The sequence below is a fragment of the Mesorhizobium sp. M6A.T.Cr.TU.014.01.1.1 genome (assembly GCF_004022765.1).
GTDB classification, from domain to species: Bacteria; Pseudomonadota; Alphaproteobacteria; order Rhizobiales; family Rhizobiaceae; genus Mesorhizobium; species Mesorhizobium mediterraneum.
This window is the reverse complement of record NZ_RZPG01000024.1, coordinates 1-54545: the sequence shown is the minus strand read 5'-3', so window position 1 is coordinate 54545 and position 54545 is coordinate 1. Positions and strand designations below refer to the sequence as shown.

The following is a 54545-nucleotide window of genomic DNA, read 5'->3' as shown; positions in this document are numbered from 1 at the left end:
TCGTCAACAATGCCGGCGTGGTCGACCGGAAGGCGCGTGTCGACGAAATGAGCGGAGCAAGGTTGGAGCGCATGATGCGCATCAACGTCATTGGCTCAATACTGTGTGCCCGCGAAGCGGTGAAGCGTATGTCGACGAGCCATGGCGGCAAGGGCGGCGCTATCGTGAATATCTCCTCGATTGCTGCGAGAATTGGCGGACCGGGCGAATATGTCGACTATGCCGCCTCGAAGGGTGCGATCGATTCTTTCACCATTGGCCTGGCGCGCGAAGTGGCCGGCGAAGGCATTCGCGTCAACGCGGTCAGTCCAGGCATCATCGACACCGAAATTCATGCCTCCGGCGGGCAGCCGGATCGCGTCGAGAGGATGCGTCACCTCGTGCCCATGCAAAGGGCGGGGGCCACCGAAGAGGTCGCCGCGGCAATTCTCTGGCTCCTGTCGGACGGGGCGTCCTATACGACAGGCGCAAATTTGGAAGTGGGCGGCGGCCGCTAATTGCCAGCCAAGGCTGAGTGCCAGACCAGAAGGACAATATCATGGCTTATGACGTCGTTATCATCGGATCGGGACCGGGCGGCTATGTCTGCGCCATCAAGGCGGCACAGCTCGGCCTGAAGACGGCGGTGATCGAGAAGAACCCGACCTTCGGCGGCACCTGCCTCAATATTGGCTGCATCCCGTCCAAGGCGCTGCTGCATGCCTCCGAGATATTCGCCGAGGCCGGCCATTCCTTCGACACGCTGGGCGTCGAAATCGGCGCACCGAAGCTCAATCTCGGGAAGATGATGGCGCACAAGGACGCGACGGTGGCGTCCAACGTCAATGGCGTCGCCTTCCTGTTCAAGAAGAACAAGATCGACTCGTTTCGCGGCACCGGCAAGGTCCTGTCCGCCGGCAAGGTCTCGGTGACCGGCGAGGACGGCAAGGTCGAGGAGATCGAGACCAGGAACATCGTCATCGCCACCGGCTCCGACGTCGCCGGCATTCCGGGCGTCAAGGTCGACATCGACGAGAAGGTAATCATGTCCTCGACCGGCGCGTTGTCGCTGGACAAGGTGCCGGGCCATCTGGTTGTGGTCGGCGGCGGTGTCATCGGGCTGGAGCTTGGCTCGGTATGGGCGCGGCTCGGCGCCAAGGTCACCGTCGTCGAGTTCCTCGACACCATACTGGGCGGCATGGACGGCGAGGTCGCCAAACAGTTCCAGCGCATGCTGTCCAAGCAAGGCATCGAATTCAGGCTCGGCGCCAAGGTGACCGGTGTCGCCAAGGCCAAGAAGGGTGTCACCGTCATCTTCGAGCCGGTCAAGGGGGGTGCTGCCGAGACCATCGAGGCGGATGCGGTGCTGATCGCGACGGGACGTCGGGCCTATTCGGACAGTCTCGGGCTGAAGGAAGCCGGCGTCGATGTCGACGAGCGCGGCCGGGTCAAGACGGACGGCCATCTCAAGACTAATGTGCCGGGCATCTACGCCATCGGCGATGTCATCGCCGGGCCGATGCTTGCCCACAAGGCCGAGGACGAAGGTGTAGCGGTGGCCGAGACCATCGCCGGCCAGGCCGGCCATGTGAACTACGAGGTGATCCCGAACGTCGTCTACACCAGTCCGGAAATCGCCTCGGTCGGCAAGACCGAGGAAGAGCTGAAGGCGGCCGGCATCGATTACAAGGCCGGCAAGTTTCCGTTCAGCGCCAATGGCCGGGCGCGCGCCATGCTGCATACCGACGGCTTCGTGAAGATCCTGGCTGACAAGCAGAGCGACCGGGTGCTCGGCGTCCACATCGTCGGCTTCGGCGCCGGCGAGATGATCCACGAGGCGGCGGTGCTGATGGAGTTCGGCGGTTCGTCGGAAGATCTTGCCCGCACCTGCCACGCCCATCCGACGATGTCGGAAGCGGTGAAGGAAGCGGCACTGGCGACCTTCTTCAAGCCGATCCATATGTAGGCCGTCCTAGAGCGGTTCAGCTTTTGATAGAATCGCCGAACCGCTCTAAGTCTTTGTTTTTACGGAATTCCAGACGGAAAACCGCTGCGCACTTTTCCTGGAATTGCTCTAAGCTACTCCGGCAGCCATCTGATGGCCCAAAGCAAAACGGCCCGCTTCTCAGCGGGCCGTTCGTATTTGAAGTCAGCAGGCGATCACTGCGCCGGGGCTGGTGCGGGCGCCGGAGCAGGCGCTGGTTCTGCAGGCGCCGGAGCAGGTGTAGGCGCCGGAGCAGGCTCTGCGGGTGCCGGGGCTGGCGCAGGCTCTGCCGGGGCCGGGGCTGGCGCAGGCTCTGCCGGGGCCGGGGCAGGTGCCGGTTCTGCGGGCGCCGGCGCTGGGGCTGGCGTGCTGGCGGCCGGCGGCTCAGCAGGCGCGGGCGTTTCACCGCTTCTTCCAAAAATATAGTAAGCGACAATAGCCAGGATAACGACAACCAGGGCAATCAGCCAGCCGCTGCCGCCGCCACCCGACTTGGGAGGGGGGGTCGGAGTGGTGTACGGGTCGTTTGGATTCGCCATAAAAGTGTCCTCCGTGGATGAAAAGTATCAATCAACACAAATCAACGCGCAATCGTTGAACAGGTTTCACGCTAGGTATCGAAAACGCCGAAAACAGGGCAATCTGCGCCTGGAATCGTTTGTCCGCACGCATTTCCCTCGCAAAATTGGCGGAGATCGAGCCAAAACGAGCCTTTTCAGCCATCCTGCACCAAGACCGGACCGCCGCCCTCGCGTCCTGATTCGGGAAGGCATCGATCGGAATCATGTCTTCCTGGTCCGCAACTCAACCGTGCAACTCAGTAAACGACGTCAGGGTTCAGGCGGCCTTGCGGAAATCTTCGACGAGACCTCCCCGTCGGGAGGATGCAGGGCGTCATGAAGGCAGCGAGGGATCGGCCCGGCATGATCGATAACTTGTTGGGGCCGGCGAAAAGTCATTTTCTCGATGCGGCGCAGCCCGCCGGACTCGACGGCATGTCGGCGCCGCCGCAAGCCGGGCTCCCGGCGTGCGCCTTGCCGGCCGCGAGCAACGCGACGACGAAAAAAGAGACAAGAAACAGGGCGTTGAGTACCACAAGCAGCTTCAGCGACACAAAAGCCGCGCGGTCGGTAATGGCGATGACGCGTTTCATGGCTCTTTCTAGGCCTAAAAAAGCGGCGAAACGGTTAACTGGCTTATCCAAATTGTCTTGAACGGGGCTCGTTGCGCGTGCGCTGTCCGGACTTTGCAGGCCTGCACGTCGCTCACGCCCGCGGATGGGCGGCTTCGTAGATTTCGAGCAGCCTGGCGGTGTCGACGCCGGTGTAGATCTGCGTCGTCGACAGGCTGGCATGTCCCAAAAGTTCCTGGATGGTGCGCAGGTCGCCGCCGCGCCCAAGCAGATGCGTGGCGAAGGAATGGCGCAAGGCGTGCGGCGTGGCGGTATCGGGCAGATTGAGCGCCGAGCGCAGCTTCGCCATGTCGCGCTGGACGATGGCCGGGTTGAGCGGACCGCCGCGGGCGCCGCGAAACAGCAGGCCCTTGGGGTCGAGATGCCAGGGGCAGAGCCGGCGGTATTCGGCGATCGCCCTCAGCGCCACCGGCAGCACCGGAACCAGCCGGGTCTTGCCACCCTTGCCGGTGACGCGCAGCACGCTATCGCCAGCCGACGACAGATCGGCGCCCGACAATCCGAGCGCCTCGGAAATGCGCAGGCCCGAGCCGTAGAGCAGCGTCAGCACGGCGGCGTTGCGGGCGGCGATCCACGGCTCCTCCGCCAGCTGGCCTTCCATCGAAACAACGTGTTTGGCATCGCTTGCCGTCAGCGGCTTGGGCAGCGACTTCGGCTGCCGTGGCGCGCGCAGTGCCGCAGCGCCCGCCGCATTGACGAGGCCGCGCCGCTCCAGAAAGCGCAGCAACGAACGGATGCCGGCGAGCCCCCGCCCGAGCGTGCGGGCGCCGGCGCCCCCGGCGCGGCGAGCGGCGAGAAAGCCGCGCAGATCGGCCGGGCGCAGATCGGCGATATCCGAAATGCCGGGCGAGCCGCCGCAATGGCCGGTCAGGAAGTGCAGGAATTGGCGCGTGTCGCGCTCATAGGCTTCCACGGTTTCCGGCGATAGCCGGCGTTCGCGCGCCAGCATCTTCAGCCAGGTTTCGCGGGCCGCCTGAAGGTCTGGTTTGGCTGGAATAAGAAATTCCTGCATTGGCTCTTTCGATATTCCGTTCTTCCAATTCGTTCTTCCAATTCTGGGCCATCTTCCGGCAGCCGGGTTAGGAAGCGGTGAAGAGCCGCGTCATTGAAATGACAAGAGGGTGGAGCTAGAGCAAGGCCAAAGGATTTTTCCGCCGATGACCAAACCGCAAAACCCCGTCCAGATGGCCGTGATCGGCGCCGCCCACGGCATCAAGGGCGAATTGCGCGTGAAAACCTTCACCGGTGACCCGTTGGCGCTGGCCGACTACGGGCCGCTCTATGCCAGGGACGGCCGCGCCTTTCAGATCGTCGACATCAGGCCGGCCAACACGGTCGTCGTGGTGCGCTTCAAGGGCATCAGCGACCGCAACGCTGCCGAGGCGCTTGCCGGCACGGAATTGTTCGTCGACCGCTCGATGCTGCCGGACGATGGCGAAGAGGACGAATTCTATCATGCCGATCTCGTCGGGCTGGCGGTCCGGGACGATACCGGTGCTGACATCGGCAAAGTCGTGGCCGTGCATAATTTCGGTGGCGGCGACATTCTCGATGTGATGCTTGGCGAGCGCAAAGGCGTGCTGATCCCGTTCACGCAGGCCGCCGTGCCTGACGTGTCTATCAAAGAGGGTTTCGTCCGAATCGATCCGGCGGCGGCGGGACTGGTCGAGGACGAAGACGGCGAGCCTCCCGGTGGCGACGGTTTCGACCCGAAGGGCAGGCCGCGCGGGCCGAAGGACGCCGGGGGCAACCGGTGAGCTTTTCCGCCTCGGTGCTGACGCTCTATCCGGAGATGTTTCCCGGCGCGCTCGGCCTGTCGCTGGCCGGCAGAGCGCTGGAGGCTGGCACGTGGGAGCTGGAAGCAATCCAGATCCGCGATTTCGCCAGCGACCGCCACCGCACCGTCGACGACACACCGGCCGGTGGCGGCGCCGGCATGGTGATGCGCGCCGACGTTTTGGCCAAGGCGATCGACCATGCCTCGCCACCGGGTGATCCACGGCCACGGCTGCTGATGAGTCCGCGTGGAAAACCGCTGACGCAGTCCCGCGTGCGCGAACTGGCCGCCGGGCCGGGCGTCGTCATCGTCTGCGGACGCTTCGAAGGCGTCGACCAGCGGGTGATCGACGCGCGTGGGCTCGAGGAGGTCTCGGTCGGCGACTTCATCCTGTCCGGCGGCGAGCCGGCAGCGCTCGTGCTGCTCGACGCCGTGGTGCGGCTGTTGCCCGGCGTGATGGGCAATGCGGTATCAGGCGATGAAGAGAGTTTTGAAAACGGCCTGCTCGAACATCCGCACTACACGCGCCCGCAGGAATTCGAAGGCCGGCAAATCCCCGAGGTTCTCACCTCGGGCAATCACAAGAAGATCGCCGCATGGCGGCGCGCTGAGTCGGAAAAGCTGACCAGGGAAAGGCGGCCTGACCTGTTAGCCGCTCAGCCCTTGGCAAAATAGTAAAAGGCCAGGAACACGCCGATCCCAACCACGAAGCCGCGCACGGCAATTTGCGGCACGCGCTTGGCGATCCAGACGCCGGCATAGCCGCCCAGCGCGCCGCCCGGTATCATGATGATCGCTTGCGGCCAGGCGATCACGCCGCCGGAGACGAAGACCAGGATGGCTATCGCCGCGATGACCACGGCCAGCATGTTCTTCAGCGCGTTCAGGCGGTGATAGTCGCCGGGCTGGGTGAGGCCGAGCGTTGCCAGCATCATGACGCCCATGCCGGCGCCGAAGAAACCGCCATAGACTGCGGTGGCGAATTGCGCCAGGGAGCCGACCAGCGAACCCACCGCGGCCTCATGCCCCGGCTTGGGTGCCGGCTTCAGCCACGGCCCAGCGGCGAATAGCGCAGTCGCCGCCAGCAGCAGCCATGGCACCAGGACGCGGAACGACGGATTGTCGAGCGCCAGAAGGATGAGTGCACCGGCCAGCGCGCCGAAAGCCGATATGAGGCCGAGCAGCAACGCCGTGCGCCAGAAATGCTTGATGTCGGACCAGTAGGCGAGCGTCGAGGTGATGTAGCCGGGAAACTGTGTCACCGACGAGGTCGCGTTGGCGACGATCGGCGGCAAGCCGACCAGCGTCATGGCGCCGAAGGTTACGAACGTCCCGCCGCCCGCTATCGCGTTGACGGCACCTGAGAGAAAGCCCGCGAAAAAGAGCAGGGCCGCATCGAGAACTGGCATGGGGGTATTGCCGCCGGAGGAAAGTCACGTTTTACCCGGCTTAAAAAGCTTGGGCCTTCGACGCAACCCCTGCTGAAAGATTGCATTGTCGGCCAACGACCAAAAAAGAACACGGCAAAGGCGTGACAAAGCGTCGAAATAGCTGTATGTGCCCGCCCGAACCGGAAGAAAAATCTGCCGGACCCGTCAACAATGGCGGTGTAGTCGCCCCTGCCCGATGTTCTCGCGAACGAAGGGCATAGCCGAGCGGTCAATGGAACTGCAAGGCGAGTGTCGGACGCTCTGACTGTCGGAAGAACAAGAAGTGGATTTTTACGATGGACATCCTCCGTCAGCTCGAGGCCGAACAGGCCGCCAAGATCGAAGCCAAGCGCAAGCTTCCCGAATTCCAGCCCGGCGATACCGTGCGCGTCCAGGTCCGCGTGACCGAAGGCACCCGTACCCGTGTCCAGGCCTATGAGGGCGTCGTCATCGCCCGCGCCGGCGCCGGTTTCCAGGAGAGCTTCACCGTTCGCAAGATTTCCTACGGCGAAGGCGTGGAGCGCGTGTTCCCGGTCTATTCGCCGATGGTCGAGGGCGTCGAGATCGTGCGCCGTGGCAAGGTGCGTCGCGCCAAGCTCTACTACTTGCGCGATCGCCGCGGCAAATCGGCCCGTATTTCGGAAAACACCGGCGTGCGCGCCCGCAAGCTGAACGATGAGGAGCGCGATGCGCTGAACGCCGAAAAGGCCCGCATCGAGGCCGAGAAGGTGGCCGCCGCGCAGGCGCTGGCCGCCGAGAAGGCCGCACAGGACGCCGCTGAGAAGAAGGCCGCCGACGAGGCCGCCAAGGCTGCGGAAGCGGCTGTCGCCGAATAAGTTTTTTCAACAACCGTGCTTCGGAAAGGCGGCTTCGGCCGCCTTTTTTGTCCCTGAGGTGACGCGCTGGACGGGGTTTGATCCGCAAGGCACGAATCGTTGCGCAAGCGCTCGGTTGGAAGCATTAGAATCCGTTTTAGCGCAAAGCGGCGCATCGGACCGGCTTGCAAGCCGCTAACGGAAAGCTAAAGTCGGCGCCGGGTTTTCCTGCAAGCCTCGACAATGTCGAGGCTGTTCAAGTTCTTGGGGTGTGTCATGACCAAATCGAAACTGCTGTTGGCCGGCCTGTTGGCTCTGATTCTCGCGCCCGTCGTCGCCCTGGCGCAGGCGCTGCCCGATCTCGGCGGCAAGAAGGTGGTGGTGGTGACGGAGAACGCCTATCCGCCGCTGCAGTTCATCGACGCCAAGACCGGCAAGCAGATCGGCTGGGAATATGACGCCATGAACGAGATCGCCAAGCGGCTGAATTTCCAGGTCGAGTATCAGAACACCTCCTGGGACGCGATGATCCAGGCGGTTTCCGACAACCAGTACAACATCGGCATGACCGGCATCACCATCAAAGATGACCGCAAGCAGAAGGTCGATTTCTCCGACCCTTATATGCGCTCGGAACAGTTCATGCTGGTGCGCGGCGATGAGAAGCGCTTCACCGACGCCAAGACCTTCGGCGCCTTCAAGGATGGGCTGATCGGCGCGCAGGCCGGCACCACGCCCTTCTACACCGCCGTCTACAGCGTGCTCGACGGCAATGAGCAGAACCCGCGCATCAAACTGTTCGAGACGTTCGGCGCGACGGTGCAGGCGCTGAAGACCGGCGACGTCGATGTCGTTTTGACCGACGGCACTGCCGGCAAGGGCTACGTCGAGGCGTCCAATGGCGGGCTGAAGCTGATCGGCGGACCGCTCGGCACCGAGGATTTCGGCTTTATTTTCCCGAAAGGCTCGGATCTGGTGAAGCCGGTCAATGCGGCGATCGCCGCACTGAAGGCCGACGGCACGCTCGACGCGCTCAACAAGAAATGGTTTCTTGATTACAAGATGGGGCAGTAGCTTCCATTGTTGCGCACGTTGGGTGATGCGCAGGAGTTCGCGCTGACTCCGCGCTCGTCCACCCCCCTCTGTCCTGCCGGACATCTCCCCCTCAAGGGGGGAGATTGGCAGCTTCGCTGGCCGCGCTTTTTCTCTAACGTTGGAGATTGGCGAAAGCAGAATGAACAGCCAATCTCCCCCCTTGAGGGGGAGATGTCCGGCAGGACAGAGGGGGGTGCCTTGGCACCATGCCTTCGCGATGTCTGCTTCACCGGCGTCGCCTGATGGCAACGCCCGCATCCTCCCCTTCCAAATCCGACTTTCCCTGGTGGCTTGCCGCGGCGATCGCGCTCGCCGTGGCCGCCGCCATCTTCATCGCCGCAAGCGACCTCTACGCCCAGGTTTTCGCGACCGTCGCCAAGGGCATCGGCATCACCGTCTTCGTCACCGTGGTCGCCTTCGCGCTAGCCTCCGCAATCGGGCTCGGCATTGCGCTGATGGGACTGTCGGGGTCGCGCTGGCTGCGCCAGATCGCTCGTTTCTATGTCGAGATCATCCGCGGCGTGCCGATTCTGGTGCTGTTGTTCTGGATCGCGTTTGCCGGTGCGCCGGCTTTCGTCGCGGCATGGAACGCGCTGACCGCGCCGCTGCAAAGCGCCGGCATCTTCGGCGAGCTGCTGGTGCGCGACGTGTCGCTGCTGTGGCGCGCCATCATGGCGCTGACCATCGGCTACTCGGCCTTCATCTCGGAGGTCTTCCGCGCCGGCATCCAGGCGGTCGAGAAGGGCCAAATCGAGGCGGCGAAGGCGCTGGGGCTGACGCGCACGCAGCGTTTCCGGCTGATCGTCTTTCCGCAGGCGATCCGCACCATCTTGCCGCCGCTCGGCAATGATTTCGTCGCCATGGTCAAGGATTCGTCGCTGGTCTCGGTGCTCGGCGTCGCCGACATCACCCAGATGGGCAAGATCTACGCCGCCGGCTCGTTTCGCTTCTTCGAAACCTATTCGATCGTCGCCTATATCTATCTCATCCTGACGGTTGGCCTGTCGCTGGCCTTGCGGGCGCTGGAGAAGCGGTTGCGCCGCCAGCATGAGGAATAGAAGGCAGGCGAAGACGGCGCTACGATTGACCTGCCCGGTTGCGGAGGAATTGATCCATGAACATCGACAAAGCCAATGCGGCGCTGGAGTCCGTCTATACGGCGGATACACCGGAAGCGCTGGCGCAAGCTTATGCCGCATGGGCTGCGACCTATGACAGCGAAACCGCCTCGCTCGGCTATCTCCTGCCGTTCCTGATCGCCGCCTGGGTGGCGCGCCATGTGCCATCGGGCGAGGGGCCGCTGCTCGACGCCGGCTGCGGCACGGGCCTGTCGGGACCGTCGCTCAAGGCGCTGGGCTATCAGGACATTGCCGGGCTCGACCTGTCGGAGGACATGCTGAAAATCGCCAGCAGCCGGCAGGCCTACAGCGAGTTGAAACAGGCGATGCTCGGCGGTCCGCTGCCTTGGCCCGACGGGTATTTCCGCGCCTTCTTTTCGACCGGCGTGTTCACCCTCAGCCACGCGCCGGCTTCCGGCCTGCATGAACTGGTGCGCATCACCCGCAAGGGCGGCCATGCCATCTTCACCGTTCGCGACCAGGTGTTCGAGAGCGGCGGCTTTCGTGACGTTTTTGCCGAGCTGGAGCAGGCGAAGAAATGGCGGCCGGTCGAAGAAAGCCCATGGTTCCGCTGCTATGCCATCGCCGAGCCCGAGGCGTTGGTGAAGACGTTTGTGTTTGAAGTGCTTTGAGGGGCGGCACTTTCCCTTCTCCCCCTGTGGGAGAAGGTGGCCGAGCGAAGCTCGGTCGGATGAGGGGTGTTCCAGCTTGGCAACGACAGCGATCCGTCCAGCACCCCTCAACCGTCTCGGCGCTGCGCGCCGATCCACCTTCTCCCACAAGGGGAGAAGGGGAAGCCGCGCCACACCCTACCAATTGCCGAAAACCCAAAACATTGATATGAGCCACGCCATGGAACAGCTTTTTGGCGATCCGGCCTACAAGGGCTTCGTGCTGCAGGATAGAAAACGCCTGCCGTCGCGATTCTCCGCGCGCGTTTCCGGCGCTCTGACCAGCCGACTTCGCTAGGCCGTGTTCGCCGGCTAGCCGGCGCTTGTCCTTCCCATTTTCATATCGACGGATTTACGCACATGAGCGCACCGCGCACCCTCTACGACAAGATATTCGACGACCATGTCGTCGACCGCCAGGACGACGGCACCTGCCTGCTCTATATCGACCGCCACCTCGTCCATGAAGTGACCAGCCCGCAAGCCTTCGAAGGCCTGCGCATGACCGGCAGAAAGGTTCGCCATCCTGAAAAGACGCTGGCCGTGGTCGACCACAATGTGTCGACCTCGCCCGAGCGCAAGTTCGGCATCAAGAACGAGGAAAGCCGCATCCAGGTCGAGGCGCTGGCCAAGAATGCCAAGGATTTTGGCGTCGAATATTATTCCGAAAAGGACATCCGCCAGGGCATCGTCCACATCATCGGCCCCGAGCAGGGCTTTACTCTGCCCGGCATGACCATCGTCTGCGGCGACAGCCACACCTCGACGCATGGCGCTTTCGGTGCTTTGGCGCATGGCATCGGCACCTCGGAAGTCGAGCATGTGCTGGCCACGCAGACGCTGATCCAGCGCAAGGCCAAGAACATGCTGGTGCGCGTCGACGGCGTGCTGCCGGAAGGCGTCACCGCCAAGGACATCATTTTGGCGATCATCGGCGAGATCGGCACTGCCGGCGGCACCGGCTATGTCATCGAATATGCCGGCGAGGCGATCCGGGCGCTGTCCATGGAAGGCCGCATGACCATCTGCAACATGTCGATCGAGGGCGGCGCCCGGGCCGGCCTGATCGCGCCCGACGAGACGACCTTCTCCTATGTCAAGGACAAGCCGCGCGCTCCCAAGGGCGAGGCGTGGGAGGCCGCGCTTGCCTACTGGAAGACGCTGCAGTCCGACGAAGGCGCGCATTTCGACAAGGTGGTCGTGCTCGACGCGGCGAAACTGCCGCCTATCGTCTCCTGGGGCTCTTCGCCCGAGGACGTCGTCTCGGTCCAGGGCATCGTGCCGAACCCCGACGATATCGCTGACGAGAACAAGCGCACCTCCAAGCAGCGCGCGCTCGATTATATGGGCCTGAAGCCGGGCACCAAGATCACTGACATTTCGCTCGACCGCGTCTTTATCGGCTCCTGCACCAACGGTCGCATCGAGGATCTGCGCGCCGTCGCCAAGGTGGTCGAGGGCAAAAAAGTCAGCCCGCATGTCGATGCGATGATCGTGCCGGGGTCCGGCCTGGTCAAGGAGCAAGCGGAGGCCGAAGGTCTCGACAAGATCTTTGTCGCCGCCGGCTTCGATTGGCGCGAGCCGGGCTGCTCGATGTGCCTTGCCATGAATGACGACCGCCTCAAGCCGCATGAGCGCTGCGCCTCGACCTCGAACCGCAATTTCGAGGGCCGCCAGGGCTTCAAGGGCCGCACCCATCTGGTGTCGCCGGCGATGGCGGCAGCGGCGGCGATCGCCGGCCATTTCGTCGACATCCGTGAGTGGAAATAGATTTCAGGCGTGAGTGGAAACAACGCAGGGCTGCCACAACCGTATATGAGTGCATGCCCGAACCGCGATGCGGTTCGGGTTTTCTTCACGCCGGGCGCCTTACGAACTCATGGAATTGCTCACGCCGGCCGGGTTGCTCCGCAGCGACTACGAGTGCCAGCTGACGTTCGTCGAAGAGCTTGAACCATTCGTCCCATTCGACCAGCTCGTAGCCGCCCGCATTGACCGGACGTTCGCCCAGATCCTGGTCCTGATAAGCGTGCTGGCCGAAGACCAGCCTCAGCATGGCTTGCGTTCCCGTTTCGGGCGACACGTCGACGATTGCCGGAAATCCGGCGCGCGCCGCGACCCATGAGCGAATTGCCTCGTGATCGGTCAGCATGATCGTATCGGCCATGAAAGCGTCTCCATCGATTGCTGCTGGAAAACGCCGATCGCGGTTTCAAGTTCCGCGCAGTTTCATGGACGACCCCGCGCATATTCGACTGCTTAACCGCTTGTTGGGGCTTCCGCTCTAGGGTCTTCCCTCACGGAAGCGTGGGGGTCACGGTCCTTTGGACACCGGTTTGCTGGTAGCGTTGCTCAATCCGACGATCGCGCTTGCGCTCGGCGCGGTGTTTCTCGTGCTGTGGTTCTACCAGCGCCACCGCCCCTATCTGGCCGTGCTCGCCGCCAGCTACTCGCTCTCGGCGGCCGGGTTCCTGTTGCAGTACTTCACCCTGCCCGTCGGCATGGCGCCGACCAAGCTGCTCTCCAATACATGCTTCACCTTTGCCGCCTGCTGCCTCTGCAGCGCGATCGTGGCGCGCTATGGGCGGCGCGTGCCCTATGTCGGGATCGGCGTTCTGGCGGGCGGCGGCCTGACCGCATTCTGCTGGTTCCTGTTCGTTCAGCCAGACCTCACTTGGCGGATCCTGGCGATGAATTTCGGCTTCGGCGGCCTCAGCCTGCTTGTGGCGGCCGAACTGCGCCCGGTGCGCGGCAGGGGTCCGACCGAAATGATCCTGTTCGTGCTGTCGCTGCTTTCCGGCCTGAATTTCTTCGTGCGGACACTGGCCGTCATCATCGCGCACGGACCCTTCACAAGCTATGACGGCTTTTACGCCTCGTCCTACTGGACGACGGCGTTGCTGTCGCATGCGCTGCTGTCGCTGCTCATCGCGCTTTGCCTGTTCTGCGCGGCGGCGCTCGATGTGATGAAGGCGCTGAAGGCCGAGGCGTATACCGATCCGCTGTCGGGCCTGCTCAACCGCCGCGGCTTCGAGGAGCGCGCCAGGCTTCTCCTGCTTCACTGCGCCACCGCCAAAATGCCGGTCGCGCTGGTGCTCGCCGACCTCGATCATTTCAAGGCGCTCAACGACCTTCACGGGCATGCGGCGGGCGATCGCGTGATCGCCGACTTCGCCGCCAAGCTTCTATCGGCTGCCGGCACGGGCGGCGTCGCCGGCCGTATCGGTGGCGAGGAGTTCGCCGTGCTTTTGCCGCTGAGCGACCTCGGCGCGGCAAGGCTGTTTGCCGAAGCCATTCGCACGCTCTATTCGGCGGGCAGCGTCGACGGGCTTCCGCCCGGCACACGAGTGACCGCGAGCTTCGGTGTGACGGCTCGCACCGGCGACGAAGGACTTGAGCCGCTGATGCGCCGCGCCGACGAGGCGCTCTACAAAGCCAAAAGGAATGGCCGCGACAGCGTGCGGCTATCTTATGAACGGTCGGCCTATGAACAGCCGGAATCGGTATCCGTCGTGGAACCGCTCAAAGCCGGCTGATTATACGCGCTTGGGCTCGCATTAACGTCTTTTTCGCCCGTCCGTGATTTGCTTTCGCAGGGAGTGCGAAAATCACATGGGCGGCGCAGGCTTCATCCTTGCAATCAACCTGTTCGTTGCCGGCCTGCTGGCCGCAGCCTTCATGACGATCGCGTTCTACGATGTAGGGCGTGTGTCGGCACGCTGGCTTGCCCTCGGCTATCTGCTCGGCATGGGCTATTACATCGTCGAATTCAGCATTCCGGTCTTCGACAATGCGCGACCTGCGGTCGTCACGGCTTTCGCCGTTTTCCTCGGCGCCACCATCGTCTTCAATGCTGGGCTCGCCCATAAATACGGCGTGGCGACGCCTTGGCGTCCGATGCTTCTCTTTCTGCTTGCGGCCACCGTCGCAGTGTATTTCGTGCAGGATCTGCCACGCCAGTCGCTCGCCCGCATGATGGCCTACCAGCTCCCCTATGCGGCCATGCAGTTCGTCGGCCTCGGCATCGTCTGGTCGTCCAGGCAAAAATGCGACCGGCTCGACCGTGTGCTCATGGCTGTGCTGGCGGCCAGCGCCCTGCAATTCGTGAGCAAGCCGTTCATCGCCCATGCTCTGGGTGGCTGGGGCGTCAATCCGCAGGCCTATATGCGGAGCGACTACGCTCTGGTGTCGCAATCGCTTGGCACTGTGTTCGCCATGGCAATCGCGCTTCTTGTTCTGATCATCCTGGTCCGCGATGTGCTCGCCGAGGCGACGTCGAAGTCGGAGACGGACACGCTTTCAAGGTTGTTCAACCGGGGCGGCTTCGAACGTCACGCGGAGCTCGCGATGCGCGACGCCGTGCGCAAGGGCGTTCCGGTCGCCCTGGTCATCGCCGACCTCGATCATTTCAAGAGCGTCAACGATAGTTTCGGCCATGCGTCCGGTGACCGGGTCATCGGGACCTTTGCTGGCTTCCTGCGTGACGCCGCCGCCGACCATCACGTCGCCGGCCGCATCGGCGGAGAAGAGTTCGCGATCATACTGCCGGGGACCAACCTCGCCGCTGCGCGGCTCCTCGCCGAAGGGACGCGCAGCGCTTTCGGTGCCTTGCCGATCGACTGCCTGCCGGCGGACCATCGCTGCACCGCCAGCTTCGGCGTTGCAGAGCTTCAACCGGGCGAGGGTTTCGCTGATCTCATGCGGCGTGCGGACGACGCGCTCTACCAGGCCAAGCGCGGCGGACGCGATCGCGTGAGTATCTCGTTAGGGCCAGCCCTGCAGACCCCGGTGGCAACGCCTGACAGAATCAGCGGCAGGGGCTGAGTTCGGGCATCTCGCCGTCGGAAAGGCCATACATGTAACTGCGGCCCTTCACGAAAACCGGCGGCCTGTAGCAGTCGCGGCTGCTGACGTCATCCGCTTCGTTTTCATAGATTTTGGGCTGGCCGGCGCCGGTGTAGTCCGACAGTTCCTTGGCCAGGTTGCCCTCGCCAACGAGGATGCGCTTGTAGCCGGCGGCGCTCTCGATGACCAGATTTCCGAAGGAATCGGCGTAGACGCGGTCGCGCGTCCCGGCGAGTGCCGGTGCTGCGAAGCCGATGGCCACCGCCATCAAGATGAGCGCCGAAAGGCGCGATCTGCCTGAGTTCGAACGCATGGCGTCCTCCATTTGTCAGAGGCGAACTTCCTCTGACTCGGAAATTAACCTTTTATTAACCTTTGTTAAGAGGCTAGCCCTGCTAGCCGTCAGGTCTCGGCAAACATGGTTAATATCCGGCGCCTGGGCGGCCGCGGTCATCTTTCGGCCATGCTTGCCCGCACCATCGCGCCCGGTGTCGGGTGATCTTGGCAAGCATCGCGGCTGGTTTGATGCGTAGGGAGACAGCATATGGCGTTACGCCGGACGTTTCGGGTGACGCTTGCCCTTTTTTCATTGCTGATCACTGCTGCCTGCGTGTCGCAGACCAATGCGCCGAAGGCCGGCACGACCGATTTGACGGCACCGCAGCCGCGCACCGCTACCTACAATTGCGCCGATGGCACCAGGATCACCATCGAAAACCTCGGCACATCGGTGCGCGTGCTTGGCCCAGACGGCGCCAGCGAGGACCTGCCTGCCTCGCCGGCCAATCAAAGCAGCCGCTTCGGCGAGGCGCATGACGCAATCGTGATCGACGGGCGCGATGCGCTGGTGATGAAGGGCGGTAAGACGCCGCTGACCTGTAAGCGTTAATCAGTTTACCGCACTGCAGCGAACATTGCGCCGGCTTTGGGTCGCGCCCTAATCGATTGAAGCAAAGACCGCCCCTTTTGTCAGACTAAATTACGTTTTCGAAACGGTTTTCTGGCTTTGACGCGGTGCAAAAAGAGCATTAGAAACCGGCTGTCCGAAGTCGCAACTGGAAGCGGTAACGCCGCATTTCCACCTGGGGCTCCAGAGACGCCGAACTGGGGGAGCCATGAGCAAATCACCAGCCACCCGCGAATTTGCCAGACGTGAACGGCCGCTTTCGCCGCATCTGACCGTCTACCGGCCGCCGATCACGATGACGATGTCGATCATCCATCGCATCACCGGCGGGGCGCTCTATTTCGGGACGCTGCTGGTCGCCCTGTGGCTGATGGCGGCGGCGAGCTCGCAATCCACCTTCGATGCCGTCAACTGGGCCTTCGGCTCGTGGCTGGGGCGGCTGGTGCTGTTCGGCTATACCTGGGCGCTGATGCACCACATGCTGGGCGGCGTGCGGCATCTGATCTGGGACACCGGGGCAGGTCTTGAAAAGGACACGGCCTCCAGGATCGCCTGGGCGACGCTGGCCGGCTCGATCGTGCTGACGCTGCTGATCTGGGTCGCCGGCTATATGGCGCGGGGAGCCTGATCGTGAGCCACCACAACACCGACATGCGCACGCCGCTGGCGAAGGTCCGCGGCCTCGGCTCCGCCCGCGAGGGCACGGAGCATTTCTGGCGCCAGCGCCTGACGGCGATCGCCAACATCCCGCTGATCCTGTTCTTCGTAGGCTTCCTGATCGCGTTGAACGGCGCCGGCTATGTGGAGGTGCGCGCCGCACTTGCCAACCCGTTCGTGGCGCTGGTCCTGGCCCTGGTGCTCTTGTCCGGGCTTTATCATATGCGGCTCGGCATGCAGGCGATCATCGAGGACTATGTCCATGGCGAGGGCATGAGGCTGGCGCTGCTCGCGCTCAACACATTCTTTCCCGTCGTGGTCGGCGTCGCCTCGATCTTCGCCCTGCTCAAACTGGCATTTGGAGGCTGAAATTTTGGCCAAGGACGCGAAAAACGCCAACACGGCGTCCGCCTATACCTATGTCGACCACAAGTTCGACGTGGTGGTCGTCGGCGCCGGCGGCGCCGGCCTGCGCGCCACGCTCGGCATGGCCGAACAGGGCCTGCGCACCGCCTGCATCACCAAGGTGTTCCCGACGCGATCGCATACGGTGGCAGCGCAGGGCGGCATCGCCGCCTCGCTCGCGAATATGGGCCCCGACAACTGGCAGTGGCATCTCTTCGATACGGTCAAGGGTTCGGATTGGCTCGGTGACACCGACGCACAGGAATACATGGTGCGCGAGGCGCCGGCGGCGGTCTACGAGCTTGAGCATTACGGCGTCCCCTTCAGCCGCACGGAGGACGGGAAAATCTACCAGCGGCCGTTTGGCGGCATGATGATGAATTTCGGCGAGGGGCCGCCGGTGCAGCGCACCTGTGCCGCCGCCGACCGCACCGGCCACGCCATGCTGCACACGCTCTACGGCCAGTCGCTGAAGCACAACGCGCAGTTCTTCATCGAGTATTTCGCGCTCGACCTGATCATGGAGCCGGACGGCACCTGCACCGGCGTCGTTGCCTGGAACCTCGACGACGGCACCATCCATCGGTTTTCGGCAAAAATGGTGGTGCTGGCGACCGGCGGCTATGGCCGCGCCTATTTCTCGGCGACCTCGGCGCATACCTGCACCGGCGACGGCGGCGGCATGGCAGCGCGGGCCGGGCTGGCGCTGCAGGACATGGAGTTCGTGCAGTTCCATCCGACCGGCATCTACGGCGCCGGCTGCCTGATCACCGAAGGCGCGCGCGGCGAGGGCGGCTATCTCGTCAACTCCGAGGGTGAGCGCTTCATGGAGCGCTATGCGCCATCGGCCAAGGACCTTGCCTCGCGCGACGTCGTCTCGCGCTGCATGACGCTGGAGATCCGCGAAGGCCGCGGCGTTGGACCGAAGAAGGACCATATTTTTCTCCATCTCGACCACCTTGATCCGGCCGTTTTGCATGAGAGACTTCCGGGTATTTCGGAATCGGCAAAAATCTTTGCCGGCGTCGACCTGACCAAGGAGCCGATCCCGGTGCTGCCGACGGTGCACTACAATATGGGCGGCGTGCCGACCAATTACTGGGGCGAGGTGCTCAACCCCACTGCCTTGAACCCGGACCAGGTGTCGCCCGGGCTGATGGCGGTCGGCGAGGCCGGCTGCGCCTCTGTCCATGGCGCCAACCGGCTGGGCTCGAACTCGCTGATCGATCTGGTGGTGTTCGGCCGCGCGGCGGCGATCCGGGCCGGCCAGGTTATCGACCGCAACGCGGCGATCCCGTCGCCCAACGAAGCCTCGGTCGAAAAGATCATGGATCGCTTCGACCGGCTGCGTCATGCCAACGGCTCGACGCCGACGGCGGTCTTGCGCGAAAAGATGCAGAAGGCGATGCAGGACGATGCGGCGGTGTTCCGCACGCAGGAATCGCTGGAAAGCGGCTGCAAGCGCATTTCGCAGATCTGGGGCGAGCTCAAGGACGTAAAAGTGTTCGACCGCTCGATGATCTGGAACTCCGACCTGGTCGAAACGCTGGAGCTGGAAAACCTGATGGCCAACGCCATCACCACTGTCTACGGCGCCGAAGCGCGCAAGGAGAGCCGTGGCGCACATGCGCGGGAGGACTTTTCGGCGCGCGACGACGCGAACTGGCGCAAGCATACGCTGGCCCGGCTCAGCGAGGCCGGCAAGGTGACGCTCACCTACCGGCCGGTGCACACTGATACGCTGCTCAAGGAAGCAGACGGCGGCATCAACCCGGCCAAGATCGCGCCGAAGGCCAGGGTGTATTGACGATGGCGCTGGCGGTCTCAGGATATTCCGGCACCCCCCTTCCGGCCAAGCTCGGCCTGAAGGACAGGATGACAGTCGCCTTTATCGCGCTGCCGGCGGAACTCGACGATCTGGCCGAAGCCGTCGACTTCGCCCACGTCGACCGGCTGCCGGACTGGTCGAAGATTTCAGGTGCCCAGAAATACGATGCCATCCATGCCTTCACCCGGCAGCGCGCCGAGATCGAGGGTTGCCTGAGCGATGTCGAGATGGCGATCAAGCGCGACGGCATGGTTTGGGTCTCCTGGCCGAAGAAGGCGTCGAAAGTGCCGACCGACGTCACCGAGGACGTCATCCGCGCCGAGGCGCTGAAGCTCGACCTTGTCGACGTCAAGGTCGCCGCCGTGAACGATATCTGGTCCGGGCTGAAGCTCGTCATCCGAAAGGGCCTGCGGTAATGGTCGAACTGACGCTTCCGAAAAACTCGAAGATCAAGGCCGGAAAAACCTGGCCGAAGCCGGAGGGCGCAACCAATCTGCGCGAATACCGCATCTACCGCTGGTCGCCGGACGATGACGAAAACCCGCGCATGGACACCTATTTCGTCGATATGGACGATTGCGGTCCGATGGTGCTCGACGCGCTGCTCTGGATCAAGAACAAGATCGACCCGACGCTGACCTTGCGCCGCTCCTGCCGCGAAGGCATTTGCGGCTCCTGCGCCATGAACATCGACGGCTCCAACACGCTCGCCTGCACCAAGGGCTGTGACGACATTTCCGGCGCGATCAAGGTCTATCCGCTGCCGCATATGCAGGTGGTCAAGGATCTGGTGCCGGACCTTACCAATTTCTACGCCCAGCACGCTTCGATCGAACCGTGGCTCAAGACGGTGTCGCCCGAGCCGGCCAAGGAATGGCTGCAGAGCCATGAGGACCGCGAAAAGCTCGACGGGCTCTACGAGTGCATCCTTTGCGCCTGCTGCTCGACCTCCTGTCCGAGCTACTGGTGGAACGGCGACCGCTATCTCGGGCCGGCAACACTGCTTCAGGCCTATCGCTGGCTGATCGATTCCCGGGACGAGGCCACGGGCGAACGGCTCGACAATCTCGAAGACCCGTTCCGGCTCTATCGCTGCCACACCATCATGAACTGCGCCCAGACCTGCCCCAAGGGGCTCAACCCGGCCAAGGCGATCGCCGAGATCAAGAAGATGATGGTGGAGAGAAGGGTGTAGCTGCGGATGGGTGCCGTCGAGATCGTGTCGTCTGTAGCGATCCTTCGCGCCCCCCTCTGTCCTGCCGGACATCTCCCCCACGAGGGGGGAGATCGGCCGTCACGCCGACTTTCGCCAATCATCAGCGTTGCAGAAGTGAGCAGAGCGCTGAAGCTGTCAATCTCCCCCCAAGTGGGGGAGATGTCCGGCAGGACAGAGGGGGGCGCTGTCCCGCCAGCTTCAAAAGGATAGCCGATCTATGACTGATTCTGACCTTCCCATCCTTTCTCCCGTCGAAGCGCGCGTGCTCGGTTGTCTGATCGAAAAGAAGGAGCTGACACCTGATATCTACCCGCTGACGCTCAATGCAGCACTTGCCGCTGCCAACCAGAAGACGGCGCGCGAGCCGGTGATGTCGGTCGAGCTTGGCGAAGTAAGACGAGCGCTTGGCCAACTGGAGCACAAGGGCCTGGTCAGGCAGGTCTTTGCCTCGCGCGTCGAGCGCCACGAACATATCGTCGCGCAGCGCTTTTCGCTGACCTCGGCGCAGATCGCGCTGCTTGGCCTGCTGTTGCTGCGCGGTCCGCAGACCGCTCATGAATTGCTGGCGCGGAGCGAGCGCATGGCGCGGTTACCCTCCATCGACGAGCTTCGCAGCAATCTCGACCTGTTGATCGGCCGCAAGCCGCCGCTCGTTCAGCAGATCGATCGTGGACCCGGCCAGCGTGAGGACCGCTATGTGCATCTCTTGAGCGGAGTGCCGCAGATTGCAGCCGTCGCCTCACGTCCGGCGCAATCAGCCACCTCGTCAGCCTCCGATCTCGAGGCGCGAATGCAAGCTCTCGAGGAGGAGGTCGCGACGCTGCGCGCACGCATCGACGCGCTGACTGGCGAAGGACAGTAGCGCAGTAGGCTCAATTGTGTTTCCAGATTGAATTTGCCCTCACACTTACCTTCGAGGCGTTGGCGCTGCCCCTCACCCGCCTGCCGGCGACCTCTCCCCGTATAGTGACGGGGAGAGGGACGCTCTGATCGACGGTTTCGCCACACAGTCAGCGTTGCAAGAAGGGCGCCGCGGCTGCGGCCCGCCTCTTTCTCCCCGTCACTATACGGGGAGAAATGCCCGGCAGGGCAATGAGGGGCGGAGCCGACGTCAACAATTGATGGTCTCCAACTCAAGCTGGAGGAGACGGTCACATGTGGGAAGCGGCCGCTCAGCCGAGCTTGGCGTCGAGCGACACGTTTATGGCGCCGAGCGCCTTCGATACCGGACACCCGGCCTTGGCCTGTTCGGCCAACTCCTTGAACTTGGCGGCATCGATGCCCGGCACCTTGCCGACCACCGTGAGAGCGCTGCCTGTGATCCCCGTGCCAGGAATCAGCGTCACCACCGCCTTGGCGTCGAGTTCGTCGGCGGGGGTGCCGTTCTCGGCCAGGAAGTGAGAGAACTGCATGGCGAAGCAGCCGGCATGCGCCGCCGCGATCAGCTCCTCCGGATTGGTGCCGGACTTGCCGCTCTCGTCCTCGAAACGTGCCTTGAACGAATAGGGCGTGCCCTTCAGGGTCCCGCTCTGGGTGTCGAGCGTGCCCTTGCCCTCCTTCAGATTGCCTTTCCAGACGGCGTTTGCGGTGCGGTCCATGAAATTCTCCTTGATTGTCCGGATTGCGCCGGCCCGGCGCCAGCGTTCTTCAAGACTATAGCGCGGGCGCGGGCGAAGACCACCGCGCTCTTTGCGCAGTCGCGCAAAATTGGCGGCGGCGGCTGAATTTTTCTTGAAAAAAAACACGTGCAAGAATGTCGACTTCCATCGGCCTCGACCGTCCTGCGGGCGGTCACGGATTTCGCGGCCGGATGGAGGTTCACATGGATGGCTTGTTTTTTGCACTGTGGAAGGGCTCGGGCCGCAAGCCCAAACGACGGGAAGATTACGGGCTACATCCGCCGCCTTCCGGTTTCGGCCGGCTTCTGGCGGCGGTTGCCATCATCGGGGTCGCGGCAAGCGTTCTCGATCACATGGCGGCACGCAAAGGCGCCGCTGACGCCGTGGCCGCATCCTATGGTTCGTCACCACAAGGGAGCTGGAAATGAAATATGTCCTGCTGGTCTACGGTGAGGAAAAAGACCTCTACGCGCTCACTCCGGAGGGATCGGCAAAGCTCGACGCCGATTCGCTGGCCTATGACAGGTCATTGGATCAGCAAGGCAGGCTGATCATCGCGCAGGCGCTGCAATCGGTGAAGACCTCAAAGACCGTGCGCCGGCGCAAGGGCAAGCGGCTGATCACCGATGGCCCTTTCGCCGAGACCAAGGAGCAATTGCTCGGCTTCGTCATGATCGAGGCCGGGGACATCGACGAGGCGCTGGAGATTGCCGGCGGCATTCCGCTGGCGGAAATCGGCACGATCGAGGTCAGGGCGATCTACGAGGTGCCGGGGTCCTAGACAACCATCTGCTCCCGGCGGTGCCGCCCTGACCCGGATTCTTCTGCGGGCGCAACTTTTGCGTGTTGAAGCGGGACAGCACTTCTCCTATCGTCGCTGCGGTTGGGGGATTTCTGCATGCCGTTCTTGATTGCTATCCTTGGCGTGTTGGGCGCGGCAGCATTCTGGTGGTACCGGATGAAGGCTATGAACGATGCGGCGCGCGAGGTCGCGGACGTCGTCGGGCGTGTGCAAGGGAACATTCGGCGCAAGAGACTGCGTAACCAGGCGGCGCTCTCACCGCTGACGGCGATCGACGATCCGGTCGTGGCGGCCGCGACGCTGATCACTGCCATCGTCTCCGAGAACGGCCCTGTCCTGCCGCAGCGCGAAGCTGCCATTCGATCGGTGATTTCGGAGATTGCGGACGAGAAGAAGACCGATGAGGCCGTGGTCTATGCCAAATGGGCGGCGTCACAGATCGACGATGCCACGATCGTCATCGACAAGCTGGCGCCATTTCTGCGCGAGCGCCTGGATGTGACTGAGCGAAACGATTTGCTGCAGATGATGAACCGCGCAGCGCAGGCTGGTGAGCAGCCCCTGCAGATATCCGATCAGCGGATGCTGCGGCTGCGCCAGAAGCTGGGCTTCGAAGTCAACTGAACGAAATTGCCTGATGCTCAATATGGTTTGCCGCCCCTTCCGGGCGCTAGATCGCCTCGCCCTTGAGCAGTTTCGGTGTGTCGCCGGACAGTCCGGACGCCTGGCGGATAAAGAAATCCTTCAGCCGCGGCATGCGTTCGACGAGGCCGAGGCCGACGTCGCGGACGGCGCGCAGCGGGCCGATGTCATTGGAAAACAGCCGGTTCAGGACATCGGTGGTGATGCCCATTTGCAGCGTGTCGAAGCGCCGCCACTGCTGGTAGCGTTCGAGAACGTCGAGCGCGCCAATATCCTGGCCGAGCCGGTCGGCCTCGACCACCACTTCAGCCAGTGCCGCCACGTCCTTGAAGCCGAGATTGAGGCCCTGGCCGGCGATTGGATGGATGCCATGGGCGGCGTCGCCGGCGAGCGCAATACGCGGCGCGACGAAGGCGCGGGCAAGCGTCAGGCCGAGCGGCCAAGCGCGTGGCTTGTCGGCGACATGGATTTCGCCGAGCTTTAGGCCAAAGCGCTGTTCCAGCTCATGCTCGAAGACGAGATCGTCGCCGGCGACCAGTTTTTCGGCATCTTCCGAGCGCTCGACCCAGACGATCGACGAGCGGTTGGTCCCGTCCTTGTCCGGCTTGAGCGGCAGCGTGGCGAAGGGGCCGGCTGGCAAAAAATGCTCCTCGGCGCGGCCACTGTGGGGCCGCTCATGCGCGACGGTGCAGACGATGCCGGACTGGCCATACTCCCATTTCACCGTCTTGATGCCGGCCATGTCGCGCAGCTTCGAGTTGACGCCGTCGGCAGCGATCAGAAGTCGCGCCTTCAGCGTCGCGCCGTCGGCAAGATGCACGGTGATACCGGCGCCGTTGACGTCGAAGGCACTGACTGCGACGCCTTCGATGATGTCGATGCCGAGTTTTTCAGCGCGCCGGCGCAAGGCGCCGTTCAAATCCCTGTTGGCGACCATATGCGCAAAGGCTTCGCCGGGTGCGACTTCGCCATCGAAGGTGAGAAACACCGGGCGCACCGGATCGGAAGTGCGCGAATCGGTGACGATCATTTCGGTGATCGCCTGCGCCTCCGGCGCGATTTCGGCCCAGACGCCGAGCTGGTCGAGCATGCGGCAAGCGGCAGCGGCGATGGCCGAGGCGCGGCCGTCCTTTTGCCAGACGCCGGCGGGCGCGGCGTCGACGACAGCGACGGCGAGGCTCGGCCGCGCCTGTTTCAACGACACGGCGGCGGCAAGGCCGACGTAGCCGGCGCCGGCAACCAGAATGTCGAGCGAAGTTCGGTTTTTTGCATCCGCCTTGCGGTCCACCATGGCAAATTCCTTTCCGGCCAAATTTCTTTCCGGCCTTGACTGCCCGTCATTCCTGTCGGAAACCGCCATAACACTTCTGCGGCTGGACGAAGTTCGAAATCAAAACGCAGGGCGCGAAACATGACGGCGGCCATGGACGAGCTTCTCAGCATTCTCGACCTCGAGCAGCTGGAACACAACCTGTACCGTGGTCGCAGCCCCAAGCTCGACTGGCAGCGTATCTTCGGCGGCCAGACCATCGCCCAGGCGCTGGTCGCCGCCCAGCGAACGGTGGAGCCCGAACGCCACGTGCATTCGCTGCATGGCTATTTCATGCGGCCCGGCGACACCAAGGTGCCGATCATCTACCAGGTCGACCGCATCCGCGATGGCGGCTCCTTCACCACGCGGCGTGTCGTGGCGGTCCAGCACGGCCAGGCGATCTTTTCGCTGGAAGCCTCGTTCCAGCAGGACGAAGTCGGGCTCGAGCATCAGGTGCCGATGCCGCAGGACGTGCCGGCGCCCGACACATTGCTGTCGCAGCGCGAATTGATCGGCAAGTTCGGCGAGGCCGTCCCAGACGGCATCAGGCGCTACTGGGAGCGTGACCGGCCGATCGAGATGAAACCGGTGATGCTGGAGCATTACACCAGCCGGGAAAAGCTGGAGCCGAAGCAGAACATCTGGATCCGCACGACCGGTCCGGTTCCGGCCGATCGCGCCACGCAGGCGGCCGTGCTTGCTTATCTTTCCGATATGACGCTGCTTGACACCTCGACCTTTGCGCATGGCCGCGCCATTTTCGACAGCGACATCCAGGCGGCGAGCCTCGATCACGCCATGTGGTTTCACCGCAGCCATCCGCTCGACGACTGGATGCTCTACACGCAGGACAGCCCGTCGACGCAAGGGTCGCGGGGGTTCACCCGCGGGTCGCTGTTTGCCCGCGACGGCACGCTGATCGCCTCGGTTGCCCAGGAAGGCCTCATCAGGCTGAAGCGGCCGCCTGCCGAATAGGCAATTTTGCAAAATTGCCTACTTTTTAATCAGCTGTGCTGCCGCGACTATGAACAGTCAGCCGACAAACCTTCCCCAATTCCTTATTTAACAAGAGGTTAACCCCCTGCTTCGGCAATTGGCACGGAGCTTGAATCCTAGCGGGCACTCTCCGGCTCTCATGGGGATCGGCGAAGTCGTGCAAACGCGGGGACCCGCAACAGCAAAGGGTGAAACCTTATGAAAATCGTGATGGCAATCATCAAGCCGTTCAAGCTCGACGAGGTGCGCGAAGCGCTCACCGCAGTCGGCATCCAGGGCCTGACCGTCACCGAAGTCAAAGGCTACGGGCGTCAGAAGGGACACACGGAAATCTATCGCGGGGCGGAATACGCGGTCAGCTTCCTACCGAAGATCAAGATCGAAGTCGCGGTCGGCGTGGACATGGTCGACAAGGCCGTCGAAGCCATCACAGCGGCGGCCAAGACCGGACAGATCGGCGACGGCAAGATCTTCGTTTTCGGCATCGACCAGGCGGTGCGCATTCGCACCGGCGAAACAGACACCGACGCGCTTTGAGCTGCGGACACGTATTCCAATGGAGAGTTCAATGAATATTCCTTCTACTTTGAAGTCCGCGGCGCGCACCGCGCTGCTGGGCGCGTTCACACTTGGAGCCTTAGGCACGATTGCCGCATTTGCGCAGGAAGCAGCTCCGGCCGCACCGGCAGCGCCACCGGTGCCGGCCTTTACCGTCGACAAGGGCGACACGACTTGGATGATGATTTCCACCATTCTGGTGCTGTTGATGACCATTCCCGGCCTTGCCCTTTTCTACGGCGGCCTGGTTCGCGCCAAGAATATGCTGTCGGTGCTGATGCAGGTTTTCACCATCACCAGCGTGGTCATGATCGTCTGGGTTTTCTACGGCTACAGCCTTGCCTTCACCCCCGGCAATGCCTTCATCGGCGGCCTTTCCAAGATGTTTCTCGCCGGCGTCGACGTGACGACGCTGTCGGAAACCTTCACCAAGGGCGTCGCCATTCCTGAGCTGGTGTTCGTCATCTTCCAGATGAGCTTCGCCTGCATCACCCCCGCCCTGATCGTCGGCGCCTTCGCCGAACGCATCAAGTTCTCCGCCGTGATCCTTTTCACCATCCTCTGGGTCACGTTCGTCTACTTCCCGATCGCGCATATGGTCTGGTTCTGGGGTGGCCCGAGCGCTTATAGCGACCCGTCAGGGCTCATCTTCAGCTTCGGCGCCATCGACTTCGCCGGCGGCACCGTCGTTCACATCAATGCGGGCATCGCCGGCCTTGTCGGCGCGCTGATGGTCGGCAAGCGCATCGGCTACAACAAGGACGTCATGGCGCCGCACTCGATGACGTTGACCATGGTCGGCGCTTCGCTGCTGTGGGTCGGCTGGTTCGGTTTCAACGCCGGTTCGAACCTCGAAGCCAACGCCTACGCGGTGCTGGCGATGGTCAACACCTTCGTCGCCACAGCGGCGGCGGCCGTGACCTGGATCGTGCTTGAAACGCTGCTCCGCGGCAAAGCGTCCATGCTCGGCGCGGTTTCTGGCGCTGTTACCGGCCTTGTCGCCGTCACGCCCGCTGCCGGTTTTGCCGGACCGATGGGCGTCATCGTGCTCGGCATCGTCGCCACCTGCGTCTGCTACTTCTTCGTCTCGGTCGTGAAGAACAAGTTCGGCTACGACGATAGCCTTGATGTCTTCGGCATCCACTGCATCGGCGGCATCATCGGCGCGCTCGGCACCGGCATCCTGGTCAATCCCGCCCTTGGCGGCGCCGGCGTCGTCGATTATTCGACAGCCGACTTCGCCGCCGGCTATGCCGGCACGGCCACCCAGCTGTGGTCGCAGTTCAAGGGTGTCCTGGTAACCGTCCTGTGGTCGGGTATCGGCAGCGCGATCCTCTACAAGATCGTCGATATGATCGTGGGCCTGCGTCCGACAGCCGATGCAGAACGTGAAGGGCTCGACCTCACCTCGCACGGCGAAGCGGCCTATCACCCGTAAGCCTTGTCTAGGGCGGCCTTGGCCGCCCCGCATCCTCCCATCCCGTCGTGACGCTCCAGAAGGGCTCACGCATTGAGGCCCGGAACGTTTCCGGGCCTCTTTTTTGCGCGCAGATGCCGTGCCAGATACCCGCCGCAAGATACTTCCCCCAATCCCTTATAGTTAATGCTGCCTTAACCTTCCCGCCGATAGTCTGGTGCCCGAATCTGCCGAGCTGCGCGCACGCGTCCGGCCGGGCAATGACAGACGGGGAAGAGCATGCGTTCAGGGGCTTCAGCACCGCTCGCGCTGGCCGATACGGGGCACGGCATCGGGGCATTCGCGCGGCGGCAGGTCGGCCGGCTGGTCGGCGCCGGCCTGTTTGCGCTGGTCGCCTTCGGTATCGCCAGCCTCGCCACCTGGAACGTAGCCGACCCAAGCTTCTCCCACGCCACCGATAACATCGTCACCAACGCCATGGGCTATGTGGGCGCTGTCTTCTCCGACCTTGCCATGCAGTTCTTCGGCCTTGCCGCGGTCGCGGCGCTGGTGCCGGCAGTGGTCTGGGGATTTCTGCTGTTTTCGGCGCGCGGCGTCGACAGGCTGCCGAAGCGCGGGCTCGCCTGGTTCGGCTACGCGGTGCTTGCCGCGGCCATGGCCGGCTGCGTGGTGCCGCCCAAGACCTGGCCGCTGCCGACCGGTCTCGGCGGCGTGTTCGGCGACATGGTGCTCAACATTCCCAGTTTCTTCGTCGGCGGCTACCCGACCGGTCTCATCGCCAGCGTGCTCGCCGTGCTTCTGGCGGCGCCGGCACTGTGGCTGTTTGCCTATGGCTCGGCGCTGATTGCACGCAAGAACGGTTTCGCCGTCCTCGAGCAACAGGCCGCACCTGATTCCCGGGATCAGGACGACCTGCTTTTCGACAATGACGAGGATGAAGGCGACGAGGGCATTCTGGCGCTTGGCGCGATCACCCATTGGTGGCTGTCGTTGCGCGCCTATCTCCGCCGCCGCGCCGCTCGCCGCCGGGAACGCGACGATTTCGAACCGGAGATGGAACCGCGCGCCAGCGCCTGGCGCCGCGCTGCCGAGAGGGTCGAATCGGCCGAGTTCGCCGAAGCGCGGATGAGCCCGGATGGCCGCGCCCGCGTCGAGCCGGAATTCTTCGCCGCCCTGGTCAACGACCGCAGTGCCTCGCTCGATCCCGACGACGCCGATGAGGACGACGACATGGATTTTGCGCCGGAGCCCGCGGGCCAGCGCCGCGCCGCGCCCAATGCGAAGGTGCAGCCGTTCCGCTCCGATGCGGCCACACGCGTCGAGGCGCCGGCGCCCCGGCCCGTTCCGGGCGCTCGTGTCCAGCGCGAAGCGCAGACGTCGCTGATCGGCTCCGAAACATTCGAAATGCCGTCGCTGCATTTCCTGTCCGAGCCGAAGAACGTCGTGCGCGACGCCAGCCTGTCCAAGGACGCGCTGGAGCAGAATGCCCGCCTGCTCGAGGGCGTGCTGGAGGATTTCGGCGTCAAGGGCGAGATCATCCATGTCCGTCCCGGTCCGGTCGTCACGCTTTATGAGCTGGAGCCGGCGCCCGGCATCAAATCGTCGCGGGTCATCGGCCTGTCCGACGACATCGCCCGCTCGATGAGCGCGATCGCCTGCCGCGTCGCCGTGGTGCCCGGCCGCAACGCCATCGGCATCGAGCTGCCGAACGCCAAGCGCGAGACCGTCTATCTCAGGGAGATCATGGCCAGCCGCGATTTCGAGACCACCAAAGCCAAGCTGGCACTGGCGCTCGGCAAGACCATCAATGGCGAAGCGGTCATCGTCGACATCGCCAAGATGCCGCACGTGCTGGTCGCCGGCACCACCGGTTCGGGCAAGTCGGTCGCCATCAACACCATGATCCTGTCGCTGCTCTACCGGCTGACGCCTCAGGACTGCCGACTGATCATGATCGATCCGAAAATGCTGGAGCTCTCGGTCTATGACGGCATCCCGCATCTTTTGACGCCTGTCGTCACCGACCCGAAGAAGGCGGTGGTGGCGCTGAAATGGACCGTGCGCGAGATGGAGGACCGCTACCGCAAGATGTCGAAGGTCGGCGTCCGCAACATCGACGGTTTCAATGCGCGGGTGCAGCAGGCGGAGAAGAAAGGCGAGAAGATCTCGCGCACCGTGCAGACCGGTTTCGACCGGCAGACCGGCGAAGCCATTTATGAGACGGAAAACCTCGATCTCGAGCCGATGCCCTACATCGTCGTCATCATCGATGAGATGGCCGACCTGATGATGGTCGCCGGCAAGGACATCGAAGGCGCAGTGCAGCGCCTGGCGCAGATGGCGCGTGCCGCCGGCATCCACGTCATCATGGCGACACAGCGGCCGTCGGTCGACGTCATCACCGGCACGATCAAGGCCAACTTCCCGACCCGCATTTCCTTCCAGGTGACGTCGAAGATCGACAGCCGCACCATCCTGGGCGAGCAGGGCGCCGAACAGCTGCTCGGCATGGGCGACATGCTTTACATGGCCGGTGGCGGCCGCATCCAGCGCGTCCACGGTCCCTTCGTTTCCGATGACGAGGTCGAGAAGATCGTCGCGCATCTGAAGCTGCAGGGCGTGCCGGAATATCTCGACGCCATCACCGAGGATGACGACGAGGAAGACGAGCCGTCGGGCAAAGGTAGCTCCGGCGGCGGTGGCAGCGGCAATTTCGAGGATTCCGACGATCCCTACGATCAGGCGGTTTCGGTGGTGCTGCGCGACGGCAAGGCCTCGACCAGCTACATCCAGCGCAGGCTCGGCATCGGCTACAACCGCGCCGCCTCGATCATCGAGAAGATGGAGAAGGAAGGCATTGTCGGCCCGGCCAACCATGCCGGAAAACGCGAGATTCTGGTGCCGACGGAGGACGACAAGTTCTGATCAGGCCGGCAACAACCGGCAGACCTGCCCGCCACAACCTTGACGGGCAGCAACCTTGAACCTTTTGGCGCGTTGCAACGACCAAGCGCTGTTCGCCCGCCAAACTTAAGCCCAACTGGGGGGCCAAACACTGCGACAACAGATAAACCAGACGAGAGTGACCGGCATGAAAAACTCTTCTTTCGCCACGATCAGCGATTTTGCCCCGACCCGCCGCCAGTTGCTTGGCCTCGGCCTAGTCCTGGCAGGTGCTGCGGCCGTCAATGTCGTGCCCGGGGTCCAGTTGCTGGCGTCGGCGCAAGCGGCGGTGCCACCCACCGCGCAGAAGATCGCCGACCATTTTTCCTCGGTCAAATCGATGGCCGGCGAGTTCGTGCAGTTCGGACCCAAGGGCGAGCAGACCGGCGGCAAGTTCTTTCTGGAACGGCCGGGCAAGATCCGCTTCAACTATGACGGGACGTCGAATTTCAGGGTGATTTCCGACGGCAGGTCGGTGGTCATCCTCAACAAGCGGCTGAAAACGTCCGATCTCTACCCGTTGTCGAAGACGCCGCTCAAGCTGCTCCTCGACACCAAGATCGACCTCTCCGGCGGCCGCGTCAAAAGCGTCAAGGAAGAGAACGACGTCACCACCATCCAGCTTGCCGACAAATCCGTGTTCGGCAGCTCGAAGATCACCATGATGTTCGATCCGAAATCCTACGAATTGCGCCAGTGGACGATCACCGACGCGCAAGGCAAGGACACGACGGTGATGATCTTCAACGTCAGGGAAGGCGTAAGTTTTGCCCCCGACACTTTTGCCATCGACTATACGGCTAACCGGGAACTGAACACCAAGTCGCGGTAGGGTCCGCTGTTATTCAGGTGAGGCCGGCCTGCGAACGGCGGTTTCCTGCGCTTCCGGTGCTCACGTACTTTAAGTACGCTCCGCTCCGGTTCTCGGAATCCGCCATTCTCGACTCGGCCTGACCTGAATCTCAGCGAACCCTGGTGCCAGCCCGGGCAGCGCTTCGAGCGCGGCCCGGCTTGTTTTTGAGGCTCGCGGCTGGCAGGTTCTGGCCCGACTCTCTCATGGGCGCATGACTCGCCAAAGGCGTTTGCCTCTGGCGGCCATGTGCTGCCCCGGATCCTGTGCATGCCCTTTTCCATCGCCACTTGGAACATCAATTCCGTCCGCCTGCGCATGCCGATCGTCGAACGCCTGCTTAGAGAACAGGCACCAGATGTGCTCTGCCTGCAGGAAACCAAAGTTCCGGACGAATTGTTCCCCGAGAAGGCGTTCCGCAAGCTCGGCTACGAGCACATCGCCTTCCACGGCCAGAAGGGCTATCACGGCGTGGCGACGGTGGCCCGGCGGCCGATCGAGATCGTCGAAAAGCGCCGCTTCTGCGAGATCGAGGATTGCCGGCATCTGTCGGTCACCGTCCGGGCCGGCGGCAAGGCGATCCTGCTGCACAATTTCTACGTTCCGGCTGGCGGCGACGAGCCCGACCCGGAGATCAACCGCAAATTCAGGCACAAGCTGGATTTCGTCGCCGAAATGAACGCCATCCGCGCTGAGCATGACGAGGTCTCCGGCTCGATCCTGGTCGGCGACCTCAACATCGCGCCGCTCGAGCACGATGTCTGGTCGCACAAGCAGCTCTTGAAAGTGGTCAGCCATACGCCGGTCGAGACAGAAAATTTCGAGGCGATGCGGCTCGCCGGCGACTGGGTCGACCTGATGCGGCTCAACGTGCCTTATGAGCAGAAGCTCTACACCTGGTGGAGCTATCGCGCGCAGGACTGGGAAGCGTCGGATCGCGGCCGGCGGCTCGACCATGTCTGGTCGTCGCCCAATCTGGTGCCGAGCTTTGCCGGCTATGAGATCCTGCGGCTGGCGCGCGGCTGGGAACGGCCGTCGGACCATGTGCCGGTGATCGCCCGGTTCGATTTAGAGTAGTGCGGACTGCCGCCTGTAGCGCGTCCCCTCTGTCCCGCCGGCGTTTCAGAAGTTCCGTATTACCGTTGCCCGCTCAGCTCTCGAAGCGCGACGCCAGCTCTTCGATGCGGCGGATCATTGCCTGAAAATCCTCGGAAATGCGCTGGTGCAGATGGACCGCGATATCGGGATATTCCTCCAGGATGCGGCGGAACATCTTGCGGCTGAGCCGCAGCACTTCCGAATCGATCTCGGCGGATGCGCTGGTCAGCCGGTTGGTGTCGGCGATCAGCGCCAGTTCGCTGAGCGTCGTGCCGGGGCCGGCCGTGCCTATCGGGACGCGGTCGCCATTCTGCTCGCGATACAGCACGATGCGCCCGCTGACCACGATATAGGCGCAATCGGCCTCGTCGTCCTCGCGGTAAAGCTTGTGGTCGGCCTGCAGCCTTGTGGTTTCCGCGCCAAAGGCGAGCAGACGCAACTGTTCGTCCGTGAAGCCCTCGAAGAGCCTCACGGTGGACAGGATGCGGATGTCGTCATCCAACGCCATCTAGCTATGTCCCCGAACGGTCAGTCCAATCCCTCCCTTAGGGCGCCGAGCGTCCCTTTGGGCGCGCAAAGGACGCTCTAAACGCTTGAAATCGACGCACCGTGCTTTCCAAAAAATCGATTCCGATTTTTGGGCCGATGCATCAGCGAGTCCGATCCAGAACCACCTCCAGTCTCAGGATCGTGCCCGAAAGCGGCCCCGCCCCGACCGCTCATTGGATAATTAAATGTTTAAGGAACCAGCTTGTAGCCGCCGCTTTCTGTCACAAGAATTTCCGCATTGGAAGGATCGCGCTCGATCTTCTGGCGCAGCCGATAGACATGGGTTTCCAGCGTGTGCGTGGTGACGCCGGAATTGTAGCCCCACACTTCCTCGAGCAGCACGTCGCGCGTCACCACCTTCTGGTCGGCGCGGTAGAGATACTTGATGATCGAGGCCTCCTTTTCGGTCAGCCGCACCTTGGCGCCGCGCTGGTCGATCAGAAGCTTCTGGCTGGGCTTGAAAGTGTACGGGCCGACCGAAAAGGTGGCGTCTTCGCTCTGCTCATGCTGGCGAAGCTGCGCACGAATGCGGGCTAAGAGAACCGCGAAGCGGAACGGCTTGGTCACATAGTCGTTGGCGCCGGCTTCGAGGCCGAGAATCGTGTCGGAATCGGTGTCGTGTCCAGTCAGCATGATGATGGGCGACTTGTAGCCGCCCTTGCGCAGTATCTTCACCGCCTCCCGGCCATCCATGTCGGGCAGGCCGACATCCATGATGAGCAGATCGATGAGGCCGCCGCGGGCCGTGGCGACGCCTTTGGCGGCGGTTGATTCCTGCAGGACGTCGAATTCCTCATAGAGAGACAATTGCTCGACGAGCGTGCCGCGCAGGTCGTCATCGTCATCGACGATCAGAATGGTGCGTGAAGTCATGGATCAATCCGTTGTTTTGAAAAGAAAATTCAGTTGACCGCTGCCTGTTTATGCGGAAGCTGACCGGCACAACAGCCGATCACAGTGATTTGTTCCGTGGCACGATCATACAAGAAAAAACGCGCGTGCAATGAGGCGAGCGCATTTTTGCGAAAAGGGCTCCGTGTTCTCACGGTGCGCGCAAGGCCCGGCCACGCCAGCCAGGGGTTCCTGCAGGCTGGCAAACTGGTGTTTTTATGTGCGCTGGGACGCGGCGGCATATCGGCCGGCAAGCGCGAAGGCGACGGCGCCACGCCACTTGGCTCGATGCGGATCCTGTCGGGATATTTCCGTAACGATCATTTTTCCGAGGGCCGCAAAACCCGGCTGGCGATGGCGCCGATCGGCTCAGATCTCGGCTGGTGCGAGGTGCCTGAGGACCGCAACTATAACCGCCCGGTCAGGATTCCCTATGGCGCCAGCCACGAGCGGATGCTGCGCGCCGACCGGCTTTATGACGCCTGCCTGGTGCTGGACTGGAACATTGCGCCGCGCCGCCGCGGGCGCGGCAGCGCGATCTTCTTCCACCTGGCGCGCCCCGGCTTCACGCCGACGCAAGGCTGCGTCGCGGTGACGGCACGCACGATGGCCCGGCTGTTGCCGCTGCTGTCGGACCGGACGGTGATGAGAGTGGTACGATAGGGGAGTAGGGGAATAGGGGAATAGGGGAGTAGGAAGTTGTCAGCCGATATGCGCGTTCGCGCCGCCTCACTTTTCCCTACTGCCCTATTGCCTTACTCCCCTACCCCCCTACCGTTTCGGCTTCTGCCAGCCGATGTCGAGCAGGCCGAGCCGGCCTAGTTCCTGGTCCATGGCGCGGGCGACATCCTTCCGCTCGGCGCCGATGTCGCGCAGTTGGCGGTCCGAGAGGTCCTCGACATTTTCACGCGGCAGGCCGGGCTCTTGCGGGAGGTTGATCGCGATTCTCGCGTGATGGAACCATTCAACTGCCGCGCGCAGCCAGGTTGGTCCGGCAGCCGGAGACTTCAAAGCAATGTGTGACATGACGTGATCCGTTCCATCCGGACATCAAATCCGGTTTGATAGTTTATCGATGGTCACATCATGCCCGATTGAAATCTAAGAGGGAAACGAGTAGTTTTTTCCAGATCATCAAGTTTAATTTGTGGATCAAGGGCAATGATCCTGCCAAAAATCATTCCGCGCTGATGGCGCGCCTGCTGCCTGGAACCCGTGCACTGAGGACGCTGGAAGCAGCGGCCCGGCACCTCAATTTCACCCGCGCCGCAGACGAGCTCGGCCTGACGCCGGCCGCGGTCAGCCACCAGATCAAGGAAATCGAGGATCAGCTCGGCATCGTGCTGTTCACGCGCACCAGCCGCACCATCCGGCTGACCGAAGCGGGCGCGGTGCTGTTCGAGGCCGCGACCGACGCGCTCGACCTGCTTGGCCGAGCCGTCTCACGGGCGCACAAGATGGCGCGTGGAACGGCGCTGCTGAAAGTGACCCTCGACGCACAGTTCGCGACAAAATGGCTGATGCGGCGCGTCGACGGGTTTCGCAAGCATCAGCCCGACATCGAGCTCCGTTTCGACATTAGTTATGAGGTGCGCGACTTCGACCTCGACGATGTCGATATCGGCATCCGCTTCGGCGCCGGGAAGTATCCGGGACTTTGCGCCGACCGGCTGTTCGAAAACGTCATCATTCCTGTCTGCAGTCCGGCGTTGCTGCGGGCGGGGCCGCCGCTGAAGGAGCCGCGCGACCTGTTTCACCACACGCTTGCCCACATCGAGTGGGCGCGCCAGGGTGTGACATGGCCGAATTGGCGCATGTGGATGGCAGCGGCGGGCGTCGACGATTTCGACGACAGCCGAACGATGGTCTTCGGCACGTCTTCAGATGTCGTTCAGGCTGCGCTCGACGGCAATGCCGTCGCGCTCGCCGATTTCGCCATGGTGGCAAACGACCTTTCCGAGGGCAGGCTGGTGCGACCGTTTGAGCTGGGCATCAAGGTTGCGCCCGAATTTGCCTATTTCCTGGTCTATCCAAAAAGCGCGGCGCACGACCCGCGCATCGTCGCCTTTCGCGAATGGCTTCTCGACGAAGTCGCGAAGACGCCGATCTGACGATCGATCCTTAGCTCAAGCCGCCGCTGCTCCAAACCAGCCGATCACCGCGCCAATGATGAGCAGCACGCCAAGCCAGTGGCCGCAGTCTATGATGGTCAGGTCCCAGCCGAAACCTTCGTAACGATGGATTGACGGAAAGCGTCGTGGCGACGAATCCCAGCCAGAGGACGAAGCCGAAGACCAGCCCGGCAACGAGGCTCGGTTCGCCGCCGGTCATCGCTCCGATGACCAGGGACATGACGAGCGCCATGACAATTTCCGCGATGAAGCTGATGACGAAGGGCAACGGCGATTTGCTCATGGTCGCCGGATCAAGCTTGGCGGCCTTGAGCCAGGGCTTGCTCAAGCCCATGTACCAGGCAGCGCCGAACAACCACGCCACTACGGCGGCGATGATCACCGCCAGCCAGTTCACTGCTGAAAAATCCATGATTTCCCTCCCCGGAAGCATGTCGCCCAAAAGCCTGCCCTCGGGCCTGACCCGAGGGTGCCCAGCGGTTTTGGGACAACGACATGCGTATTCTCAAAATCGATGCGTGATGGAACGCCCGTTCGGCCGTGTCGTCAAGCAAAGCGCCAGACGGTCGTGCGCTTGACCAGGGAATCCTCCAGCGCCCGGGTCACCGCCACTTCGTAGACGGCAAGCGGTTCCAACCCGGTCTTCGGCAGATAGGAGCGGCCGGGATCGCCAACGAGAATGTCGGCGCCGCGCGACTTCAGTGTTGCGAACCACGGCATCAGCCTGTCGGCAAAGGATCTGTCGTAGAAGACGTCGCCGGCCAGAACCACATCCCAGCCCGCATTGGTTCCGATGCAATCCGAGCCGAGGAACGTTATCCCGACGCCATTGGCCTCGGCATTGAGGCGGATCGCGGTCGCGCAGAACGGGTCGATGTCGGCGGCGATCACCTCTGCCGCGCCGGCCTTCACTGCCGCAATGGCGACAAGGCCGGAACCGGAGGCGAAGTCGAGCACGCGCTTGCCGTGCACATCAGACGGATTGTCGAGGATGTAGCGGGCAAGGCCTTGGCCGCCGGCCCAGGCAAAGGCCCAGAAGGGCGGGGGCAGGCCGATTTCGGCCAGTTCGTCCTCGGTCCGCTGCCACAGATCATGCGCCTCGTCGGCCAGATGCAGCAGGATCTCCGGCACATGCGGCGGCGCCATCAGCGTCGTGTTGTCGAGGATGAAGTTTTTCGCACTGTTTGGCGTCAGTGCCGTCACGGAGCCGGCGTCAGGTCGCCCATGCGGCAGACCTCTTTCCATTCGGCCGGCGTCACCGGCTGCACGGAAAGCCGTCCGAGCCGGACCAGTGCCATCTCGGCAAGCTTGGGATTGGCCTTGACCTGTTCCAGCGTCACCGGCTTCGGCATATCCTTGACGGCACGGATATCAACGCATTCCCAACGCGGATCGTCGGTAGTGCTGTCCTGATGGGCCAGCCCGCAGACCTCGGCGATGCCGACCACGTCGAGCCCGTCATTGGAATGGTAGAAGAAGCCGAGATCGCCGATCTGCATCGCCTTCATGTTGTTGCGCGCCGCATAGTTGCGCACGCCGTCCCATTGCGTGCCGGCCTTGCCCTTCGCCTTCAGCGCTTCAAAGGAGAAGACCGAGGGTTCCGATTTGAACAGCCAGTAGTTCATCGTTTTTGCTCCTCCTGAAGGCTGGAAATCAGCTACAGCCCCGCGCGTCTCTCAGACGCGCAAAGGACGCTGCAGCACTTTGATTTGCGCATGATCCCCAGCGAAAATCGATTCCGATTTTCGGGGTCATGCGCTCGCCGGCTTGTTGAAGGTCCAGTTCCATTGCCTGATTTCGACGCTTTCGAACAGCCCGGCCTTGGCGTAGGGGTCTGCCGCCGACAGGGCCTCTGCCGCGGCCAGATCGGGCGCCTCGACCACGACGAGGCTGCCGTTCGGCTTGCCGTCGGCGTCGAGGAACGGACCGGCGAAGGCCAGCTTCTTCTCGCCGTTCAATCCTTCCAGGAAGGCAATATGCTCGGGCCGCGTATCGAGCCGCACCTGCAGGTTTTCAGGCTTGTCCTTGCAAATCAACGCAAACAGCATTTTTCGATCTCCGGATTGTTCGAGATTTATCGCATCGGCCCGAAAATCGGAATCGATTTTCGGAAAGCACGATGCGCAGGTTCAAAGTTGTTAGAGCGTACTTTGTGCGTCCAAGCGGACGCACGTCGCTCTAAACATCGGTTTCGGTCTTCAGCGGCCTTGTCATCAGCGCCGACACAGCCTGGCGAATGGTGATCGTGCCGTCCAATATGGCGGCGACGGCGGTGATGATTGGCGCGTCGATCCGACGCTCGGCGGCGATGCGGGCGGCGATCGCTGCCGTCGGCACGCCTTCGGCCAAGGGCAGCCCGGCAAGCGGCTTGCCTTGCCCCAGTGCCAGCCCGTAGGCGAAATTGCGCGACTGGGCGGACGAGCAGGTCAGCAGCAGGTCGCCGAGGCCGGAAAGCCCCATCAGCGTTTCCGGCCTGGCGCCGAACGCAGCACCGATGCGACGCAATTCGACAAAGCCGCGCGTCACCATGGCGGCCTGGGCGCTGGCGCCGAGCCCGGCGCCGGTGACCGCGCCGGCGGCAATGGCGAAGACGTTCTTCAGCGCGCCACCGATCTCGACGCCGATGAGATCGTCGCTCGAATAGCAGCGCAGGTTCTGCGCGGAGAAGCGGGCGGCAAGATCGGCCGCCAGACCCTCGTTGCGGGCCGCGACCACCACGGCCGTCGGCAGGCCCCTGGCAACGTCGGTGGCGAAGCTCGGGCCGGACAGGGCGGCAACCGGGTTTTCAGGCAGAATCTCTTCGACTATCGCCGACAGCAGCGCGCCGGTGTCGCGCTCGATGCCTTTGGCGCAGAGGACCAGCGGGGTGTCTTTCGGCATATGGATCTTTGCGGTCGCCAGCATGGCGCGCAGCGACTGCGCCGGCGCCACCGCCAGCACGCAGTCTGCGCCGTCGAGCGCGGCCTCGATGTCGCTCGTTGCCACGATGCCGGCCTGGAGCGCGATGCCAGGCAGATAGCGCGGATTTTCGCCACGGTCGATCGCGGCGACGGTCTCCGGGTCGCGCGCATAGAGGCGGACGAAATGACCGGCTCGCAGCATGGCCAGCGCCAGCGCCGTGCCCCAGGCACCGCCGCCGAGCACCGCGACGCGCCAGCCGCTTGGCGCCCTGTCCTCGCCGCCGGTCATGCCTTGGCTCCACGCCGGCCCGAACCGACCATCGGGGCGGAGATGCTGTCCAGCGGCCAGCGCGAGCGCGGCACGAAATCGGCTGTGTTCTCACCTGATATGCCGGCACGCAGCCGTTCGATGCCGGCCCAGGCGATCATCGCCGCATTGTCGGTGCAGAGTTTGAGCGGCGGCGCGACGAAAGCAAAGCCGGCTTTCTCGCACAAGGCTTCCAGTTTCGTCTTGATCGTCCGGTTGGCAGCGACGCCGCCGGCAACAACAAGCGCAGGATTTTGCTTATCAGGAAAAGTTTCGCGAAAACGCGTCAGCGCTCTCGAAACACGATCATCCAGCGCATCCGCCACCGCCGTCTGGAACGAGGCGCAGATGTCGGCGACGTCCTGGTCGCTCAACGGGGCGATGGCCGTCGCTGCCTGGCGCACGGCGGTCTTCAGCCCGGAAAAAGAGAAATCGGACTGCGCCGAGCCCTTCATCGGCCGCGGAAAGGCGAAGCGCGTGGCATCGCCGGTCGCCGCCGCTTTCTCGACATTCGGCCCGCCGGGATAGGGCAGGCCGAGCATCTTGGCCGTCTTATCGAAGGCTTCGCCGAGCGCATCATCGATGGTCGTCGCCCAGCGCTGATAGTCGCCAACGCCACGCACGGCGAGGATCTGCGTGTGACCGCCGGATACGAGCAGCAACAGGTATGGAAAATCGAGCCCGTCTGTCAGCCGCGCGGTCAGCGCGTGGCCTTCGAGGTGGTTGATGGCGATCAGCGGCTTGTTTGCGGCCGCGGCAATGGCTTTCGCCGTCATCAGGCCGACGATCAGCCCGCCGACGAGGCCGGGGCCGGCGGTCGCGGCGATCGCGTCGATGTCGGCGAGATCGACGCCCGAATCGGCCAGCGCTGCCTCGATGATGCCGTCCAGCGCCTCGACATGGGCACGTGCGGCGATTTCCGGCACGACGCCGCCGAAGGCGGCATGCTCCTCGATCTGGCTGAGCACGATATCGGACAGGATTTTGGGTGCGCCGCCGCCATCCAGCGTCACCACGCTGGCGGCGGTCTCGTCGCAACTCGTCTCAATGCCCAGAACGCGGATCAATTCGTCGCTGTCCCTCGAAGATTGTACAACCCAGCTTTCCCCGGTAGGAGAAAGCCCAAGGTCTGTTGATATTCAGGTGATGCCGGCCTGCAAATGGCGGCTTCCTGCGCTTCCGGTGCTCACGTACTCAAAGTACGCTCCGCTCCGGTTCTCGGAAACCACCATTTTCGGCTCGGCCTGACCTGAATATCAACAGACCTCGATCTGCTCGGGGGTTATCACGGACCGCGCGCCATGCAAACAACCTTGAAAATCGGAACACGCGGCAGCCCGCTGGCGCTGGCGCAGGCGCATGAAACGCAGGCGCGGCTGATGGCCGCGCATGGCATGCCGGTTGAGGCGTTCGAGGTGGTCGTCATCTCGACCAGTGGCGACCGCATCCAGGACCGGCCGCTGTCGGAAGCCGGCGGCAAAGGGCTGTTCACCAAGGAGATCGAGGAAGCGCTGCTGGCGCGCCGTATCGACATCGCCGTGCATTCGTCGAAAGACATGCCGACGGTGTTGCCCGACGGGCTGGAGCTGTCCGCCTTCCTGCCGCGCGAGGATGCCCGCGACGCTTTCGTCGGCAAAGCGGCGAAGACAATCGCCGGACTGCCGCAGGGCGCGAAGGTCGGCTCGTCGTCGCTCAGGCGTCAGGCATTGATTCGGCGCATGCGGCCGGACCTCGACGTGGTGATGTTCCGCGGCAATGTGCAGACGCGGCTGCGCAAGCTCGACGAGGGCATCGCCGACGGCACCATCCTCGCCTATGCCGGGCTGAAGCGGCTTGCCCTGGAGCATGTCGTCACCGACCTGATGCCGCTCGACACCTTTCCGCCGGCGCCCGGGCAAGGTGCCATCTGCATCGAAAGCCGTATCGGCGACCGCGATGTGGAAAGGATGCTGACGGCAATCCATGACGTGCCGACCGGACAGGCTCTGGCCTGCGAGCGCGCCTTCCTGGCGGCGCTCGACGGGTCGTGCCGCACGCCGATCGCCGGCCATGCGGTCATCGCCAACGGAACCGTCTTCTTCGCTGGGCTGATCATCTCGCCGGACGGCACGCAATCACATGAGGTCGAGGCGGAAGGCCCGGCGCAAGATGCCGCCCGCATCGGCAACGAAGCTGCTAGGACCGTGCGGGCCAAGGTCGGCGAAAAATTCTTCGACGGCTGGGCCTGACATGGTTCGCGTCCTGGTGACGAGGCCGGAACCGGGCGCCTCGCGCACAATGCGGCGGCTTGAGGACCGGGGGTTTAAGCCGATCCCGCTGCCATTGACCGAAACGGTGGCTCTGCCCGTCGACGTGGAGGGGGTCGCAAACAATGCCGTGGCCGTTGCGGTCACCAGCGCCAATGCCGTGCGCCATGCGCCGAGGGAAATTATCGCGGCGCTCGCCGCTTTGCCCTGCCATGCCGTCGGCAGAAGGACGGCAGAAGCGGCCCGCGCTGCGGGATTCTTGTCCGTCAGCGAAGGCCCCGGCGATGCCGAGGCGCTGGCGGATGCGCTTGCCGGCGGCTTCATGGCAAAGACGATCATCTATCTGTGTGGACGCGTGCGGTTTCCGGCGTTCGAGGCGCGGCTGAAGGCCGCTTGTGTCGCCGTCCGCGCCATCGAGACCTACGACACAGTCACCCTGGACCATTCGGACGCCGCAATCCTTGCATGCCTGTCCGGCCAGCCGGTTGAAGCGGTGCTTCTTTATTCGGCCAAGGCGGCGACAGCGATGCAGGCCCTGGCTGGCCGGCCGGCGCTGCGTGGTCTTTTTGAAGAGACATGGTTTTTCGTCCTGTCCGGACGTATCGCCGCAGCCTTGGAGGCTGTCGCCTCAGAAAAGCTCCGGGTTGCGCCGGAGCCCAGCGAGGAGGCGTTGCTGGAACTTTTGCGGACGTGGCGTTGACCCCGTGTCATCACGCCGCCCCTTTTCACCGCTTGGTGATGTGCTAGACCCTTTCTGAACCATCCCGAAGCGAATTTTGCGGAGCCCAAGCATGGTCAAGACGCCGAAGATGCGGCATTCGAAAAGCCGTCGCGAGCCTGTGACCATCGAGCTCGAACCCGGGGCCGTCTCGCGCGTTGCCGACGAGAATGCCGCCAACGGGCGGACCGACGAGGCGAAAGCGGAGGAGGCGGCGAACGCGTCGCAGCCGGGTGCGCCTGAAGAACCCATGCATGCCGACCAGACCGACATCGAGCCGTGGGAACATGCCGATGCGGCCCCGCCCGCCGGTCCGGAAGAGCCGGCAGAGGGCGGCACCAAAGGTCCTGAAGGACCCAAACCGACTTATCCGGCCGGCTCAGACGCATCGGCGAAACGGGCCTTCGACTACAGCTTCGACGACGCATCTGCCAAAGCCAGCGGGATGGGGGCCAAAGGAGCGCCGAAGGAAGCCCAGGCAGGGGATGAAGGCATGGCAGCACAGCCGAGGCGTGGCGGCATCAACGGCATCGCTGCCGGCATTGTCGGCGGCGTCATCGCGCTCGCCGCCGCCGGAGGGCTGCAGTTTGCCGGCCTGCTCGGCGCGCCGGGTTCGGGCGGCGTGTCGCTCGATGGCGTCAATGGCGAAATCGCTTCGCTGAAGAGCGAGATTGCCGGGCTCAAGGACACAGCCGGCAACAATGATGCGTCGGCCAAGGTGGACGGGTTGTCGTCGGCCCTGGATCAGGTCAAGACGGATGTCGCGGCGCTGAAATCGGCGGTCGAGCAGGGTGGGGCCGGCGACACTGCCGGGCTTGCTGCCCTTGGCGACAAAGTCAGGCAGATCGAGACGACTGTTGCTGCCCTTGGTCAGGCAGGCAATACGGCGCCGGTCGATCTCGGGCCGCTCAACGAAAAGCTGGCCGGGCTCGACGCGGCGGTGAAATCCGCCGGTGAGGCGGCATCGGCGCAGGAAGGCCGGCTTGCGGCGCTGGAACAGTCAGTGTCGCAGCTTTCCGGCAAGGTCGAGGCACAGGCGGGACAGCCGAAGATCGCGCTCGCCATCGCCGCTTCGGCGCTGAAGGCAGCAGTCGACGGCGGTGCGCCGTTCGCCGCCGAGCTCGAAACGTTTGCGGCGATTTCACCGGGCGCACCGGAGATCGCAACCTTGCGTCCCTACGCCGAAAAGGGCGTTTCGACACGTGCCGAGATCGCCGCCGAAGTGCCCGCCGCGGCCAATGCCATGGTCGCTGCCACCGAGCCCGTCGACCAGAATGCCGGCTTCCTGCAGAACCTTTTGTCGAGCGCCGAATCACTGGTCAAAGTCAGGCCGATCGGTGCCGTCGAAGGCGCCGGCGCACCGGAAACCGTCGCGCGCATGGAGGTGGCGGTCAGCCAGGGCGACTACGCCAAGGCGCTCAGTGAATACGATACACTGCCCGAGGCGGTGAAGGCCGCCGGCGCCGACTTTGCCGGCAAACTGAAGGCGCGGATCGAGGTCGAGACACAGGTCGACGCGTTGATCGCTGGTGCGATGAAGGCGTGAGGAAAACCCGATGATTCGCATTCTGCTTTTCCTCGCCGTCGTTTTCGCGCTCGGGCTGGGTTTCGCCTGGCTGGCCGACCGGCCGGGCGAGATGGTCGTCACCTTCAGCGGCTATCAGTATCAGGTCAGCCTGATGGTGGCGGCGGTGGCGGTCGTCGCCGTGGTTGCCGCGGTGATGATCGTCTGGTGGCTGATCAAGTCACTGTGGAACAGCCCCTACACCATCTCGCGCTATTTCCGCGTGCGCCGCCGCGACCGTGGCTATCAGGCGCTATCGACCGGCATGATCGCCGCCGGCGCCGGTGACGGAGCACTCGCCCGCAAGAAGACCAAGGAAGCGGCAAAGCTGATCCGCTCTGACCAGGAGCCGTTGATCCAGCTGCTGGAGGCGCAAGCCTCTCTGCTCGAAGGCGACCACGAGGGCGCCCGCGAAAAGTTCGAGACCATGCTCGACGATCCCGAAATGCGGCTGCTTGGCCTGCGCGGGCTTTATCTCGAGGCCGAACGCCTCGGCGATCGCAACGCGGCGCGCCACTATGCCGGCCGCGCCGCGGCGATGGCGCCGCAGCTGGCCTGGGCCGCCGAATCGACGCTGGAAGACCTGACCGGGCGCGGCGACTGGGACAGCGCGCTGAAATTGGTCGAGGCGCAGAAATCGACGCGCCAGATCGAGCGCGACGCCGCCAACCGGCGCCGCGCTGTGCTGCTCACCGCCAAGGCGCAGGCGCTGATCGACAGCGATCCCAATGCCGCCAAAACCGCTGCTCTCGAGGCCAATCGACTGCGGCCGGATTTCGCGCCGGCGGCGGTCGTCGCAGCCAAACTGCTGTTCAGGCAGAACGATGTGCGCAAGGGCGCGAAGATCCTCGAAGCGGCGTGGAAAGCCGAGCCGCATCCGGAGATCGCCGAGCTTTACACCCACGCCCGGCCTGCCGATGCCGTCCTCGACCGTCTGAATCGGGCGAAGAAACTGCAGGAGATGAAGAAGAATCACGCCGAATCCTCGCTGACGGTGGCGCGCGCCGCGCTCGATGCGCAAGATTACAAGACCGCCCGCCAGGAGGCCGAGGCAGCCATTCGCATGGATCGCCGCGAAGGCGCCTATCTGCTTCTGGCCGACATCGAGGAGGCCGAGACCGGCGATCAGGGTAAGGTGCGGCAGCTTCTGTCCAAGGCGGTGCGTGCACCGCGCGATCCGGCCTGGGTTGCCGACGGCCTCGTCTCCGAACGCTGGGCGCCAGTGTCGCCGATCACCGGCAAGCTCGACGCCTTCGAATGGCGGGCGCCGATGGAGCGGCTCGGTCAGCTCATCGACAGTAATGAGGACGCGGCGGATGCCGCGGTGCCGACCATTGCGGCGCCAATCAAGCCGGCAAAGGAAAATGTGATCGAGCTGAACCCCGCTGTTTCGGCCGAAAAACCGACTACCGCGGCGGCACCGGAACGTGGCGAAGACGAAGACCAAGTTACGCCGGTCACCGCCACGGCCTTTGCCGCGGTGCCGCCGGATGCTGAAGCTGTCGAACCGGCGGAGGAACTGGCCCGGCTGCCCGACGATCCCGGCGTCGACCCGGACGAAGACCAAAAATCGCCACGCAGGTTTCGCTTGTTCTGATTTGGTCGAGCTTGATAGTTTTGCCCGATGGGAAGTAAGAATCACATGTTCGAACGTGTTCTGTCGTTTCTGAAGGACCTGCCAGCAGGTGGCAGCGCCCGCAACAACGCCGATGATCCGCGCGTTGCCGCATCCGCCCTTCTCTACCATGTGATGAGTGCCGACGGCGTGCGTCAGGATGCCGAATGGGAGCGCTTCAAGGCGGTGCTGGCGGAAAGCTATTCGATCAGCGGCGACGAGCTCGACGCGCTGGCCGCCGCCGGCGAGCGGGCCGACAATGAGGCGATCGACCTCTACGCCTTCACCAGCGTGTTGAAGGGCCAGCTCGATCCGGACGCGCGAAAAGCCTTCATCGGCCTGATGTGGGAAATCGTCTATGCCGATGGCGAATTGCATGAACTCGAGGACAATATCGTCTGGCGGGTCGCCGAGCTGATCGGCGTCGAACGCCGCGACCGCGTCGAGGCACGCCGCAAGGCGGCGGCCGAAGCGCCGGGCGCCACCGGAACGTCGAGCGACGAATAGACAGGATCCCCATGCCATCCACGCCGAGGCCGAGACCAAAAATCCTGATCGTGCTGCATCAGGAGAGTTCGAGCCCCGGGCGCGTCGGCCACATGCTTATCGAAGAAGGCTTCGACCTCGATCTCCGCTGCCCGCCGCTCGGCGACGCCTTGCCGGAAACACTGGACGGTCATGCCGGGACCGTGGTGTTCGGTGGACCGATGAGCGCCAATGACGAGGATGACTTCGTCCGCCGCGAGACCGACTGGCTGAAAGTTCCGCTCAGGGAGAACCGGCCGTTGCTCGGCATCTGCCTCGGCGCGCAGATGCTGGTCAATCATCTTGGCGGTAGGGTCGAGGGTCATGGCGAGGGGCTGGTCGAGATCGGCTGGTATCCGCTGCAGGCGACCGAGGATGGCAAGAAGCTGATGCACTGGCCTGAGATGGTCTACCAGTTTCACCGCGAAGGCTTTTCGCTGCCGCGGGACGCGACGCTGCTGGCGACGGCCGAAACCTATCCCAACCAGGCCTTTCGTTATGGCGACAATGCCTGGGGCATCCAGTTCCATGGCGAATTGACCCGGGCGATGATGCAGCGCTGGGTCGTTCGCGGCGCGCACCGCTTCGAGTTGCCCGGCGCGCAGCCCGGCCGCGATCATCTCGGCGGCCGGCTGATCTGGGACATGCATCTCAAACGCTGGCTCGACGAATTCCTGCAGACGATCTTCGGCAGGCCCGCACTGTCCTAATCTAGTCTAACAGCTGACCCTTTGTGAGACGCGCTCGCTGGTCGCCCTTCGTCATTGTCGTCGTATTGCGCTCAGCTGAGTTCTTGGGCGAGTCCGATGAGAAGCCCTTCAGGCCCGCGGATGTAGCAGAGCCGATACGCGTCTTTATACTGGACTACTTCGCCTACGAGCTGCGCGCCGCGATTGCGGAGCCTTTCAAGCGTCTCGTCGATGTTGTCCACGGCGAACATGACGCGGAGGTAGCCTAGAGCATTAACCGGGGCGTTGCGGTGATCCGCGACGGCAGGTGGCGTGAGGAAGCGGGATAGCTCGAGCCGGCCGTGGCCGTCCGGCGTGCGCATCATGGCAATCTCGACGCGCTGATCGCCCAGTCCAGTGACACGTCCGGCCCATTCTCCTTCGATCGTGCCGCGCCCTTCGAGCTCAAGGCCGAGCTCGCGAAAGAAATCGATCGTCCCTTCGAGGTCATCGACGACGATTCCTACGTTGTCCATCCGTTTGAGCGCCATGTGTCCAATCTACAAGGTGTCGTCCTAGGCCGTAAACTCATAAACTGCTTGCCAGGTGAGCATTCAGGGCTCTGGAAGGGAGCCTTGTGATGCGTCGCTGGTTGATCTGAGGGATTTTGCACTTCGCTACTGGATTAAAGGGTTATGTGTCTACGGCCTAGCGTATGCCGGGGCGTGCGCTTCTGGCGACCATTGCGACGATTGTTTCGAAGAGTTCGTCCCGCGCCTGCGCGGCCGTGATTTCTGCGGTCGCGGCAGCATAGGACAGGGCCTCGGCTGCACCGAGCATCGCCCAAAGGCCCGCTGAAGCGACAGCACCAGTTCCGGCGAATGGGGCAAGCGCAATCCGGCACCTCTCGATGAACGCCGTCTCGCAGTCGCGCTTGATCCTTTCAAGCTCAGGCGAACCGGCCAGCGCAGCGATGACACCGGGTATCTCGCGGCCTTGGAGAAGCACGCAGTCGACATAGGAGGACGCGATAACCGCGGCTCGGCCCGCCAAGGTCGGTTCGCTCGCCTGAAGCGCGGCGTCCATGAGCGCATTCTGACGCGCGTCGAATTCCCGATAGAGCGCCGCCAGCAGCCCGGACCGCGTGCCGAAATGGTCGTAAACGACAGGTTTTGTAACAGCCGACTGCTCGGCCAGCCGTCCGAGCGTCAGGGCTTCCGTTCCTTCTTCCCCAATCAGCCGCCATGCGACGTCCAGAAGCTGGCGATGCCGTTCCTCTCGCGACAGCCGGCGACGCGGTCGCGGATGGGAAGCCTGATCACTCATTTCGGCGCTTGACATGGCTATATACCAAAAGTAACTTACTAAGAGTATATAAGTTTGGGCGTTCGGCCGCAACCAACCAGCAGGAGTTTTCGATATGCACGCGCTGATCGTTATCGCGCATCCCGATCCCAGCTCGCTCAGCCATAGCGTCGCCAGGCATGTCGCCGAGGGTGTGTCCCTGTCCGATCCCGGCAATTCCTTCGAAATTGCGGATCTTGCGGCGGAAGGCTTCGATCCGAGGTTCACCGCGACGGATCTCGCCGTCCATCGCAGGGAGACGCCGCCCTCAGCCGATGTTGCCGCCGAGCAAGCGAGGATTGATCGCGCCGATGCCCTCGTGCTGGTCTATCCCGTCTACTGGTGGTCGATGCCGGGGCTTCTCAAGGGATGGATCGACCGGGTATTCGCAAATGGCTGGGCTTACGATGAAGGCCCAGACGCCAAACTGGTGAAGAGGCTTCGCCACCTCCGGGCTCATCTGGTTGCCCTCGGAGGCGCCAACTTGCGAACCTATGAGCGGCACGGCTATTTCGGAGCCATGAAGACGCAGATCGATCATGGCATCTTCGATTACTGTGGCGCGTCCGTCGTGACGTCCGAGCTGCTGCTCGGCTCGGAGACGCAGGATCCAGCCTCTAATTTCGGCGCCGCGCGCGCCATCGGCGGCAACCTCTTCAAGGCATCCGCGCGAGGCGCGGAGGCAGCTTGAGCGCGTAGCGCACCGGCAGCACATGGCACGGTGTTCGCGGCCCCCGTGCCTGGATCAGTGCCGCCTGAAGCGCCTACAACTCCTGCCGGTTCGACCGAAGCCGGAGTCGTTAATGTTGACGTCAGACCGGCAGGCCGTTCTGCTTTCGTAGGCTTTTGTCGAATGCGGATGCCGGGACGAAACGGCGCAGGAAACTGACCTGGCGTGCCATTTTTCCCGCCGCATAGCGCCTCCTCGGAACGGAATCGGTCGCTGCTTTCAAGACCGTCCCGGCTACAATTTCGGGAGCATCACCTGTTTCCATCGCTTTGCGCAGGATCACATCCATGCCAGCGCGCGCAGCGTCATAGATCTCAAGCAACTGGTCTGGCCTGGCGAGATTTTCTTCAAATGACGTTCGGGTATAGGCGGGCTCGACCAACACGACGCGAATTCCGAAAGGGCGCAGTTCGTGGTCGAGCGATTCGGAATAGCCCTCGATGGCATGTTTGGTCGACGCATAGAGCGCGGAATAAGGTGCTGGGATTAAACCCAGCACAGAACTCAAATTGACGATTCTGCCCTTCCCTTGACGGCGCATTGCCGGCAGGACCGCGTTGGTCACGCGGAGAACGCCGAAGACGTTCACGTCGAACAGCGCCTGAGCCTGGACGGTCGAGGACTCCTCCGCGCCGCCGAGCAGGCCGACGCCGGCATTGTTGACGAGCAGGTCGATACGCCCGGCTTCAGCCAACACGTCATCGACCAGTTTCGCAACGGACGCGTCATCGGTGACGTCGCAGGTCAGCATGGTAACGCCGTCGGATCGTTCGGCGACCGCACGACGGCTGGTTCCGAACACGCGAAAGCCCGCGTTCTGCAGGGCTTTGGCCGTTGCGTGCCCGATGCCGGTGGATGCCCCCGTCACCAGGGCGACGCCAAGATTGGTGTTATTCATGGAAATCACTTCTTTCTATGTGCTGGATTGCCGGCTGCAGGCGTGCGCAGATGGAGATAGGCGCACGCCCCGCGATCCGATGAGGCCATTACTCGGCAATGGCCCCAGTTTGCTGGTTGGACACTGATCCCACCTCGGTGACGGTAAGCTTGTCGCCGGAGCGCGAAATCTCGAGGTTTTGCTCAGGCTCGCCCAATTTCCGCGGCACGGATATCGTAGCCGACTGCCCTTCGGCGAGAGTGGCCGAGAAGCGCAAGGGAATCCCGGTCTCTCCTTCCGCTATCGTTGCGATCACCCGATAGCCGTCATTTTCGTCGGTGTAGTGCAAGACGCCGCGAAAACCGCCGAGATCGATACTCTCCCCGGCCATGGCCGACAGCTCACCGGCATGCAACGGGGACGCGGCCAGGAAGAATGCCGCCACGCCACCGATAAGGTTGATCATCGCGAGGCTCCGTTTAGATGTTGCCGATCTCGGCTGGCCGGCGGCGACATGATGCATCGGTTGCGCGCTCTGACGGTTAAATTCCGGGTTGGTCCTGTTCATGGAAGTCACTCCTTCTTTGTGCTGGATTGCATTTCAAAAAGATGTTAATATCATTTCGATATCAAGTCACTATCAAAATGATATTAACGTGAAAAATCTTTCCGATGCCTTTTGCCCGATCGCCCGCGGCCTCACCTGCGTCGGCGATGCGTGGAGCATGCTGATCCTTCGCGACGCGAGCCTGGGCCTCACGCGCTTTGACGAATTCCGGAAAAGTCTGGGCATCGCTCCCACCATTCTGACCCGGCGGCTGGCGACGCTGACGGAAGAGGGACTTCTGGAAAAGCGGCGCTACTCGGAGCGGCCTCCGCGCGATGAGTATGTGCTGACGGCGGCCGGACGCGATTTCTTGCCGGTGCTCATCTTACTGGGTGCGTGGGGACGCCAGTACCGCGGCGAAGGCAGGTTGGCGCGATACGTCGACGCAGAGACAGGAGAAGAAATCGAGCCGGTGGCCGTGGATGCCGTCACAGGGGCAAAGATCGGCACCCGCCCGATTCGCGTTGCAACACCCGAATAGCATCCGCGATCGCAAGCGCCGGGCTGCCAGGCGGTCGGAAGTCAATCACCGGACTCTGCGATGCTTGCGCCGGCCAGCTGGTCCGTCCAGCGCCGGAATAGCGCGCTGGCATTGACGCCTCCGAAGCCGAAGCCGTTGGAGATCGCGTAGTCCATTCCCATCGGCCGGGCTTGGTTTGCGACGAAGTCGATCCCGTCGCCCGCTGGATCCGGAGCGCTCAAATTAAGGGTTGGTGGCGCCACTTGATCCCTCAGCGCCAGGATTGCGAAGATGGCTCCAAGCCCGCCGGCGGCTCCGAGCAGGTGTCCGGTCGCCGATTTGGTTGCGCTGACAGCTATGCTGGAATCTGCCCCGAAGATTCTTTTGATCGCCTCGATTTCCCCGAGATCACCGACTGGCGTGGAGGTCGCGTGCGCATTGAGATGAGATACCTCACGCGCCGAAATGCCGGCTTGGGCAATCGCGATCTCCATGGCTCGGCGCGCGCCGTCGCCGTCCTCGGGACCGGAGGTGACGTGATGAGCATCCGCCGTCGTGCCGTAGCCGACGAGCTCGGCGAGTGGTTTCGCGCCGCGCGCAAGCGCGTGGCTCAGTTCCTCGATAATCAGGATGCCGGCCCCTTCACCCATGACGAAGCCGTCCCGCGACGTGTCGAAGGGGCGCGAGGCTTGAGCCGGCGTCTCATTGAAGCCGGTGGAAAGAGAGCGTGCGGCAGCAAACCCACCGAGACTGACGATGTTCATGCATGCTTCCGTGCCGCCGCACACGGCGATATCGGCTTCATTGGCGCGGATAAGACGGGCCGCGTCGCCGATCGCCTGAATGCCGGCCGCGCACGCCGTCACCGGTGCGCCGAGTGGCCCCTTGAGACCATAGCGGATCGAGATGTGGCCTGCCGCAAGGTTAACCAGGAAGGACGGCACCGTAAAAGGCGAGAGACGGCGGACGCCGCGCCCGTCGACCGTGCGCACCGCCTCGGTTATGGCTGGGAACCCGCCGACCCCTGAAGCAATGATCGTTGCCGTGCGCAGGCGAGCCGCTTCCAAGGCAGGCTTCCATTTCGCCTGCGCAAGCGCCTCTTCTGCCGCCGCCAGCGCAAAGAGAATGAACCGATCCACCTTGCGCCGATCTTTCGCAGCCAGGATGGCATCGGGATCGAAACCAGCGTCCGGATCTTCTTCCAAGGAGGGAACCACGCCGCCGATCTTCGCCGGCAGGTCTCCCACGACATCGTCCGAAAGCCTACGAATGCCCGAGCGACCGGCCAGGAGGCGTGACCAGGACGCTTCGACATTGGCAGCAAGGGGCGTGACCGCTCCCATGCCTGTAACGACAATTCGTCGCATCTGCTCTCCTATCAATTTGGGTGCGCCGCCAGCGTTGCCTACGCCGTTCAAGCGGCGACTGCTTCGCGAACCTGATCGGTCGCCGCATCCAGAAAAGCCTGCGCGAGATCGGGGTCGTTGACGACGCGCGAGAGCAGCACCGCGCCGACCATTGTCGAGAGAATGGCCATGGTCCTGCCGCCAGCCTCCTCGCCGTCGGCCTCGCTAACCCAACTGCCGAGCATCTCAAGGTATTCCCTGATCCCGGCCTCGAATGACGCCTTGACCTCGGCACCCTGTCTGGCGGCATCCGAGCCGAGCGCCACGACCGGGCAGCCGTCCATCTTTTCTCCGCGATGGCCCATGCTGAGGTAGAATGCGATCACCGCGCCGAGCGGATCCTCAGGCTTTGCCGCAGTCGCGGCCGACCATCGGTGAGTGGCGCTCTCCATCGCCCGCCTGGACGCCTGCGCCGCCAGGTCCTCCTTTGATGCGAACTGCTTGTAAAAGGCGCCCTGGGTCAGACCGGCTCCCTTCATAAGATCTTTAAGGCCGATGCCGTCAAAGCCGCGCTCCCGAAAAAGGCGGCTTGCCACATTGATCACGGTTTCACGGTTTTCCGCGGCCTGCATGCGACTCACGCGCATCATCATCTCCTTTTTTAGATTGCATTCGTAATCTATAACCATTATAGAGGACGGATGCAATCTATTTCGAGATGAGGCGATGGGCATGAAAAAGAGACCCGCCATCTTGCTGGCGGGCGTGGCGGCGAACGTCGTCAAAAATCACCGGACGGGAGCGCCACACGGTGCCCTCGATCACGCCGTCGAATAAGTTTGGAGGAGAGGTCAAATGCTATACAGTTATTTTGTCGAGAAATCGATCCGACAGAGCTTCGACCACGTCAACAACCATCGCTGGAATGCGGCGGTGAAAGCACTCGTGCCGCGTGTCCGTCACCGCGTTTCCGGCGCCCACGCGCTTGGTGGTGAGCGCCACGACAAAGAAGCCGTGCGCCGCTGGTTTGAGCGCCTCGGCCGCGTCCTGCCTAATCTCCATCTCACGGTCAACCACATCTGGGTGAAGGGCTGGCCGTGGCATACCACCGTGTTTGCCCAGTGGGACGGCACCGCAACGCTGCTCAACGGCGACGCGTCGTACGTCAACCGTGGTCTCCACGTGTTCACCCTGCGGTGGGGCAGGGTCTATGCACTCGAGGAATTTTACGATTCACAAGCAGCGGCCCGCGGTCTTGCCGCCCAAGCGGCAGCTGGCCTCGATGAAGCTGCCGCCGAACAAATTGTGAGCTAGCAGCTCGCTTGGACGGGCACCTCGACGGTGACGCCGCGGGGTCGCCTTCGTCGTTGGCGCGGTCCTCGCTGGGCATCGCCCGCAGACGACCCATCCGCCCGAATTCGATCACCTCTGCCGTCTGCTGCGCCCGGATCAGTGCGCTCTGGATCAGTTTCGCCCGTTGAGGTGGCGCACCTTGCGCAGCTGCGGGAACAGCACCGCCCACAACCCGGCGACAATGACTGCGCCGACGCCGCCAATCACCACCGCGGGCACGGTGCCGATCAACGCCGCCATGGTGCCTGCGCGGAATTCGCCGAGCTCGTTGGAGGCGCCAACGAAGACCTGGTTGACGGCGTTGACGCGACCGCGCACCTGGTCCGGGGTCCACAGCTGGATCAGCGTCTCTCTGATATAGACGCTGAACATGTCGGTGGCGCCGAGCAAGGCGAGTGCTGCGATCGACAGCCAGGTGATGGTGGAGAGGCCGAACAGCACGGTAAAGGTGCCGAACAGCGCGACGAAGCCGAGCATCACTAGGCCGGCGTGGTTGCGGATCGGATGTCCGGCCAGCCAGATGGCAACGCAGATGGCGCCGATGCCCGGTGCCGAGCGCAACAGTCCGAGGCCCCACGGGCCGAGTTCGAGGATGTCGCGCGCGTAGACCGGCAGCAGTGCTGTGGCGCCGGACAAAAGCACGGCGAACAGATCGAGCGAAATGGCGCCGAGCACGATCTTCTCGCTCCAGATATAGCCGAAGCCGGCAAACAGGGTCTGCATCGTCGGCTTGTCGGTCTCGCTGCGCTGGGCTGGCTTCGGGATGGTGAAGATCAGCACCGCGGCGACAAACATCAGAACGGCAGCGGTGCCGTATGCTGCTTCGGCCGAAAGCCCGTAGAGCAGGCCGCCGGCGACGGGTCCAATGATGGTTGCCGTCTGCCAGGCTGACGAATTCCAGGCGATTGCGTTGCCAAAATCCTCTGGTGGCACGAGATTGGCGAACAGCGACGCTGCGGCCGGTCCGAAGAAGGCGCGCGCGATGCCGAACATGGCGAGCACGCCGAAGATCAAGCCCGGTCCGCTAAGGCCGCGCAGCGTCAGCAGCAGCAGAGCCAGCGCGCAGATCGCCTCCAGCAGGACCGTCAGCGCCATAATCAGACGGCGTCCGAAACGGTCGGCGACCACCCCGGTGACCAGCACCAGCAGCAGCGAAGGCAGGAACTGGACAATGCCGACAAGCCCGAGATCGAACGGATCACGGGTCAGGTCATACACCTGCCAGCCGACGGCGACGGATACGATCTGGGTGGCGAATGTGGAGAGGAAGCGCGCCGCCCAATAGCTCAGGAAGGGTTTGTGGCGGAAGGCGGCATAGCGCTGGTCGGGTGATGTTTGTTCGGCTGTCATTTGTGAATGGCCCCGGCGAGACTGTGTATCGGCCGGCGGGGCTCTTCCACAATGGGCGCTGGTCCGACCACAGCGCTTTTTAGAGTCTTTCACGTTTTGACGGAAGCGTACCCGGCGTTTGCGAAGTAGTTCTTGCATTCGCCGGGTTCGATCGTTGCGACGAGATGGCCGATGTGTCGCCAAGTGTCCTCGATGGTGCGTTTCTGA

60 protein-coding genes and 2 pseudogenes (1 of these 62 running past the window's edge) are annotated in these 54545 nt (G+C 63.3%); 38 read left to right on the top strand and 24 right to left on the bottom strand.

Going from position 1 to position 54545, the window contains the following annotated elements; all coding sequences use genetic code 11:
• Positions 1–497, top strand: partial view of an SDR family oxidoreductase gene (locus EN885_RS24495; RefSeq protein ID WP_128244164.1) — the 3' portion only. It extends 259 nt beyond the left edge of the window; the window shows 497 of its 756 coding nt (coding positions 260–756); its start codon lies off the left edge, out of view; its stop codon occupies positions 495–497.
• A 41-nt stretch (positions 498–538) separates the two neighbouring features.
• Positions 539–1945 carry a dihydrolipoyl dehydrogenase gene (gene lpdA / locus EN885_RS24490; RefSeq protein WP_128244165.1) on the top strand — a complete coding sequence of 469 codons (1407 nt, stop codon included), beginning with the start codon at positions 539–541 and terminating at the stop codon, positions 1943–1945.
• A 973-nt stretch (positions 1946–2918) separates the two neighbouring features.
• On the opposite strand, the gene EN885_RS24480 is transcribed toward lpdA, so the two are convergent.
• Both EN885_RS24480 and EN885_RS24475 read right to left on the bottom strand, forming a co-directional pair.
• Positions 2919–3116, bottom strand: coding sequence for a hypothetical protein (locus EN885_RS24480; protein ID WP_245458136.1), 198 nt, complete (start codon positions 3114–3116; stop codon positions 2919–2921).
• Between the two features lie 112 nt (positions 3117–3228).
• The gene (locus tag EN885_RS24475) at positions 3229–4167 is read right to left on the bottom strand and encodes a tyrosine recombinase XerC (RefSeq protein WP_126104346.1); all 939 of its coding nucleotides are present in this window, start codon (positions 4165–4167) and stop codon (positions 3229–3231) included.
• Positions 4168–4312: 145 nt separating this feature from the next.
• Here EN885_RS24475 and rimM point away from each other — a divergent pair, with 145 nt between their 5' ends.
• Both rimM and trmD read left to right on the top strand, forming a co-directional pair.
• Positions 4313–4912, top strand: a complete 600-nt coding sequence (gene rimM / locus EN885_RS24470; RefSeq protein ID WP_095484901.1) for a ribosome maturation factor RimM — start codon at positions 4313–4315, stop codon at positions 4910–4912.
• Complete coding sequence (gene trmD, locus EN885_RS24465; protein WP_095484902.1) at positions 4909–5607, top strand: tRNA (guanosine(37)-N1)-methyltransferase TrmD; 699 nt, start codon at positions 4909–4911, stop codon at positions 5605–5607. The genes rimM and trmD overlap by 4 nt, the downstream gene beginning before the upstream one ends.
• On the opposite strand, the gene EN885_RS24460 is transcribed toward trmD, so the two are convergent.
• A complete protein-coding gene (locus tag EN885_RS24460) occupies positions 5589–6341 on the bottom strand; it encodes a sulfite exporter TauE/SafE family protein (RefSeq protein WP_095484903.1) in 753 nt (250 codons plus the stop codon). The two genes, trmD and EN885_RS24460, sit on opposite strands and share 19 nt — an antisense overlap.
• Positions 6342–6658: 317 nt before the next feature.
• On the opposite strand from EN885_RS24460, the gene rplS reads away from it, so the two are divergent.
• From rplS to leuC, 5 genes are all read left to right on the top strand, one after another.
• Positions 6659–7198, top strand: coding sequence for a 50S ribosomal protein L19 (gene rplS, locus EN885_RS24450; protein ID WP_095484904.1), 540 nt, complete (start codon positions 6659–6661; stop codon positions 7196–7198).
• A 255-nt stretch (positions 7199–7453) separates the two neighbouring features.
• Positions 7454–8251, top strand: a complete 798-nt coding sequence (locus EN885_RS24445) for a transporter substrate-binding domain-containing protein (protein WP_126104347.1) — start codon at positions 7454–7456, stop codon at positions 8249–8251.
• A 263-nt stretch (positions 8252–8514) separates the two neighbouring features.
• On the top strand, positions 8515–9330 hold the full coding sequence (locus EN885_RS24435) for an amino acid ABC transporter permease (protein WP_128243992.1): 816 nt from the start codon (positions 8515–8517) through the stop codon (positions 9328–9330).
• 56 nt (positions 9331–9386) lie between these two features.
• Complete coding sequence (locus EN885_RS24430; protein WP_095484907.1) at positions 9387–10022, top strand: class I SAM-dependent methyltransferase; 636 nt, start codon at positions 9387–9389, stop codon at positions 10020–10022.
• Positions 10023–10421: 399 nt separating this feature from the next.
• Positions 10422–11831, top strand: coding sequence for a 3-isopropylmalate dehydratase large subunit (leuC, locus tag EN885_RS24415; protein ID WP_128243991.1), 1410 nt, complete (start codon positions 10422–10424; stop codon positions 11829–11831).
• A gap of 85 nt (positions 11832–11916) precedes the next feature.
• Here the strand turns inward: leuC and EN885_RS24410 are convergent, their stop codons facing one another.
• Positions 11917–12228 (bottom strand): hypothetical protein, encoded by a 312-nt coding sequence (locus EN885_RS24410; RefSeq protein WP_095484910.1) that lies wholly within the window; start codon positions 12226–12228, stop codon positions 11917–11919.
• A 157-nt stretch (positions 12229–12385) separates the two neighbouring features.
• Here EN885_RS24410 and EN885_RS24405 point away from each other — a divergent pair, with 157 nt between their 5' ends.
• Positions 12386–13597, top strand: coding sequence for a GGDEF domain-containing protein (locus EN885_RS24405; protein ID WP_128243990.1), 1212 nt, complete (start codon positions 12386–12388; stop codon positions 13595–13597).
• A gap of 76 nt (positions 13598–13673) precedes the next feature.
• A complete protein-coding gene (locus EN885_RS24400; protein ID WP_128243989.1) occupies positions 13674–14885 on the top strand; it encodes a GGDEF domain-containing protein in 1212 nt (403 codons plus the stop codon).
• Here EN885_RS24400 and EN885_RS24395 read toward each other — a convergent pair.
• Positions 14869–15219, bottom strand: a complete 351-nt coding sequence (locus EN885_RS24395; protein ID WP_095485116.1) for a hypothetical protein — start codon at positions 15217–15219, stop codon at positions 14869–14871. The genes EN885_RS24400 and EN885_RS24395 overlap by 17 nt on opposite strands.
• Positions 15220–15450: 231 nt before the next feature.
• Between EN885_RS24395 and EN885_RS24390 the strand changes: the two genes are divergently transcribed.
• The 7 genes from EN885_RS24390 to EN885_RS24355 all read left to right on the top strand — a co-directional run bounded on the left by EN885_RS24390 (position 15451) and on the right by EN885_RS24355 (position 20781).
• The gene (locus tag EN885_RS24390; protein WP_128243988.1) at positions 15451–15795 is read left to right on the top strand and encodes a hypothetical protein; all 345 of its coding nucleotides are present in this window, start codon (positions 15451–15453) and stop codon (positions 15793–15795) included.
• 226 nt (positions 15796–16021) lie between these two features.
• Entirely contained in the window at positions 16022–16441 is a 420-nt protein-coding gene (gene sdhC, locus EN885_RS24385) for a succinate dehydrogenase, cytochrome b556 subunit (RefSeq protein ID WP_126104353.1), read from the top strand.
• Positions 16442–16443: 2 nt separating this feature from the next.
• Positions 16444–16839: a succinate dehydrogenase, hydrophobic membrane anchor protein gene (sdhD, locus tag EN885_RS24380; RefSeq protein ID WP_095484915.1), complete on the top strand. Its 396-nt coding sequence runs from the start codon at positions 16444–16446 to the stop codon at positions 16837–16839.
• Positions 16840–16843: 4 nt separating this feature from the next.
• Positions 16844–18682, top strand: a complete 1839-nt coding sequence (gene sdhA / locus EN885_RS24375; protein ID WP_128243987.1) for a succinate dehydrogenase flavoprotein subunit — start codon at positions 16844–16846, stop codon at positions 18680–18682.
• A 2-nt stretch (positions 18683–18684) separates the two neighbouring features.
• Positions 18685–19119 (top strand): DUF3052 family protein, encoded by a 435-nt coding sequence (locus EN885_RS24370; RefSeq protein WP_128243986.1) that lies wholly within the window; start codon positions 18685–18687, stop codon positions 19117–19119.
• Complete coding sequence (locus EN885_RS24365) at positions 19119–19898, top strand: succinate dehydrogenase iron-sulfur subunit (protein ID WP_126104356.1); 780 nt, start codon at positions 19119–19121, stop codon at positions 19896–19898. The genes EN885_RS24370 and EN885_RS24365 overlap by 1 nt, the downstream gene beginning before the upstream one ends.
• 238 nt (positions 19899–20136) lie before the next feature.
• Positions 20137–20781, top strand: a complete 645-nt coding sequence (locus EN885_RS24355; RefSeq protein ID WP_128243984.1) for a DUF480 domain-containing protein — start codon at positions 20137–20139, stop codon at positions 20779–20781.
• 310 nt (positions 20782–21091) lie between these two features.
• Here the strand turns inward: EN885_RS24355 and EN885_RS24345 are convergent, their stop codons facing one another.
• The gene (locus EN885_RS24345; RefSeq protein ID WP_095485118.1) at positions 21092–21517 is read right to left on the bottom strand and encodes an OsmC family protein; all 426 of its coding nucleotides are present in this window, start codon (positions 21515–21517) and stop codon (positions 21092–21094) included.
• 224 nt (positions 21518–21741) lie between these two features.
• Here EN885_RS24345 and EN885_RS24340 point away from each other — a divergent pair, with 224 nt between their 5' ends.
• The 3 genes from EN885_RS24340 (at position 21742) to EN885_RS24330 (ending at position 22964) form a co-directional block, all read left to right on the top strand.
• Entirely contained in the window at positions 21742–21966 is a 225-nt protein-coding gene (locus EN885_RS24340; protein ID WP_095485119.1) for a hypothetical protein, read from the top strand.
• Positions 21963–22319 carry a YciI family protein gene (locus EN885_RS24335; RefSeq protein WP_128243983.1) on the top strand — a complete coding sequence of 119 codons (357 nt, stop codon included), beginning with the start codon at positions 21963–21965 and terminating at the stop codon, positions 22317–22319. The genes EN885_RS24340 and EN885_RS24335 overlap by 4 nt, the downstream gene beginning before the upstream one ends.
• Before the next feature lie 117 nt (positions 22320–22436).
• Complete coding sequence (locus tag EN885_RS24330) at positions 22437–22964, top strand: hypothetical protein (RefSeq protein WP_095484919.1); 528 nt, start codon at positions 22437–22439, stop codon at positions 22962–22964.
• 46 nt (positions 22965–23010) lie between these two features.
• Here the strand turns inward: EN885_RS24330 and EN885_RS24325 are convergent, their stop codons facing one another.
• On the bottom strand, positions 23011–24273 hold the full coding sequence (locus EN885_RS24325; protein ID WP_128243982.1) for a ubiquinone biosynthesis hydroxylase: 1263 nt from the start codon (positions 24271–24273) through the stop codon (positions 23011–23013).
• A gap of 120 nt (positions 24274–24393) precedes the next feature.
• Between EN885_RS24325 and tesB the strand changes: the two genes are divergently transcribed.
• From tesB to EN885_RS24295, 6 genes are all read left to right on the top strand, one after another.
• Complete coding sequence (gene tesB, locus EN885_RS24320) at positions 24394–25269, top strand: acyl-CoA thioesterase II (protein WP_127295022.1); 876 nt, start codon at positions 24394–24396, stop codon at positions 25267–25269.
• Between the two features lie 219 nt (positions 25270–25488).
• Positions 25489–25827, top strand: a complete 339-nt coding sequence (locus EN885_RS24315) for a P-II family nitrogen regulator (protein WP_073985197.1) — start codon at positions 25489–25491, stop codon at positions 25825–25827.
• A gap of 31 nt (positions 25828–25858) precedes the next feature.
• Entirely contained in the window at positions 25859–27286 is a 1428-nt protein-coding gene (locus tag EN885_RS24310) for an ammonium transporter (protein ID WP_128243981.1), read from the top strand.
• A 258-nt stretch (positions 27287–27544) separates the two neighbouring features.
• Positions 27545–30190 (top strand): DNA translocase FtsK, encoded by a 2646-nt coding sequence (locus tag EN885_RS24305; RefSeq protein ID WP_128243980.1) that lies wholly within the window; start codon positions 27545–27547, stop codon positions 30188–30190.
• A 166-nt stretch (positions 30191–30356) separates the two neighbouring features.
• The gene (locus tag EN885_RS24300) at positions 30357–31040 is read left to right on the top strand and encodes an outer membrane lipoprotein carrier protein LolA (RefSeq protein WP_128243979.1); all 684 of its coding nucleotides are present in this window, start codon (positions 30357–30359) and stop codon (positions 31038–31040) included.
• Between the two features lie 288 nt (positions 31041–31328).
• A complete protein-coding gene (locus tag EN885_RS24295) occupies positions 31329–32135 on the top strand; it encodes an exodeoxyribonuclease III (RefSeq protein WP_127205857.1) in 807 nt (268 codons plus the stop codon).
• 73 nt (positions 32136–32208) lie between these two features.
• Here the strand turns inward: EN885_RS24295 and EN885_RS24290 are convergent, their stop codons facing one another.
• Both EN885_RS24290 and EN885_RS24285 read right to left on the bottom strand, forming a co-directional pair.
• Positions 32209–32664 carry a cyclic nucleotide-binding domain-containing protein gene (locus tag EN885_RS24290; protein ID WP_128243978.1) on the bottom strand — a complete coding sequence of 152 codons (456 nt, stop codon included), beginning with the start codon at positions 32662–32664 and terminating at the stop codon, positions 32209–32211.
• 230 nt (positions 32665–32894) lie between these two features.
• On the bottom strand, positions 32895–33578 hold the full coding sequence (locus tag EN885_RS24285; RefSeq protein WP_029349304.1) for a response regulator transcription factor: 684 nt from the start codon (positions 33576–33578) through the stop codon (positions 32895–32897).
• Positions 33579–33725: 147 nt separating this feature from the next.
• Here EN885_RS24285 and EN885_RS24280 point away from each other — a divergent pair, with 147 nt between their 5' ends.
• On the top strand, positions 33726–34259 hold the full coding sequence (locus EN885_RS24280) for a L,D-transpeptidase (protein WP_245458137.1): 534 nt from the start codon (positions 33726–33728) through the stop codon (positions 34257–34259).
• A 108-nt stretch (positions 34260–34367) separates the two neighbouring features.
• Here EN885_RS24280 and EN885_RS24275 read toward each other — a convergent pair whose 3' ends face one another.
• Positions 34368–34622 (bottom strand): hypothetical protein, encoded by a 255-nt coding sequence (locus tag EN885_RS24275; RefSeq protein WP_126104366.1) that lies wholly within the window; start codon positions 34620–34622, stop codon positions 34368–34370.
• Positions 34623–34786: 164 nt separating this feature from the next.
• On the opposite strand from EN885_RS24275, the gene gcvA reads away from it, so the two are divergent.
• Complete coding sequence (gene gcvA / locus EN885_RS24270; protein WP_128243977.1) at positions 34787–35707, top strand: transcriptional regulator GcvA; 921 nt, start codon at positions 34787–34789, stop codon at positions 35705–35707.
• Between the two features lie 15 nt (positions 35708–35722).
• Here the strand turns inward: gcvA and EN885_RS24265 are convergent.
• From EN885_RS24265 to tsaD, 6 genes and pseudogenes are all read right to left on the bottom strand, one after another.
• Positions 35723–36140: pseudogene (locus tag EN885_RS24265) on the bottom strand (DUF1761 domain-containing protein).
• Positions 36141–36274: 134 nt separating this feature from the next.
• The gene (locus EN885_RS24260) at positions 36275–36973 is read right to left on the bottom strand and encodes a methyltransferase (RefSeq protein ID WP_206616846.1); all 699 of its coding nucleotides are present in this window, start codon (positions 36971–36973) and stop codon (positions 36275–36277) included.
• A complete protein-coding gene (locus EN885_RS24255; RefSeq protein ID WP_095484931.1) occupies positions 36928–37353 on the bottom strand; it encodes an EVE domain-containing protein in 426 nt (141 codons plus the stop codon). Before EN885_RS24255 ends, EN885_RS24260 begins: the two co-directional genes overlap by 46 nt.
• 126 nt (positions 37354–37479) lie before the next feature.
• On the bottom strand, positions 37480–37776 hold the full coding sequence (locus EN885_RS24250; RefSeq protein ID WP_095484932.1) for a YciI-like protein: 297 nt from the start codon (positions 37774–37776) through the stop codon (positions 37480–37482).
• 130 nt (positions 37777–37906) lie between these two features.
• Positions 37907–38917, bottom strand: a complete 1011-nt coding sequence (locus EN885_RS24245; protein ID WP_128243976.1) for an NAD(P)H-dependent glycerol-3-phosphate dehydrogenase — start codon at positions 38915–38917, stop codon at positions 37907–37909.
• Entirely contained in the window at positions 38914–39999 is a 1086-nt protein-coding gene (tsaD, locus tag EN885_RS24240; RefSeq protein ID WP_206616847.1) for a tRNA (adenosine(37)-N6)-threonylcarbamoyltransferase complex transferase subunit TsaD, read from the bottom strand. The genes EN885_RS24245 and tsaD overlap by 4 nt, the downstream gene beginning before the upstream one ends.
• 237 nt (positions 40000–40236) lie before the next feature.
• On the opposite strand from tsaD, the gene hemC reads away from it, so the two are divergent.
• The 6 genes from hemC (at position 40237) to EN885_RS24210 (ending at position 46313) form a co-directional block, all read left to right on the top strand.
• On the top strand, positions 40237–41163 hold the full coding sequence (gene hemC / locus EN885_RS24235) for a hydroxymethylbilane synthase (RefSeq protein WP_128243974.1): 927 nt from the start codon (positions 40237–40239) through the stop codon (positions 41161–41163).
• A 1-nt stretch (position 41164) separates the two neighbouring features.
• Positions 41165–41881: a uroporphyrinogen-III synthase gene (locus EN885_RS24230; RefSeq protein WP_128243973.1), complete on the top strand. Its 717-nt coding sequence runs from the start codon at positions 41165–41167 to the stop codon at positions 41879–41881.
• Between the two features lie 91 nt (positions 41882–41972).
• The gene (locus EN885_RS24225) at positions 41973–43445 is read left to right on the top strand and encodes a COG4223 family protein (RefSeq protein ID WP_127205867.1); all 1473 of its coding nucleotides are present in this window, start codon (positions 41973–41975) and stop codon (positions 43443–43445) included.
• 10 nt (positions 43446–43455) lie between these two features.
• A complete protein-coding gene (locus tag EN885_RS24220) occupies positions 43456–45060 on the top strand; it encodes a heme biosynthesis protein HemY (RefSeq protein ID WP_128243972.1) in 1605 nt (534 codons plus the stop codon).
• 45 nt (positions 45061–45105) lie between these two features.
• Complete coding sequence (locus EN885_RS24215; protein ID WP_126104376.1) at positions 45106–45585, top strand: TerB family tellurite resistance protein; 480 nt, start codon at positions 45106–45108, stop codon at positions 45583–45585.
• An 11-nt stretch (positions 45586–45596) separates the two neighbouring features.
• Complete coding sequence (locus tag EN885_RS24210; RefSeq protein ID WP_128243971.1) at positions 45597–46313, top strand: glutamine amidotransferase; 717 nt, start codon at positions 45597–45599, stop codon at positions 46311–46313.
• A 71-nt stretch (positions 46314–46384) separates the two neighbouring features.
• On the opposite strand, the gene EN885_RS24205 is transcribed toward EN885_RS24210, so the two are convergent.
• Positions 46385–46822 carry a VOC family protein gene (locus tag EN885_RS24205; RefSeq protein WP_128243970.1) on the bottom strand — a complete coding sequence of 146 codons (438 nt, stop codon included), beginning with the start codon at positions 46820–46822 and terminating at the stop codon, positions 46385–46387.
• A 157-nt stretch (positions 46823–46979) separates the two neighbouring features.
• Positions 46980–47612: a helix-turn-helix domain-containing protein gene (locus EN885_RS24200; protein WP_128243969.1), complete on the bottom strand. Its 633-nt coding sequence runs from the start codon at positions 47610–47612 to the stop codon at positions 46980–46982.
• Between the two features lie 79 nt (positions 47613–47691).
• Here EN885_RS24200 and EN885_RS24195 point away from each other — a divergent pair, with 79 nt between their 5' ends.
• Positions 47692–48306 carry an NAD(P)H-dependent oxidoreductase gene (locus tag EN885_RS24195; RefSeq protein ID WP_128243968.1) on the top strand — a complete coding sequence of 205 codons (615 nt, stop codon included), beginning with the start codon at positions 47692–47694 and terminating at the stop codon, positions 48304–48306.
• A gap of 121 nt (positions 48307–48427) precedes the next feature.
• Here EN885_RS24195 and EN885_RS24190 read toward each other — a convergent pair whose 3' ends face one another.
• Positions 48428–49243 (bottom strand): oxidoreductase, encoded by an 816-nt coding sequence (locus tag EN885_RS24190; RefSeq protein WP_128243967.1) that lies wholly within the window; start codon positions 49241–49243, stop codon positions 48428–48430.
• Between the two features lie 88 nt (positions 49244–49331).
• Positions 49332–49790 (bottom strand): hypothetical protein, encoded by a 459-nt coding sequence (locus EN885_RS24185; protein ID WP_245493137.1) that lies wholly within the window; start codon positions 49788–49790, stop codon positions 49332–49334.
• 88 nt (positions 49791–49878) lie between these two features.
• Here EN885_RS24185 and EN885_RS24180 point away from each other — a divergent pair, with 88 nt between their 5' ends.
• Positions 49879–50310 (top strand): helix-turn-helix domain-containing protein, encoded by a 432-nt coding sequence (locus tag EN885_RS24180; protein ID WP_206072938.1) that lies wholly within the window; start codon positions 49879–49881, stop codon positions 50308–50310.
• 41 nt (positions 50311–50351) lie between these two features.
• Here EN885_RS24180 and fabF read toward each other — a convergent pair whose 3' ends face one another.
• Both fabF and EN885_RS24170 read right to left on the bottom strand, forming a co-directional pair.
• A complete protein-coding gene (gene fabF, locus EN885_RS24175) occupies positions 50352–51656 on the bottom strand; it encodes a beta-ketoacyl-ACP synthase II (RefSeq protein ID WP_128243966.1) in 1305 nt (434 codons plus the stop codon).
• Positions 51657–51703: 47 nt separating this feature from the next.
• Positions 51704–52282, bottom strand: a complete 579-nt coding sequence (locus EN885_RS24170) for a TetR/AcrR family transcriptional regulator (RefSeq protein ID WP_128243993.1) — start codon at positions 52280–52282, stop codon at positions 51704–51706.
• A 208-nt stretch (positions 52283–52490) separates the two neighbouring features.
• Between EN885_RS24170 and EN885_RS24165 the strand changes: the two genes are divergently transcribed.
• The gene (locus tag EN885_RS24165) at positions 52491–52949 is read left to right on the top strand and encodes a nuclear transport factor 2 family protein (RefSeq protein WP_127288248.1); all 459 of its coding nucleotides are present in this window, start codon (positions 52491–52493) and stop codon (positions 52947–52949) included.
• A 150-nt stretch (positions 52950–53099) separates the two neighbouring features.
• On the opposite strand, the gene EN885_RS24160 is transcribed toward EN885_RS24165, so the two are convergent.
• The gene (locus tag EN885_RS24160) at positions 53100–54338 is read right to left on the bottom strand and encodes an MFS transporter (protein WP_128243965.1); all 1239 of its coding nucleotides are present in this window, start codon (positions 54336–54338) and stop codon (positions 53100–53102) included.
• A gap of 89 nt (positions 54339–54427) precedes the next feature.
• Positions 54428–54545: pseudogene (locus tag EN885_RS24155) on the bottom strand (IS630 family transposase); the annotation flags it as partial.

Coding starts and splice junctions, on each gene's coding strand:
- EN885_RS24355 (WP_128243984.1), top strand. CDS start 20,137: ATGACTGATTCTGACCTTCCCATCCTTTCTCCCGTCGAAGCGCGCGTG.
- EN885_RS24330 (WP_095484919.1), top strand. CDS start 22,437: ATGCCGTTCTTGATTGCTATCCTTGGCGTGTTGGGCGCGGCAGCATTC.
- EN885_RS24160 (WP_128243965.1), bottom strand. CDS start 54,338: ATGACAGCCGAACAAACATCACCCGACCAGCGCTATGCCGCCTTCCGC.
- EN885_RS24305 (WP_128243980.1), top strand. CDS start 27,545: ATGCGTTCAGGGGCTTCAGCACCGCTCGCGCTGGCCGATACGGGGCAC.
- EN885_RS24225 (WP_127205867.1), top strand. CDS start 41,973: ATGGTCAAGACGCCGAAGATGCGGCATTCGAAAAGCCGTCGCGAGCCT.
- lpdA (WP_128244165.1), top strand. CDS start 539: ATGGCTTATGACGTCGTTATCATCGGATCGGGACCGGGCGGCTATGTC.
- EN885_RS24335 (WP_128243983.1), top strand. CDS start 21,963: ATGAAATATGTCCTGCTGGTCTACGGTGAGGAAAAAGACCTCTACGCG.
- EN885_RS24430 (WP_095484907.1), top strand. CDS start 9,387: ATGAACATCGACAAAGCCAATGCGGCGCTGGAGTCCGTCTATACGGCG.
- EN885_RS24365 (WP_126104356.1), top strand. CDS start 19,119: ATGGTCGAACTGACGCTTCCGAAAAACTCGAAGATCAAGGCCGGAAAA.
- fabF (WP_128243966.1), bottom strand. CDS start 51,656: ATGCGACGAATTGTCGTTACAGGCATGGGAGCGGTCACGCCCCTTGCT.
- EN885_RS24190 (WP_128243967.1), bottom strand. CDS start 49,243: ATGAATAACACCAATCTTGGCGTCGCCCTGGTGACGGGGGCATCCACC.
- EN885_RS24370 (WP_128243986.1), top strand. CDS start 18,685: ATGGCGCTGGCGGTCTCAGGATATTCCGGCACCCCCCTTCCGGCCAAG.
- EN885_RS24250 (WP_095484932.1), bottom strand. CDS start 37,776: ATGCTGTTTGCGTTGATTTGCAAGGACAAGCCTGAAAACCTGCAGGTG.
- hemC (WP_128243974.1), top strand. CDS start 40,237: ATGCAAACAACCTTGAAAATCGGAACACGCGGCAGCCCGCTGGCGCTG.
- EN885_RS24345 (WP_095485118.1), bottom strand. CDS start 21,517: ATGGACCGCACCGCAAACGCCGTCTGGAAAGGCAATCTGAAGGAGGGC.
- EN885_RS24275 (WP_126104366.1), bottom strand. CDS start 34,622: ATGTCACACATTGCTTTGAAGTCTCCGGCTGCCGGACCAACCTGGCTG.
- EN885_RS24315 (WP_073985197.1), top strand. CDS start 25,489: ATGAAAATCGTGATGGCAATCATCAAGCCGTTCAAGCTCGACGAGGTG.
- EN885_RS24220 (WP_128243972.1), top strand. CDS start 43,456: ATGATTCGCATTCTGCTTTTCCTCGCCGTCGTTTTCGCGCTCGGGCTG.
- EN885_RS24260 (WP_206616846.1), bottom strand. CDS start 36,973: ATGGAAAGAGGTCTGCCGCATGGGCGACCTGACGCCGGCTCCGTGACG.
- EN885_RS24285 (WP_029349304.1), bottom strand. CDS start 33,578: ATGACTTCACGCACCATTCTGATCGTCGATGACGATGACGACCTGCGC.
- leuC (WP_128243991.1), top strand. CDS start 10,422: ATGAGCGCACCGCGCACCCTCTACGACAAGATATTCGACGACCATGTC.
- EN885_RS24325 (WP_128243982.1), bottom strand. CDS start 24,273: ATGGTGGACCGCAAGGCGGATGCAAAAAACCGAACTTCGCTCGACATT.
- EN885_RS24170 (WP_128243993.1), bottom strand. CDS start 52,282: ATGCGCGTGAGTCGCATGCAGGCCGCGGAAAACCGTGAAACCGTGATC.
- rimM (WP_095484901.1), top strand. CDS start 4,313: ATGACCAAACCGCAAAACCCCGTCCAGATGGCCGTGATCGGCGCCGCC.
- EN885_RS24185 (WP_245493137.1), bottom strand. CDS start 49,790: ATGAACAGGACCAACCCGGAATTTAACCGTCAGAGCGCGCAACCGATG.
- EN885_RS24390 (WP_128243988.1), top strand. CDS start 15,451: ATGGCGTTACGCCGGACGTTTCGGGTGACGCTTGCCCTTTTTTCATTG.
- EN885_RS24290 (WP_128243978.1), bottom strand. CDS start 32,664: ATGGCGTTGGATGACGACATCCGCATCCTGTCCACCGTGAGGCTCTTC.
- EN885_RS24165 (WP_127288248.1), top strand. CDS start 52,491: ATGCTATACAGTTATTTTGTCGAGAAATCGATCCGACAGAGCTTCGAC.
- EN885_RS24340 (WP_095485119.1), top strand. CDS start 21,742: ATGGATGGCTTGTTTTTTGCACTGTGGAAGGGCTCGGGCCGCAAGCCC.
- EN885_RS24210 (WP_128243971.1), top strand. CDS start 45,597: ATGCCATCCACGCCGAGGCCGAGACCAAAAATCCTGATCGTGCTGCAT.
- EN885_RS24445 (WP_126104347.1), top strand. CDS start 7,454: ATGACCAAATCGAAACTGCTGTTGGCCGGCCTGTTGGCTCTGATTCTC.
- gcvA (WP_128243977.1), top strand. CDS start 34,787: ATGGCGCGCCTGCTGCCTGGAACCCGTGCACTGAGGACGCTGGAAGCA.
- rplS (WP_095484904.1), top strand. CDS start 6,659: ATGGACATCCTCCGTCAGCTCGAGGCCGAACAGGCCGCCAAGATCGAA.
- EN885_RS24200 (WP_128243969.1), bottom strand. CDS start 47,612: ATGTCAAGCGCCGAAATGAGTGATCAGGCTTCCCATCCGCGACCGCGT.
- EN885_RS24215 (WP_126104376.1), top strand. CDS start 45,106: ATGTTCGAACGTGTTCTGTCGTTTCTGAAGGACCTGCCAGCAGGTGGC.
- EN885_RS24395 (WP_095485116.1), bottom strand. CDS start 15,219: ATGCGTTCGAACTCAGGCAGATCGCGCCTTTCGGCGCTCATCTTGATG.
- EN885_RS24435 (WP_128243992.1), top strand. CDS start 8,515: ATGGCAACGCCCGCATCCTCCCCTTCCAAATCCGACTTTCCCTGGTGG.
- EN885_RS24295 (WP_127205857.1), top strand. CDS start 31,329: ATGCCCTTTTCCATCGCCACTTGGAACATCAATTCCGTCCGCCTGCGC.
- EN885_RS24245 (WP_128243976.1), bottom strand. CDS start 38,917: ATGACCGGCGGCGAGGACAGGGCGCCAAGCGGCTGGCGCGTCGCGGTG.
- EN885_RS24480 (WP_245458136.1), bottom strand. CDS start 3,116: ATGAAACGCGTCATCGCCATTACCGACCGCGCGGCTTTTGTGTCGCTG.
- EN885_RS24400 (WP_128243989.1), top strand. CDS start 13,674: ATGGGCGGCGCAGGCTTCATCCTTGCAATCAACCTGTTCGTTGCCGGC.
- EN885_RS24475 (WP_126104346.1), bottom strand. CDS start 4,167: ATGCAGGAATTTCTTATTCCAGCCAAACCAGACCTTCAGGCGGCCCGC.
- sdhC (WP_126104353.1), top strand. CDS start 16,022: ATGAGCAAATCACCAGCCACCCGCGAATTTGCCAGACGTGAACGGCCG.
- EN885_RS24310 (WP_128243981.1), top strand. CDS start 25,859: ATGAATATTCCTTCTACTTTGAAGTCCGCGGCGCGCACCGCGCTGCTG.
- EN885_RS24255 (WP_095484931.1), bottom strand. CDS start 37,353: ATGAACTACTGGCTGTTCAAATCGGAACCCTCGGTCTTCTCCTTTGAA.
- EN885_RS24300 (WP_128243979.1), top strand. CDS start 30,357: ATGAAAAACTCTTCTTTCGCCACGATCAGCGATTTTGCCCCGACCCGC.
- tesB (WP_127295022.1), top strand. CDS start 24,394: ATGACGGCGGCCATGGACGAGCTTCTCAGCATTCTCGACCTCGAGCAG.
- EN885_RS24230 (WP_128243973.1), top strand. CDS start 41,165: ATGGTTCGCGTCCTGGTGACGAGGCCGGAACCGGGCGCCTCGCGCACA.
- EN885_RS24205 (WP_128243970.1), bottom strand. CDS start 46,822: ATGGCGCTCAAACGGATGGACAACGTAGGAATCGTCGTCGATGACCTC.
- EN885_RS24195 (WP_128243968.1), top strand. CDS start 47,692: ATGCACGCGCTGATCGTTATCGCGCATCCCGATCCCAGCTCGCTCAGC.
- EN885_RS24410 (WP_095484910.1), bottom strand. CDS start 12,228: ATGGCCGATACGATCATGCTGACCGATCACGAGGCAATTCGCTCATGG.
- EN885_RS24460 (WP_095484903.1), bottom strand. CDS start 6,341: ATGCCAGTTCTCGATGCGGCCCTGCTCTTTTTCGCGGGCTTTCTCTCA.